Origin of the sequence: Nocardia callitridis (assembly GCF_039543305.1) — a bacterium.
Classification (GTDB): domain Bacteria; phylum Actinomycetota; class Actinomycetes; order Mycobacteriales; family Mycobacteriaceae; genus Nocardia; species Nocardia callitridis.
Map to the genome: position 1 here is coordinate 286,925 of NZ_BAABJM010000007.1, position 57,671 is coordinate 344,595.

The following is a 57,671-nucleotide window of genomic DNA, read 5'->3' on the forward strand; positions in this document are numbered from 1 at the left end:
CGACTGTCGATCACCCCCGCGATCTTTTAGCTCGGGCAGCGAGGAACACCCGGCTCTCCGTTACGTGCGGCCGCTGTCGTGTGGGGCGCAGCCTTCGTGCTCGCGCCAGGACCGATGCGCAGAGGAGTCCGGCGGCAGCGACACCGTCGGTGCGGACGCGTCGCCGGTTCGTTCCCGGTTCGAGGTCGCTACCACGCGCCAGGTCGTCCGTACCGGGGCGGTTCGAACCGATGCGCGCGGTACGCGCCTGTGCTCTCAGGTCGGGAATTCACCAACAGCTCGGGCCGATGTGCACGAATGTCGGTCAAGTGAAAGGGATTTGATGTCGAGTACACCTACGTCGCAGCCGCCGCCTAAGAGTTCGGGGGAGCGGGCGCAGCGCGCGATCCCGCTCGCACCCGCACAGCAGGCGGCGTTGCTGCCTGAGCGATTGCGCCGGATCGCCGCGCCCGACCTGTTCGTCGCGCTGGAGCTCGCCGGTGGGTTCGACGCCGAGTTGCTCGAACGTGCGGCCGTCGCGTTGGTCGGCCGGCACGAGGTCCTGCGGACGGTGTATCCAGACGATCGTCGCGTGCCCTACCAGAAGGTGCTCGTCGCGCCGGAGTCGGTGGTGGAGACCATTCGGCTGCCCGCGGCGGCCGATCTGGCGGTGGCCCTGCGTGCGGACGCCGCGCACCGGTTCGATCTGGTGCGCGAGATTCCGGTGCGGATTCGGCGGTATGTGCTGGCCGAGCGTGACGTACTGAGTGTCACGGTGCACCCGGTGGCGGCCGATGATCGAACCCTGGAGTTGGTGGTTGCCGAGTTGCTCGGGGATGCGTCCGCGTCGAGCGCGCCGTATCGGGATTTCGCCATGGCGCAGGTGAAGACGCTCACGGTCGAGGACGATGATTTGGCGTATTGGACCGAGCGTCTCGCGGGTCTTCCCGATCGTGCGACACCGGTCTCCGATAGCGGCGCCGACGCCACGGCGCGCACGGAAACCGACCCGATCCCGGCCTTGCGCAGGCGTTTTCGGGTTTCCGCCGAGGGCTTGTCCGCGTTGGTCGCCGACGCGGAGCACACGGACGTGTTCGCCGCGCTGACGGCGCGGGCCGCACACGAGGTCGGTCTCGGTGTCGAAGTCGCCGTCGGTGTCGCCGACCGGGCGCACGCGGGTAGTGAGGCCCTCGGCAATTACGCGAATTATCTGGTGTTGCGCCTGAATCCGACGGCGGGTCGCACTCCTCGGCAGTTGATCGGTGCGGCCACCGAGGCACGCGCGCAGGCACAACGGCACGCCGGCACCAGGATCGAACGCCTCACCCATCAGCTGTGGGGTGCTGCGGCGGTGATCAACGGCGCGCTGTTTCAGGTCTTGGTGCGGGTGCGTGCGACCGTCGAGTTCGGTGGACAGCGCGGCGGATCGGAGGCCTCGGTGCGCGAACTGGTGCGCAGGGGGGCGCGACCGCATGGTGTCGATGTTGTCGTCGACGTGGTGACCGATGCCGACGGCGCGACGGTGGTGGTGGAATTTCCGGAGCGGCCGTGGGGTGGCGGCGATATCGACGCGTTCACCGCGTTGCTCGCGCGGCTGGTCGGCACATGGTCGGCGGGAGTGGACGACCCGACGGCGGAGCCTTCGGCGACGGTCACGCTGTTCTCCCGCGCCGAGTTGTTCTCCGGGGAAGCGGGCCTCGGTGGCCCGCCGGACACCGAGGAGGAGCGGGTGATCGCGGACGCGATTCGCGCGGTGCTCGAACTCGACGCCGACGATGAGGTGGGTCGCGCGGACACGTTCTTCTCGCTCGGTGGTGACAGCATCGCGGCATTGCGAATGGTGACGTCGCTTGCCGAGCAGGGGTACGCGCTCGACGTGCAGCAGGTGTTCGAGTTCCCCGCGATTCAGGATCTCGCCGCCCAGCTGTCCAGCGCGGATTCGAGCGGGCCTGCCGAGTCGGTGCCCGAGGTCGCACCGATGGCGGCTTCCGGCTTGGATCCGGCGACGTTGGCGGCGCTGGGAAAGAACTTCAGCGCACGCTGAACGGGTACTGCGCTGTAGCTCACAGGTCGGACATGAATCCAATGGATGAAGGAATTGTATTGCTGCACAACAGAATAAAGAGGGGAACTTGAATGTGAGACCGGAGAAGCGACTCCGGTCGGTTCCTTGCCTGAGCGCAAGGGTGTCCTACTCGCGTCGCTCGAGTTATGATCACCTTAGTTAGGTAAGCCTTGCCTGATTGAACAGGGCTGCCTGTGGGAGTTCGAGGAGTCTGATGCCCAGCAAAGCTGACATTCGCGACATCGTGGCGGCGGAGACGGGTGTTCGACCCGAAACGATCGGCGACACCGACGATCTCGTGAGCCTCGGCATGCATTCGATGAAGCTCATGCATCTGGCCGCGCGCTGGCGTAAACAGGGCTACGACGTGCGCAGCTCCAGCTTCGCGCTGGAACCGACGATCGCGGCATGGGCGCGCCTGCTGGCGGAGGCGGGTGCCGAGGACCGAGCGACTCCCGCCGCCGAAGCACCCGAAAACGCCGGGCCGGACGAGGAATTCGCGCTCGCCACCATGCAGCACGCCTACTGGGTGGGGCGGCGTCAGGACCAGGCGCTCGGTGGTGTCGCCGCGCATCTCTACGTCGAATTCGATGGGGAAGGTGCCCGTGCCGACCGGTTGGAGCGCGCGGTTCGCGGTGTGGTGCGGCGGCATGAGCAGTTGCGCGTGCGGTTCACCGATAGCGGGACTCAGCGCGTGCTGCCCGAACCCCTGCTGCCGGTCTTCCACTGTGTCGATCTCACTGATCGGGAATCAGACACGGTGGCCACGGAACTCGAACGTCTACGCGAGGACAAGAGCCATCAGCGGATGGTGGTCGCGGACGGTCAGGTCCTCGACATCACGCTCACGCTGCTTCCCGGCGGCAAGCACCGGCTGCACGTCGACGTCGATATGCTCGCCGCCGACGCGCTGAGCTACCGCCGCATCCTCGACGATCTGGCCGCGCTCTACGAAGCCGACACCGGCATCGTAGAGCCGGTCGGCTACACCTTCCGCGAATATCTCGCCGCCAAACGGCACGCCGCGGCAGACAATTCCGCGGCGAAAGCCTGGTGGGACCGCCGAATCGACACCATGGCGGATATCCCGTCCTTGCCGGTCGTGCCCGAGGCCGAACGCGCCGATCCCGCCGCGAGTATCCGGCTGCACCACTGGTTCGACGCGGCGGCGAAGGCACGGCTCGGGACGCTGGCGCACGGTCATGGTGTCACGCCGGTTGTCGCGCTGGCCACGGTATTCACCGAGGTCATCGCGCGATGGTCAGCGAATCAGCGTTTCCTGCTCAATGTTCCGCTGTTCGACAGGGAACCGCTCGACGAGCACGTCGACCAGGTGGTCGGCGACTTCACCAACTCGGTACTTGTCGAGGTGGACGCCACCGGGACCGAATCGACCGTGCGGCGCGCAAAACGGTTGCAGCATGAATTGCACACGTGCGCGGCGCATTCCACCTATGAGGGCCTCGATGTCCTGCGTGATCTCGGTCGCAGCCGTGGCGCGCCGGTCACCCCGTCGGTGGTCTTCACCTCGGGCCTCGACCTGGGGGAGTTGTTCTCGGAGCGGATTACCAGAATCTTCGGGAGGCCGGTGTGGATCATCTCGCAGGGCCCGCAGGTCGACCTGGACGCGCAGGCCGCCGAGATCGACGGTGGGCTTCTGGTGAACTGGGATGTGCGCAGGGATTCGATGCCGGTGGGCGTTGTCGAGGCCATGTTCGCGGCATTCCGTTCGACACTGCTCGCCCTGCTGGCGCCGGACGCTGATTGGCATGCGCCGCTGCGGATTCCGCTACCGCAGCGGCAGCGTGCGGTGCGGGCGGCGGCAAACGACACCGCTACCGAGTCGGCGGCGCGAACGCTGCACGAGGCGTTCTTCGCCGAAGCCGACCGGGCGCCGGATCGGGCAGCGCTGCTGTGGCGGGACGGCGGCAGCATGAGCTACGGCGAGCTGGCGCGACAGGCGCTCGGTGTGGCGCGCGGGCTCGCCGAGCGGGGGGTGCGTTCCGGTGACAGTGTCGCGGTCGTCGTCGCGAAGGGGCATCACCAGATCCCGGCTGTGCTGGGAGTGCTTGCCGTGGGCGCGACGTACGTGCCGATCGGAACGGGACAGCCGCAGGCGCGACAGGAACGAATTCTGTTGCGCTCGGGCGCCCGCGTCGCCCTCGTCGACGCTTCGGTGGAGCTACCCGAGGGCGTGACCGCGGTGGAGCTCGCGACGGCTGCGCAGGGCACACCGGCGGACACGATCGTGGCACCGCACCCCGACGCGGTGGCATACGTACTGTTCACCTCGGGATCCACCGGCGAACCCAAAGGCGTTGAGGTGAGCCACCGTGCGGCGGCGAACACGATCGATGCGCTCAGCGCGCACTTCGGCATCGACGGCACCGACCGGCACATCGGCCTGTCCGCACTGGAATTCGACCTTTCGGTGTTCGACATCTTCGGCCCGCTCTCGCTCGGCGGCGCGCTGGTCTGCGTCGACGCCGACGTCGAGCGTGACGCGGTGGCGTGGGCGGCACTGATCGAGGAAACCGGTGTCGGCGTGATCAACTGCGCGCCCGGTTTGCTCGGCATGCTGCTCGACACGGCGACCGGTACTCAGTTGCGTTCGGTGCGTCTGGTGATCACCGGCGGAGATCGGGTGAAAACGACACTCGCGCATCGCTTTCACGAGCGCGTGCCGGGTCTGCGCTTCGCTGGGCTCGGTGGCACGACGGAGACCGCGATTCACTCCACGGTATGTGAGGTCACCGAGGACTTCCCCGCGAACCTGGCGACGGTGCCCTACGGGATGCCGCTGTCGAACGTGCGTTTGCGTGTGGTGAACGAGCGTGGTGAGGATTGTCCGGACTGGGTGGTCGGCGAATTGTGGATCGGTGGAACGAGTGTCGCCGAGGGGTATCGCGGCGATCCGGCCCGCACGGCGGAGCGTTTCGTCGTCGTCGACGGAATACGCTGGTACCGCACCGGTGATCTCGCTCGGTATCTCCCCGACGGTGCGGTGGACTTCCTCGGTCGTGCCGACGATCAGGTGAAGATTCGTGGCTTCCGTGTCGAACTCGGTGAGGTCGAAGCGGCACTGTGCACGGTGGCGCAGGTGCGTGAGGCCGTCGCGGTGGTGACCGACGCGGGCCGGTTGGTCGCCGCGGTGGTGGCGCCCGCGGCGATAGACCTGGATCCGGTACGGAAACTGTTGCCGGGACACATGATTCCCGAGTCCGTTGACGTGCTCGACCGTGCCCCGCTGACGAGCAACGGCAAGCTCGATCGTGCGGCGATCCGGCGCCGGTTGAGTGTCGAGGCGATGCCCGCGCGTGTGATCGTCCCGGCCGCCACCGAGCTGGAGGCCGCCGTGGAGTACATCGTCGCGCAGGTTCTCGAGGTCGAGGCCGTTGGTGTGGCGGCCGATTTCTTCGAGGCGGGTGGCGATTCGATCCTCGCTACCACCTTGACCGCGAAGATCCGTGGCCTGCTGGCCGTCGAGCACTTCGGCGTCACCGAGGTGTTCGACGCGCGCACCGTGCGCGGCATCTGCGCGGGGCTGCTCGCCCGCGAGAGCACGCCGCAGCGACTGGAGCGCGCGGCACGAATCCTGGTGGAACTGGCCGAGATCAGCGTTCCCGTTGCCGCGAGCGCCACCGCCTCGAGCCTCGCGTAGTCGTATTCGCCGCGGGGACAACGGACTTCCGCAGTACAGAGATGAGTTTTGCTGATGCGTTCGCTCGAAGACCTACAAGAAGCGATGCGGGTTCGACTCGCCCAGGAGGGACTGGCGACCGCGGCGGTGCCGCCGCGTCGCGACAAGGCACAGGCGCCACTGTCGTTCGGACAGCGGTATGTGTGGGCGCATCAACAGATTTCGCCGGAAAGCACCGCATACAACCTGTGTCTCGCGCTCACCTTCGAGGGGCAGGTGGAGGTGGCCGCGCTGCGCGTCGCCTTCGAGTCGCTGGTGCGGCGACACGAGGTACTGCGCACCACCTATCACACGCGTGACGACGGTGAACCGTACCAGCGGATTCACGATCATCTTCCGCCACGGCTGACTGAAGCCGACCTGACGGGAGCGCAGGCGGATCGACTCGCCGAACTGGCCGCCGCCGCGGCGCGGGAGCCGTTCGACCTCGCGGCCGAGTCCTCGTTGCGCGTGTGCCTGGCTCGGGTCGACGCGGCGAAAATCGTTGCGGTCGTGGTGATTCAACACATCGCCTGGGACGGCATGACCTTGTCCGCGCTCTCGCGCGATGTGGCGGACTACTACCGGCAGGCACTGGTCGGTCGGGTCGAGGTCGAACCGCTACGCCGTCAGGTGGCGGACTTCGCCGAATGGGAGCAGGACCGTTTCCATGCCGGGGACCATACCGACGAGATGCGGTTCTGGGAGAGCCGATTCGACGGGGAAGTGCCCGAGTTGCGGCTGCCCTACGATCGCCGCCCGGTGACGGTGACCGAGCGCGGCGCGCGCGCCGACCGTCCGCTCAGTGCGGCGGCCGACGCCAGCCTGCGGCGGCTGACCGCCCAGCTGAGCACCACCCCGTTCTCGGTATTCCTCGCCGCCTACTATCTCGCGCTGCGGCAGCTGACCGGCCAGGACGACATCGTGATCGGCACCACCGTCGCCAATCGCGAAGAACCGGGGATGGAGCTGTTGGTCGGCAATCTCGGCAATATGCTGCCGCTGCACCTGACCGGCCACGCCGCCTCGACCTTCGCGGAACTGGTCGCGCGAGTATCGAGTACCACCACGGAAGCGTTTCGACGTAGGCACTTTCCGCAGGAACATATTGTCCGCGCGGTGAACGCGGTGACGGGCAATATCGGGTCGCGGTTGTTCGAGACCATGGTCCTTTTCCTGCATCGGCAGATCGACGGCCCCCAGTTGCCCGGCGCGCGAACCAGTTGGGAACTGATCGACAATGGCGCCGCCTTGCTGCCGCTGGTGGTCGAGACCTTTCTGCACGCCGATCGCACCGACGTCCAGATTACCTATCGCACAGACCTTTTCGATGAGCCAACGATCGATCGTCTGCACGAGTACATCGACGGTGTATTGGCGACGGCGACCCAGAATATCGCGCTGCCCGAGCTGCTGCGCCTGTCCAGCGCCGACCGCGCTCGACTGCTCGACTGGTCGCACGGACCGTCCATGGACATCACGCCGGAGACCGCCGACGGCATGATCCGTGCCGCGAGCCGCGACTACCCGCAGCGCACCGCGGTCGTCTTCGGCGACAAGGAACTGACCTACGCCGAATTCGACGCGCGCGTGAACCGACTGGCGCGGCTGCTGGTGTCGCGCGGGGTGCGCAACGGCGATCACGTCGCCGTTTACGCCGAACGCAGCGAATGGCTGCCGGTGACCTTCGCCGCGGTATTACGGGTCGGGGCGGTGTATGTGCCGCTGGACCCGAGTTATCCGGCCGAGCGCCTCGCGTACATGCTCGGCGACGCACAGCCGACCTTGCTGGTGCGCGCGGTGTTTCGTGCCGAACGCGCCGCCTTGCCGGTCGACACCGACGTCACGACAGTAGATCTCACTGAACCCGAAGTGCTTCGCGAGCTGAATTCTCGGGATGCCGCCGTACTGGGTGGCGAGGAGATCACGCGCCCGGTCCACCCGCTCGACGGTGCCTATCTGCTGTACACCTCCGGAACCACCGGCAGGCCGAAGGGGGTGGTGATCCACCACCGCGGCATCGCCAACCACGTGCAATGGATTCGCGACCACCTGCGTTTCGGTACGGAGCGGATTCTCCAGAAGGCGCCCATCGGTTTCGATGTCTCGGTCTACGAACTGGTGAACGCGCTGTGCACCGGCTCCACCACCGTGCTCCCCCCGGTGGATTGGTGGCAGGCCGACGTCGAGGCGCTGGCTGGCATTATCGAACAGCATCGCATCACCCAGATCTCGCTGGTGCCCAGCGTGGTTCGCGCGTTCATCGATGCCGGTCCGGATCCGGCGCGGCTGCGGTCGATGCGGTATGTGTACCTCGGCGGTGAGGCGGTGCCGCCCGCGCTGGTCGAGGAGGCGAGCCGCTATTTCGGCGGCACCGTGCTCGGCCTGTACGGGCCGACCGAGGCGTCGATGGACCTCATGCACGAGGACTTCGCCACCACCGAGCCGCGCGATCCGGCCATCGGTGACTGCGTCGAACCCGCCCTGATCGGCGTGCCGGAATCGAATTCGTCGGTGTACGTGCTCGATGACGGGTTGCGACAGGTCGCACCAGGGGTCGTCGGCGAGCTGTACCTGGGTGGTGTGCAGCTCGCGCAGGGCTACCACCGAAGACCGGATCTCACCGCCGCCGCCTTCGTGGCCTGCCCGTTCGCCGGTGTTCCCGGCGCGAGGATGTATCGCACCGGAGATGTCGCGCGCTGGAATGGGCACGGCCGCCTGGAATATCTCGGCAGGGTCGACGATCAGGTGAAGGTGCGTGGACACCGTATCGAACTCGGCGAGATCGGCACCGCGTTGTCGAGCGCACCCGGTGTCGCGTCGGCGGCGGCCATCGCGCGCACCCCCGAGCACGCGCGAGCCCAGCACACCGGTGATGCGGTTCTGGTGGGCTACTACGTCATCGAGGCGGAGTCGCCGTTGGCCGCTGAACCCGACAGCGCGCATACCGACCGCCTGCTGGCCTATCTGTCGACCAGATTGCCCGAGTACATGGTGCCGGTGGCCCTGGTTCGGATGGCGGCGCTGCCGTTGACCGCCAATGGCAAGCTCGACCGCAGGGCACTGCCCGCACCGGAACTCGGCCGAGAAGCCGGACGCGGCAGAGCATTACGCGACGACGCCGAACAGGCGGTGGCTGCCGCGATCCGGCATGTGCTCGGGTTGGCCGACACCGTCGATCTCGCCGCCGACGACGACTTCCTCGCACTCGGCGGCGACTCCATCACCGCGATCCGCATCGCCGCCGCGCTCAAGGAACGCGGGCTCCAGATCACGACCAGCGCGTTGTTCACCGCACGCACGGTCGGTCGTATCGCGGCGGCCACCACCTCCGTTGCCGAGGAGACGATCTCGACACTGCTCGGCGACGACGGTGCGACCGGCTGGGTCGCGCTCAACCCGATCGCGCGGATGCTGGTGCAGGCGCCGGGTGACCATCGAGGGTTCACGCAGGCGACCGCGGTAGTCACCCCGGCCGACTGCACCGCGGGAGAACTCCGGGAAGCGTTGGCGATGTTGTTGATTCGCCATCCCATGCTGCGTGCCAGACTCGCCGTCGATCCGAGCGGGCAGCCGGCGTTCGCCGTTCCGGGAACCGATGAGGGGTTCACGGCACCCGCGCTCGACGAGGTGGTGTGCGAGCGAGACGGTTGGCAACACGAACTCCACGAGCAGCTGCGCAAGGTTTCGGGTGCCCTCGATCCCGCCGAAGGTCCCGTGGTCGGCGCGGTGTGGTTGCACGCCGCCGATGGTGGCCACGGTCGGCTGCTGCTCGTGGTGCACCACCTGGTGGTGGACGGCGTTTCCTGGCGGATCATCAACGATGATCTGCGGCGCTGGTGGCGCTCGGGCGCCGACGGCGCGGCGAACACGCCGAATTCGGGTACCTCCGTGCGCTCGTGGAATCACGGCCTCGCCATGCTCGCCACCGAGCAGGCCACGCTCGGCACGCTGGCGCATTGGACGCGGATCGCCTCGGCGCCCGACCCGTTGCTCGGCAGCCGTACGCTCGACCCCGCCGTGGACACCGCCGACACGGTGCGGGAGGTGACCGCCGAACTCTCCGACGACGAGACCCGCTTCCTGATGACCCAGGCAACCCGAGCATTCGGCTGCGGGTTCCTCGATCTTCAGGCCGCCGCGTTGGCCGTCGCGGTGCATCGGCTGCGCCGACGGCATGATCGTGACGCGCCGACGGTGTCGATCACCATGGAGCGGCACGGCCGCGTCGAAACCCTGTTCGCGGGTGCGCGTTTGGACAATACCGTCGGCTGGTTCACCACCACGCATCCGCTCGTTCTCGCGGCCGTCCGCCCCGCGGACGAACCAGCCGAGGTCGGTCGGCAAGGGCGCGGCGACGACCTCGATATCGAATTCGCGGTCAAAGCCGTGAAGGAACAGTTGTCGGCTGTCGCGGATTCCGGTATCGGATGGGGTCTGCTGCGTTGGCTGAATCCACAGACGCAGCAGATACTCGCCGCGTACGCGCCGCCGCAGATCAGCTTCAACTACATGGGCCGCTTCGCGGTCGCCGAGTCCGACGCCGATGATTGGGACGCCGCCCCGGAGTTCGGTTATCTCGGTGGACATCAGGGCGATGGGATGCCAGCGCCCGCGCTGCTGGATATCAACACGGTGACCCTCACCGACGGTGACACCGCACGGCTGCGTTCCTCGTTCCGGTTCCCGAGCGGCGCGATCACCGAGGACGAGGTGGCTACGCTGGCCCAGCTCTGGACCTCGGCGCTGCGCGAGGTCGCGGAAGCGGTGCGCGAGAACCGAAGCCGTCGCCTGACGCCCAGCGATGTGCTCGCCGACGGGCTCACCCAACTCGACCTCGACCGCTGGCACCGGCAATACGGCGCCTACGAGGACGTGTATCCGCTGGCGCCGATGCAATCGGGTCTGTACCTCACCGCCTTGAGCGCGGGCAGCAAGGACGTCTACAACGTGCAGACGCTGATCGGGGTCGCGGGGACGGTGGATGTGGCGCGCTTGGCACGCGCCTTCGACGTCGTGCTGAATCGATATCCGAATCTCCGTGTGACGGTGTCGGTTTCGCTGGCCGGTGCACCGTACGCGATTGTCGCCGAGCAGATGGATGTCCCCGTGGTAGAGCTCGACATCTCCGATGCCGAAGATCAGCGCGGGCGGCTCGACGAGTTCTACCGTGCCGACCAGGCCGCGCCGTTCGATCTGGCGCAGGGACCACTCACCAGGGTCACCGTGCTTCGGCTACCGGACACGACCCGCATGATCGTGCTCACCATGCACCACCTGCTGCTGGACGGCTGGTCGGGCCAATTGCTCGCACGAGAAGTGTTCGCCGAGTACGCCGTTTCCGGTGCCAAGCCGATCGGCAATCCGGAGACCTTCGCGAAGTTCCTCGCGATCACCCGCGAACAAGAACAGGCCACCGAAACCGCGTGGCGGGCCACACTCACCGACCTGCGTCCGTGCTTGGTCGCACCCTCGCGCGGCACCGAGATCGGAGCACCCGCGCTCCGCGAATTCGCCATCGACGACGACCTCGTGCACCGGCTCACCGCGGTGGCGGCCGAATTGGGCACCACCTTCAGCGTGGTGTGCCAGCTGGCGTGGGCCAACACGCTACGGTGCCTCACCGGCGAGGACACCGCGATCTTCGGTGAGGCGGTCTCGGGACGACCAGCGGAACTGGATGAGGTCGACAGTGCCATCGGCTGTTTCGCCAATATCGTTCCCGCTGTCGTCGAGCTACGTGCCGAATCGAGCTGGCGAGCCCATCTGGCCGAAATGCACGCCAGACGTATCGAACTCATGGAATTTCATCAGTACCCGCTCAGTTCGGCGGTGCGGGCCAGCGGCACGCGCAAGCTGTTCGACAGCATGTTCGTGTTCGAGTCGTATCCACCCGGTCGCAAGGATCTCGAGCACCTACTCGCCACCGCCGGTTTGGAACTGACGTCGTTCGAGGGCGGCGGCGCCACCGACAACGCGCTGCTACTGATGATCTTCCCCGCGAATTCGTTGTTGCCGAGCGACAGTGTGCAGGCGGTGATCTTCTACGGCGAGGACGTGCTGGAACACGACGACGCACGGATCGTCGAGACCGCCTTCGACAACACCCTGCGTGCGATCGCCGAACAGCCGCAGAGCCCGCTCGGCGCCGCGGCGGTGCTCGACGACGAGGATCAGGGCCTGCTCGTCATGCGAAGGATGTGGCAGTGACACAGTCGCCACAGCCGCGGCAGGAAGCCGCGACGCTGCCGGAGATCGAGGACGTGCTGGCGCTGAGTCCGCTACAAGAGGGCCTGTTCTCGCTGGCCACGCTGGCGGGGGAGGGCACCGACGTGTACACGATCCCGTTCGTGTGCGACATCGACGGTCCCTTGCGGCCGGACCTGCTGCGCCGCAGTCTCGAGGCCCTGTTGCGCCGCCACCCGAACCTGCGCGCGGTGTTCTGGGATCAGGACGTGCCGCGACCAGTCCAGATCGTCCCGCGTGCGGTGGACCTGCCGTGGCTCGAAGTCGACTGCCAGCCAGCGGAATTGGCCGAGGTCACCGCCGAGGAGGTGGGGCGCCCGTTCGATCTGCGGCGTGGTCCCGCGCTGCGCGCCATGCTGGTGCGGCTGCCTGCGGATGCCGAGGGCACCGCCCGGTGGCGGTTGATCGTGACGATTCACCACATTCTGTTGGACGGCTGGTCGCTCGGGGTGTTCTTCTCGGAGTTGCGTGCGCTCTATCAGGCTGGCGGACAGCCGGATTCGCTGCCACCGGTGCGTCCCTATCGCGACTACATCGGCTGGCTCGGCGCACGGGATGTCGCGCAGGTGCGTCAGCGATGGACCGAGTATCTGCGCGACCTCGATGGTCCGCTCATGGTCGGCGAGGCGAGCAACGACGATCGCACCCGGGTCGCCGAGATCAGCCGCTTCCTCCTGGCGGCCGAGGACACCGAGCGCCTGCGTCGCTGGGCGCGCGAACACGGGCTCACCTTGAACACCGTCGCGCAGTTCGCGTGGACGCTGCTGTTGTCGCGCCTCACCGACCGTGACGACGTGGTCTACGGCACCGTGGTCACCGGACGGCCGGATCAGATCACGGGCGTCGACCGCATGATCGGGTTGTTCCTCAACACCGTCGCGGTGGCCTTCCGCTTCGATCCCGAGGCCGACGTAGTCACCGAATGCCTGCGGCTGCAACGGGAATCGTCGAGCATGCGGGAGATCGGCTACCTGAGCCTTTCGGCGGTGCAACGTGCGGCGGGTCATGCCACCTTGTTCGACACCATGTTCGTGTTCCAGAACGCACCGATGGACGAGGCACTCGCGAACACGACGACCGGCGACGGCGTGCGCTTTCGCCCGGTGATGTCGCAGAACCTCACGCACTATCCGCTCACCGTCGTTTCGCACCTGCACGGTGACGAATTGTCGGTGGTGATCGAGGCCGTTCCCGACGCCGTGCCGTACTTGCCGGAGGACCTCGGTGCCGCGCTGGTGTCGCTGCTGCGCAAGCTTCCCCGGCACGCGCGGACCCGGATCGCGGAATTCGACGTGCTGCCCGAAGCCGGGCACGCCGAGTTGCTGCGCTGCTCGAGCACCCCGGCGTTGGACGACACCGAAACGGCGGCGACGGTATTCGAGTTGTTCGCCGAACAGGCGGCGCGCACTCCCGGTGCGACGGCCCTGGTCACCGAAACCGATCGCCTCAGCTATCGACAACTGCGCGAGCGCGCCGTTCGGCTGGCCAACGCCCTGGTCGCGGCGGACGTCGGCCAGGAAGATGTTGTCGCGCTGTGCCTGCCGCGCGGTATAGATTCGATCGTCGCCATCCTGGCCATCCTCGCCGCCGGTGCGGCATATGTGCCGGTCGATGTCACTTTGCCGCGGGCGCGGATCGACTCCATCCTGCGGCAGTCGGCGCCGAAGCTGGTGCTCGCCGCCGGGGGACACCGCGCACTCGCGGGCGAGCTTCCCGTGCTGGAAATCGATGATCCCGAAGTGGCCGAGGGCATCGCGCGACAACCGGCCGATGCTCCTGTTCCCCTGCGACGGTCGGCGAGCAGCGCCTACGTGATCTTTACGTCGGGCTCGACCGGCGAACCCAAGGGTGTCATCGGCACGCACGAGGCTTTGATCAGCTACTACCTCGACCACCGCGCACGCGTCTATCGACCGGCCGCCGCGCGGCTGGGCCGCGGCCTACGCATCGCGCACGCGTGGTCGTTCAGCTTCGACGCCTCCTGGCAACCGCTGATCGGCCTACTCGACGGGCACATCATCGTGCTGTTCGACGACGAAGCGATGCGTGATGCGCACCGACTGGTCGAGGCGGTGCATCGTCACGGTGTCGACATGATCGACACCACGCCGTCGATGTTCCGGCAGTTGGCATCGGCGGGTCTGCTCGACGGATCGTTGAGCGTGCTCGCGCTCGGCGGCGAGGCGATCGACGCGCAACTCTGGAACCAGCTGCGCCAACTGCCGCTTGCCGTACACAACTGTTACGGGCCCACCGAGACGACCGTGGAGGCGGTCGTCGCGAACATCACCGGCGACGGATCGGTGGCGGGCTCCGCGACCATCGGCGCGCCGACGGCGGGAATGTCGGCATACGCCTTGGACTCTCGGCTGCGGCTGGTTCCCGTGGGTGTGGTCGGTGAGCTGTACCTCGCGGGACCGCAGGTGGCGCGGGGATATGTCGGGCGCTATGGCGGTAGCGCCAGCCGTTTCGTCGCCGATCCGTTCGTCAGCGGTCGTCGGATGTACCGGACCGGTGATCTGGTGCGCCGCTTGCCGAGCGGAGGACTCGGTTATCTCGGTCGCGCCGACGATCAGGTGAAGGTGCGTGGCTATCGCATCGAGATCGGCGAGGTGGAGACCGCGCTGCGTGGCCTGCCTGGCGTGCGCGCCGCGGCGGCGACGGTGCTGCGGCGCGGTGCGGGGGCGAGCCTGGTCGGTTTCGTCGTCGCGGGGGGCGAGGCGCTCGATCTCGTCGCGTCGCGTGGGGATCTCGCGCAACGGTTGCCCGCGTACATGATTCCGGCGCGGATCGGCGAGCTGCCCGCGCTCCCGGTGAACGCGAACGGCAAGGTGGACGCGCGTGAGCTGGCTCGCCTCGCCGAGCGGTTGTTCCTCGACGATGAGCAATCGGGTACGCCGAGTACCGAGACCGAGCGGAGGTTGAGCGGATTGCTCGCCGAGGTCTTCGACGGCCGGGCTCCCGGCGTGCACCAGGACTTCTTCGCGATCGGCATGGACAGCATCGTCGCGATCTCGCTGGTGAACCGCGCGCGCCGCGACGGACTGGCCTTGACCCCCCGAATGATCCTGTCCGCGCCGACGATTCGTGATCTGGCCGCAGCCGTCGACAGCCGCCCGCAAGCGCCGAGCGTGCGCACCGACGACGACTACGGTCCGGTGCCACCGCTGCCGATCGTGTCGTGGATGTACGCCCAACCGCGGTACCGTCGGCTGGCGCAACACGTGCTGCTGGTACTGCCCGACGGGATCAGCGATCAGGATCTGGTCGCGGTCCTGCAGGCCGTGCTCGACGCGCACGACGTGTTGCGCGCGCGACTCGTCGACACCGAGGACGGGCAGCGCCTGGTTACCCGCGCGCCCGGCGCCGTCCGCGCGCAGGATGTGTTGACCGGTGCGGAAACCGGCGCGACTTTCCAGGACAGGCTCGCCGCGACGACTCGCTCGGCCACCGAATCACTCGACCCACGCGCCGAGGACTTGGTGCGCGCCGCACGGCTGCGCGGTGCGCCGAACGGTGACGCGCTGCTGCTTGTCATCCATCATCTCGCCGTCGACGTGGTGTCCTGGGGAATCCTCATGGCCGACCTCGCCGAGGCGTGGGCGCACGTATCCGTCGGTGCCGCACCGAAGGTCGTCGGCGAGTACACCTCGTATCGGCGGTGGAGCCAGCTGTTGTGGGAACGTGCCGCGTCGGCGGACGTATTGTCCCAACAACAGTATTGGATCGACCAGGTACGCACCCCTGATCCCGAGGTGGGCAGTCGCAAGCCTGGGCCGAGCGACACGTGGGCCGCACTGCGGTCGACCGAGGCGCCGCTGTCGCCGGAAACCAGTAGGCGGGTGCTCGAGGCGTCCGGCCCGCGCCACGGTGTCCGCGAATTCCTGCTTACCGCGTTGACCATGACGATGAGCGGGTGGCGACGCGAACGCGGACAGGACGATTCCGGCGGTGCGCTGGTCGCGTTGGAGAGCCACGGCAGGGCCGACGCGGTAGTCGGCGCCGATACCTCGGCGACCGTCGGCTGGTTCTCCAGCGTCTTTCCTGTCCGGCTCGGCGCTGGCGCTTCGCTCGACGCCGAGCGGGCCGGCGCCGATCCCGACGCGGCCCGGCGGCTGTGGGAAACCGTTGGGCGGCAACTTGATTCGGTACCCGAGGCGGGGCTGGACTTCGGCCTGTTGCAAGACATCGCGCGGGTCGAGGGTTTGTCGGGGGCGAATGAGCCGCAGGTCGAGTTCAACTATCTCGGTCGCACCGATTTCGGGGCGACCGGCGGCGGCGCATGGTCGATGATCACCGACCCCGCGGTGACCGGTGCCGTGCCGATCGCCCACGAACCCGATCTGCCGCTGCGGTACGCGCTGAGCCTGATCTGCGCGGTCGAAACCACCGAACACGGGCCGATGGTGCGCACGACGTGGCGCTGGAGCGAAAACCTTTTCACCGCAACGGAGATCGACCGTTTGGTGCGGCTGTGGGTGCGCGGTGTCGAGGCGCTCGCCGCGGCGCTACACGCCCCTGACCGAGCGTCGAACTCATGATAGCCTTACCTAACTTTCTAACCAGGTGTGTACGGCCCGGAACACTCGGGCGGGCGCACATCGAGAGTGGAGCAGCACGATGCACAAGCCAGGGTGGATACGGAAGTTCCACAAGTCGGATTCGCCGCAGCGCACACCACTTCTGATATTTCCGCACGCTGGCGCGGGTGCATCGGCCTACCGCAAGCTCTCCAAAGTCCTCAGCGCGCACTTCGACGTCATCGTCTTCCAATACCCCGGTCGCCAAGACCGCGCGAGCGAACCGCCGCTGACCTCGCTGCCGGACATCGCGGCGGGCGCCTTCGCCGAATTCAGCTCATCGGTGTACCACCGAGGCGATCCGATCATCACCTTCGGCCACAGCATGGGTGCGCTGGTGTCGTTCGAATTCGTCCGGCTCGCCGAAGCCGCCGGAATTCCGGTGCGGCAGGCCACGATTTCGGCGGCAGTCGCGCCGAGCCGCGCGGCATTCCGGCAGCGCCCACCCACCGAGGACGAGGCCCTGCTCGACCATCTGGCCACGTTGGAAGGCACGGGCTCCGACGTGCTCGCCAGCCGTGAACTCATGCGGATGGCATTACCGGTCGTCAAGGCCGACCACCTGGCTTCCGACGCGTACACCTGCCCGGAGAACGTGCGCATCGCCACCAGGGTGCACGCCATCGGCGGCGACCAGGACCCCATTGTCGAACTCGCGGACCTGCACGGCTGGCGCAAACACAGCGACGACGTGGAGGTCACCGTCTTCGAGGGTGGCCACTTCTACCTCAACGACCACCTCGACACCATGGCCGACCTGCTCGCCGAACACGCACGAGGAGGGCTTACCGCATGACCGACACCGATCCGATCGTCATCGCGGGAATGTCCGTGGAAGCGCCAGGCGGCGTCGAGACCCCCGACGAGCTGTGGACCGCGCTCATCGCGGGTAAGGAAATGATCGAGCCCTTCCCGCGTGATCGCGGGTGGCCGATCGGCGAACTGTTGGCGCTCTCGCAGCACCAAGCGGGGTGGAGCAAGGTCTGCGACGCGGGCGGATTCCTGCACGGCGCCACCGAATTCGACCCGGCCTTCTTCGGAATCGGTCAGCGCGAAGCCCTGGCCACCGATCCACAGCAACGCGTCGCGCTGCGCACGGCATGGCGAGCGCTGGAGAACGCGGGGGTCAATCCCGGCACGGTGGCAGGGGAAGACGTCGGCTGTTTCATCGGAGCCTCGCCGATGGAGTACGGACCGCGTGCCGATGAAGTGAACGACTTCAACGGGGTCAGGACCGTCGGCTACGGGACGCTGAGCGTCGCGGGCAGGGTCTCCCACAGCCTCGGTCTCACCGGTCCGTCGATGACCATCGACTCGGCCTGCGCCTCCTCGCTGACCGCACTGCAAACGGCGGCGAACTCGGTGCGCGCGGGCGAATGCGACTGGGCCATCGCCGGAGCCGTCTGCGTGATGTCTTCCGCTATGGGGTTCTTCGAATTCTCCAAAGCCAATGCGCTGACCACCGACGGCCATTGCCGCTCGTACTCCGAGGACGCCACCGGGACGCTGTGGGGTGAGGGCGCGGGCATGGTGCTGGTGGAACGCGAATCGCGGGCGAAGACGTTGGGACACAGGGTGTTCGGACGAATACTCGCGGTGCGCAACAACCACAACGGCAAGGGCAGGCCCATTCTCGCGCCGCGCACGGACGCGCAGGAGCGGCTGATCCGCAGGACCATCGAAGCTTCGGGGATCGACCCCGCGCTCGTCGCGATGGTCGAGGGACACGGCACCGCGACCCGTGCCGGTGATCCCGTCGAGATCGTCGCACTGCAAAACACCTACGGCGCAGCGGGTTCCGACCCCCTGCTCGGGTCGTTGAAATCGAATTTCGGCCACGCGCAGGCCGCCGCGGGCATCCTCGGGCTGGCGAAGCTGCTGCTGGCCGGACAGCACGGGCAGATCCCGCCGACCCTGTTCGCCGACCGGCCGACCACGCGGGTGGATTGGGAAAGCTCCAGCCTTCGCCTGGCCGAGGCGCCGCGATCGTGGGAGCCGACCGACGGCTTGCGCTACGGCGCCGTGTCCTCCTTCGGCGCCGCCGGTTCCAACGCGCACGCGATCATCGCGATGCCCGTTCGTGAGGAGAACGACGATTTCTGAGTATCGCCTGCCGGACGGATCGATCCCGGTCCTGTTGTCGGCCGAGAATCCCGCGCTGCTGCGCGAAGAAGCCGCGGCTGTGCTCGCCTATGTCGAACGGCACGAGCGGGTTTCGGCGGAGCGTGTCGCGCAGACCCTGCTCCGCACCCGTGTTCCACGCAGGTATCGCGCGCTGGCGATGGCCGCCGATCGTGACAGCGTGATCACCGCGCTACGCGCGATCGCGCAAGACCGCGAACATCCCTCGGTGGTGCGCTCCGACGCGCCCGCCGACGAGGGAAGGCGCGCCTTCGTCTTTCCTGGGCAAGGCGGTCAACGGCCGGGGATGGGACGACTCTTCTACGAGGACGCGCCCGCATATCGTGCCGCTCTCGACCAGTGCGACACCGTCTTTCGTGCATTGTTCGACGAGTCGCCGCTGGCCTACCTGCTCGATGACACGGCCGAGGCCGACGACAGCGCCACCGTCGTACAGCCCGCGCTGTTCACCCATATGATCGGTCTCGCCGCGCTGTGGCGATCGGTAGGTGTCGAGCCCGACGCGGTGATCGGCCACAGCCAAGGCGAGATCGCCGCCGCGTATGTGGCGGGCAAGATGACCCTCGCCGACGCGGCGGTGGTCGTCGGCACCAGGGCGCGCGCGGTGGATCGCATCGCCTCGGATCGGTACGCCATGGCGGTGCTCGACGCCGACCGCGCGGAATGCGAGGCCTTGCTCGCGCGCCGTCCGGGCTGGGCACAGGTATCGGTGCTGAATTCACCGCAGATGGTGGGTATTTCGGGGGACCGCGAGGTCGTGACCGAGATTGTCGACACCATGGTGGCCGAGGGACGATTCGGGCGGGTGATCCGAGTGCGCTATCCGGCGCACACGAGTGTGGTCAACGAGTTCCGTGCCGACATCGCCGACGCGGTGCGCGCCCGACTGACCAACACCCGGTTCGTAGAATCCGGGATCGACTGCATCGGTGCGACCTTCGGTGCGCTCGTGCCGATCGACCAGCCGGTGGACGAGTACTGGTTTCTGAACCTGCGTAATCCGGTGCGCTTCGACCTGGCCGTTGCCGAGGCCGTGACCCGCGACGTGACGACCTTCGTGGAGCTCGCCGAGCACCCGACGCTGCAACTGCCGATCGGTGAAACCCTCACCGCGCTGGCCGGTGACCGGGCGACGACCGTGCTCGGAACCTCGCGGCGGACCGCGACCGACCTGAGCGTGTTCACCCGCAATCTGGCAACGCTCGCGGTGCGCACGTTGCATTACCCATGGGAACGTCTGCGCGTCGAATCCGAGCTGGCGCCGCGACCGCCGCTGCTCGATTTCCCGAACGTGCTGATGAACCAGACGACGATGTGGTTGGCGCACCAGCGCACCGCCGCGACGTCGGCGACAGATCGGCAGGCAACCGCCGCACCGGTGAGCGCCGCGCACGCGCCTGCCGTGCACGCGCGTGCCGTGCCGGATTCACTCGTGCTGGATTCGCCGGTGCCGGACTCGGCCGTGCGTGCGGCAACACCACAGGTGCTGGTCGAGACCTGGGATCGTTTGGTGCGTCGCACCCTTACCCCGCCACGCGTGCTTGGCCTGATCGACCACACCGGCGCCTGCGCCGACTTGGCCGCCGCTTTGTGCGCGGAGGCCGAGAATCACGGGGCGAGCGCGCGAGTCATCGACGCCGAGGAAGACATCAGCGAACTCGACACCCTGGTGGTGTTGCTGCCTGAGCTGCCCGAACTCGACGGTGCCGCGGTGGCCACCGAGGTCGGCGAGTTCTTCGGAATCCGTCGGTGGTGGACCGAACCCGGCGCGGGCATTGTGGACTACTGGTTGGTGACGGTTGGCGGGGAGGCCGTGGTGGCCGAGGATCGGCCGCCGCATCCGGTACCCGCCGCCGCCAGCGCGGGGTTGCGCAGCGTCGGTACCGAGTACCCCGGGGTCGCCCTCCGGCATCTGGATATCACGGCTGCGCAGGAGAATTCGCCCGCCAAGATACTGACCGCGCTGCACACGGCCGTAGAACCGGAACTCGCACTGCGCGCGGGCGCCCTCTACGCGAAGCGCCTCGTCGAGGCCGAACAGGTCGGTACGCCCCGCCAGGATTACCAGCACGTCGTGATCATCGGTGGCACCGGAAGTGTCGGCCTCGAATTCACCGAGCACTTCGCGCGTCGCGGTGTCCCCAGGATCACGCTGGTGAGCAGGTCCGGCGGGTCGGCGGTGGCCGTCGAGCGGCTGCGGGAAGTACGTGCGGTCACCGCATCGGGCATCCACGTGCACGCCTGCGACGTCGGCGATGTCGAGTCGGCCCGCCGGCTGGCCGACGAATTACGGGCAACGCCAGCTGATCTGGTGATTCACGCGGCGGCCGACCATGCCGGAATCGTGAACCTGGAACTCGCCGAGACCACCTCCGCGCACACCGATCAGGTGCTACGCGGGAAGGTTGTCGGTCTCGCCAACATCCTGGATGTACTGGCGCGCACCGATGACTGCCGGATCATCCTGTGCTCCTCGCTCGCGGCGACACTCGGCGGCCGTGGCACCCTCGTCTACGCCGCCGCCAATCGCGTACTCGATGCGTACGCACACCACCTGCGTGCCGAAGGATACGACTGCGTGTCGGTGCAGTGGGGGCAGTGGGCCGTGCATGAGGGTGACGGCGCCGCCGACACCTCGGTTTTGGCCGAGGTCGGCTACCTGCCCATGCGTTCGGCCGACGCCATCGCGCTCGGACTGAGCGCGCTGCCCGGCAACGCGGTGATCGCGGCGTTCGACTGGGAGCGTGGACGTTCCGTACTCGGGGCTTACGGATACGGCCCGGTGCTGTCGAAGCTGGAGTCGCCGGTGGGCGACGGTGCCACGCCTGCCACGCGGACGAGTGTCTCGGATGCCACTGCGGCGCACCTACCGTCTCGGATCGCCGCCGTGCTCGCCGATGTCATCGGCGTCGGCGAACTCGACACGATCGACAACACCCGCTCGCTGGTGTCCCTGGGCCTGGACTCCCTGCAGGCGTTGGAGTTACGTCGAAGGATCACGAGCGAATTCGGCTACGAACTTCCGGTCGCGGAACTCATCGGCGGTGCCTCGCTCAACGATGTCGTCGGGCTCGTCGGCAAACATGGTGTGGTGCGGCCGGATTCGACCGAAACAGGGACACCCGGCGCCGTCACCACGCCGATAATCGCCGCGTCGCGCACCCACCGTGCGCAACCTGAGCGCGGAACAAAAAGTGTGCCGACCGCGCCGACAGCGCGAGGCGTGCAAGCCCCCCTCGGGTCGCCCGCCGGATCTGCGAGCGTCGACCCCGCGGGTGCGACCCCGGACGTCCGCACGGATGCCGGAACATCCCGACCCGCGGCGAACTCGATCGCGACAAAGACTCGTTCGACGGGCACAGCCGCGCCGACAGCGCAGGGTGTGGCGAATGAGCGGCATGTCCCTCTCGGGCCGCCCGCCGGATCTGCGAGCGTCGACCCTGCGGGCGTGTCCTCTGTCCGGCGAGCAACCGCGCCTACCTCGGCATCGCATCCCGTCATGGACGACGCAACAAGTCGACCCGTAGCGACCGTGACGGACTCGGTCGTGGCAGGGGCTGGTTCGACGGAAATGTCTGCTCCGGGCCAGTACTGTTCCGAAACGTCGTCCTCGGTGGACGAAACAGTGCGAGCGTCGACTGATCATGGTGTAGCGCAGCAAGTTACGGCGCGTTCGGTCATAGCGGCTGCTCCCGAATCGAGCGTCGCCGACCCCATCGGCCGCGCACGCCTCGGTGCGGCTCAGATCGTTCCGGATGACCTCGACGCGGACCGGATACGTTCTGCGCGAAGAGATGTCGACCTGTTCGGCCTGCGCGCCATGCTGGCCGCCATCGCTCCCGCCTTGGACAGCGCTACCGCGTCGACCGCCGAAGAGATCGGCGACCGACTGGAATTCGTGCCGAGACACCGGTGGCTGCTGCGGCAATGGCTGCTCGCGCTCACCGAGAACGGGGTGCTCGAGCAGGACGGCGCGCAGCGTTACCGCCGCGTGCGCGAGGTGGCGTCGCCGAGTCGATCCGGTCTGGACGAGGTGTGCCTAGACCTCGGCTACCCCGCCGAACTCGCGCCCTTCTTCGTCGCCGCCGACGACAACCTGACCTCGATGGGGCAGGACCGAATTCGAGTGCAGGAGTTGCTGTTCGCCGACGGTGGGACGGATATCGCGGCGGCCTCCTACCGGGAAAACCTGATCAGTCGCTACCTCAATCGCGCGGCACGGGAGGTGATCGCCGAGCTGGCCGCCAGGTTGCGCGTGCGGCGATCGCCGGTGCGCATTCTGGAGTTGGGTGCCGGGGTCGGCGGCACCACCGCGGATGTGGTGGCCGGGCTCGGTGGGCTCCCGGTCGAGTACCACTTCAGCGATGTCTCGAACTTCTTCCTCGACGCGGCGCGCACCCAGTTCGCCGACTACCCGTGGATGCGGTTCGACATCGTCGACATGAACACGGATCTGGCGCGCCAGCCGCGCTACGACCTCGTCATCGCCGCCAATGTGCTGCACAACGCCCACGACGTCGGACACACCCTGCGCCAACTGCACGACCTGCTCACACCGAACGGCGCACTGGTATTCATCGAAACCTGCCACGCACACGCGCAATTGCTGACCTCGGTGCATTTCTTGATGTCGCCGCGTGCGGGGCAGCCACACGCGGGGCTCACCGATGTGCGCGCGGGCACCGACCGCATCTTCCTGACCGAGAACGAATGGGTCGGTGAGCTTTCCGCCGCTGGCCTGCGGCCGCTGGCGACCCTGCCCGACCCCGATCATCCGCTCGCGCTGCTCGATCAGCGACTCTTCACGGCGGTCCGTGATCCTGATGCGTGAGCTGGGCGTTTGCTGGCATCGGTAGCCGTAGCGCGAACGCCTGAATCAGGTTAGCCTTACGTAACTTTCGGGGAGTAGTAGTGACCAACCAGACGGAGAGCACAGTGTCGGAAACGTCAGCGGGGCCGGAAACATCAGCGCGAGTGTCGGTGCCGGTGGCCGGCACCGCCGCGAGTGATCACGCCATCGTCGTCGATGCGGTGGAGAAATCCTTCGGCTCGGTGCACGCGCTGCGCGGCATCTCCTTCAGCGCACCGACCGGCAGCGTGCTCGGCGTGCTCGGACCCAACGGGGCGGGCAAGACCACCAGCGTCTCGATCCTGTCCACCCTGACCAAGCCGGACGCCGGACGTGCGTCCGTGGTCGGCTACGACGTGGTGAGCGAAGCGGCGCAGGTGCGGTCGTCGATCATGCTCACCGGCCAATACGCCGCACTCGACGAAATGCTCACCGGCCGCGAGAATCTCGTGCTGTTCGGACGCCTGATGGGTCTGCGTCGCAAGGCGGCCGCCGCGCGCGCCGAGGAACTGTTGGACCAGTTCGCATTGACCGAGGCGGCCGGTCGCAGGGTCGGCCAGTACTCCGGCGGTATGCGGCGGCGCATCGACATCGCGTGCGGTCTGGTCCGTCCGCCGCGGGTGGTGTTCCTCGACGAACCCACCACCGGCCTCGACCCGGTGAGCAGGCAGAGCCTGTGGGCGCTGGTGCGTTCGCTCAAGCAACAGGGCGTGACAATTCTGCTCACCACGCAGTATCTCGAAGAAGCGGATGCGCTGAGCGACAACATCATCGTGATCGACAAGGGCACGGTGATCGCGGAGGGCACCGCCGACCAGCTCAAGGCCGAGGCGGGGTCGAGCTACTGCGAGGTCGTTCCGGTCGACGCGGGTGATGTGCCCGCCGTGGTGACCGCGCTGGCCGGGCTCGGAGAGGTCGCGATCGCGCAGTCCCAGGACCGGGTGTCGCTGCCCGCTCCCGGCGGCGCGGCGACGCTTTCGGAGGCGCTGAACCGGATCAACGATGCCGGAATCGAATTGATCGATATCGCGCTGCGGCGTCCCTCGCTCGATGAGGTCTTCATCGAGCTGACCAAGCGTCCTAGCACGGAGATTCCGGCGTGACCACCGCGGAGCTGACGAAAGAGCCTGGTGTCCTGCGGGTTCCGCCGAGATTGCAGTGGAGTGCGCTGAGTGAACGCAATATTCGGGCGATGCTGCGCGAAGGCGACCTGATCCTGGTCTTCTCGGCACCGCTGGTGTTCTACCTGTGCTTCTACATTCCGTTGCGCAAGTCCATGGAGGCCGCAGGCATCGACTACGCGCAGTACCTGCTGCCGTTGCTCGCGGTGTACGGAATGTTCTTCACCTCGATGTTCGCCGGTGACCGTGCCGCGCGCGAGGTAGCGGGCGGCATGGCGACCCGGTTGCGGTCGATGCCGGTGCGGCCGTGGATTCCGGTGGCCGCGCGGATGTCGTCGAATCTGCTGCGCGCGGTGACCGCGTTGGCGGGTGCGTTGGTGATCGGAACGATCTTCGGCTTCCGTTTCCACGGCGTCGGTGCCGCACTCGTGTTCGTCGCGGTGGTGCTCGCTTTCGGTGCGGCGCTGGTGATCTGCACCGATGCGCTCGGCACCGTGACACGCAATACCCAGATCAGCTCGACGGTGCTGTTCGGGCCGCAGCTGCTGTTGATCATGACCTCCACGGGTTTGGTGGCCGCCGAGGGTTTTCCCGGTTGGATTCAGCCGTTCGTCCGCAACCAACCGGTGTCCCAATTGACCGATGCGTTGCGTGGCCTCGCCGACGGCCGATTCACCTCCGAACTCGGGGTGGCGGCGATCTGGATCGTGGCACTGCTCATCGTGGGAACCGCGCTGGCGGTGCGTGCGGAAGGACATCGACCATGAGTGCGGAAAGTGTTGGCCAGGTGAATGTTTCGGAATCCCGACCGCAGTACACCGGGACGCTGCTCGGCCACAGCCTGGTGGAGGCGGGGCGGCTGCTGCGCAGATGGTCGCGCCAACCCGAGGTGCTCACCAGTACGTTCGCGCTGCCGATCCTGTTGCTGTTGATGTTCGACCTCGTGCTCGCCAAATCGTTGAACATCAGCGGCGACAGCGACCCGCTCGACGGATTCGTGCCGATGATCGCGATGGCTGGCTCGATGTACGGCGCGATGGGCACGGGGGAGTCGTTGTTCGCCGAACGGCAGGGCGGTTTGCTGCGCCGATTCTGGGTGCTGCCGATCCACCGGTCGGCCGGACTGGTGGGTCGACTGCTCGCCGAGTGCGGGCGCACCCTCGTCGCCACCGTGCTGGTGCTGGTGATCGGACTCGTGCTCGGCATGCGATTCGAGCAGGGATTCGCCGGGGCACTCGGTGCCGTTGTGGTGCCGGTGATCCTCATCGTCGGTTTCACACCGCTGGTCATCACGGTCGGGGTGAGTGCGATCGGTGACAAGGTCGTGCAACTGTTCTCGATCGTCGTGTTGGTCGGCATGTTCTTCAACTCGGGATTCGTCCCGGTGCGCAACTACCCCGGCTGGTTGCAGCCGATCGTGCGCGGGCAGCCGATGAGCTGCGCGATCGAGGCCATGCGCGGATTCCTCGGCGGTGGGCCGATCGCTACGCCGCTGTTGCAGACCCTCGCGTGGGCGGTCGGGCTGGTCGTGGTGTTCGGCGCGCTCGCCGTCCGTGGCTACCGCAAGGCGGCGGAGAGCTGAACTACTGACGGGCTGCCCCGGTCATGGACGTGCGCGTTAACGACCCGAGCGTCGGCGACGACAGCCAAGTGACAGAACACGTTTCAGTGGCGAGTTGTGCTCGGTGCCGATCCGTGACGCATCGCCGACATCGGAGGAAAACCATGTTCGACCGCGCCAAGTTCGCCGCCCTCGCCGCCGTGACCCCGCTCGTCGCGGGTGCGTTGCTCGCCGCCGCCGGGCCTGCGCAGGCTATCGACGACCCGTTCGTCGACTGGACGCCGGTGGACCCCGCCGAGTACCAGGTGCCCGAACCCGAAAACGCGGGAAGCGTGTTCTTTCAGACGCCCTACGGTCAGTTCTGCGCGATTCGTTTCAACAACGGCCCCGTGGGTTGCGACGCGGTGGCCGCGGACGCGCCGGAGGGCACCAATCAGGTCCGCGCCACCATCACCGATCCCGCCCAGTTCGTGACCACGTCCCGGCCGAATTTCACGCACCCCGAGGCGAAATTGCTGCCGGAGGGACACAAGATCACGTTGGAGAACACCATCTGTGGCGTCGGCTTCCAAGGCACCGTCGACTGCCAGGTCGGTGAGCACGGATTCGTGCTGTCCGCGCAGTACAGCGTGCTGCACTGACCGAGTCGGCGCTCGCCGACCGACGCTGACGACGCCGACCCCCTCCGCTGCGGTGAAGGGTCGGCGTCGTTGTCAATCCGGGATATCTCACAGCACCGCACAGTCGCTCCCGTTTGATCGTTAGATCACCTAATTATATAGTTCGCGCAGGTAGAAACTGCGAGGGGTTGTTGTGACGAATTCCGAGGAACTCGATTCAGGTGACGTGCGGACCATCCGACGCAGGATGAGTTTCGACCGGGACCATCCGCACTACAAGTGGATCGTCCTGACCAACACCACGCTCGGTGTGCTGCTGAGCGCGATCAACTCGTCCATCGTGTTGATCTCGCTCCCGGCGATCTTCCGCGGCGTCGGACTCAACCCGTTGGAAGCGGGCAATGTCAGCTACCTGCTGTGGATCCTGATGGGATACCTGCTCGCCACCGCGGTGCTGGTCGTCATGTTCGGCCGCCTCGGTGACATCCTCGGCCGGGTCCGGGTCTACAACATGGGCTTCACGGTGTTCGCCGTCTCCGCGGTCGCGCTGTCGTTCGACCCGTGGGACGGCGGGCACGGCGCGATGTGGATCATCGTCTGGCGGGTGATCCAGGGCGTCGGCGGCGCGATGCTCATGGCCAACTCCTCGGCCATCCTCACCGACGCCTTCCCCGCCAAACAACGCGGCACCGCGCTGGGTATCAACATGGTCGCCGCGGTCGCCGGATCATTCCTCGGCCTGCTCATCGGCGGCGTACTCGCCGAATGGGACTGGCGCGCGGTGTTCTGGGTCAGCGTCCCGATCGCCGTCATCGGCGCGGTGTGGTCCTACCGTTCGCTGCACGAGGTCGGTATCCGCTCCGAAGGCACACTCGACTGGGCGGGCACGATCACCTTCGGCATCGGCCTGACCGCACTGCTCACCGGTATCACCTACGGCATTCAGCCCTACGGCGAAGCCGCCACCGGCTGGACCAACCCGTGGGTGCTCGGCGCCGTCCTCGGCGGGCTCGCGGTGCTCGGCGTGTTCTGTGTGATCGAGTCGAAGGTCGCCGACCCGATGTTCCACCTCGGCCTGTTCCGCGTCCGTGCCTTCGGATTCGGCAACTTCGCCAACCTGATGGCCTCCGTGGGGCGCGGTGGCATGCAATTCATGCTCATCATCTGGTTGCAGGGCATCTGGCTGCCGTTGCACGGGTTCACCTTCGAATCGACACCGCTGTGGTCGGCGATCTACATGCTTCCGCTCACCGTCGGATTCCTCGGTGCGGGACCACTCTCGGGCTGGCTGTCGGATCGCTACGGCCCACGCGCGTTCACCACCGGCGGCGCCCTGCTCGCGGCCGTGACCTTCGTTCTGTTGCTGCTGATCCCGGTCGACTTCAACTACTGGCTGTTCGCGCTGATCATCCTGCTCAATGGCGTCGGAAGCGGCCTGTTCGTCTCGCCGAACACCGCGGCCATCATGTCCAGCGTGCCCGCCGCGCAGCGCGGTGCGGCCTCCGGGATGCGCGGCACGTTGTTCAACGGTGGCAACGCGCTGTCGATGGGAATCTTCTTCTCGCTCATGGTCGTCGGCCTCGCCTCGACCATCCCGTCGGCGCTCGACTCCGGCCTGCGAGCGCAAGGTGTCTCGCCGAGCGCCGCCGCCCAGGTGGCCGATATGCCGCCGGTATCGAGCATGTTCGCGGCCTTCCTCGGCTTCAACCCGGTGCAGGAATTGCTCGGTCCCACAGGGGAACTCGCCAGACCAGGCGTCAACGCCGACACCCTCACCGGCCAAGAATTCTTCCCACATCTGCTTACCGGACCGTTCCACTCCGGCCTCGTCGTGGTGTTCCTCGCCGCGGCGGTGATGCTGGTGCTGGCCGCGATCGCCTCGTTCTTCGCGGGTAACGAGCGGGGTCAGGACGAGAAGGAAGAACTCCTCGCGGCCACGCAGCAGGAGAAGGACCCGGTTCCGGCACGCTGACCCGTCGGTCGAACAACCACGCCCGCCTGCTCCGGCCCAGGTCGGAGCAGGCGGGCGCGGTTGATCGTGCCGGATGTCGTTGTCCGCGGGATCGACCTACCGAGTCGGCGATCCCGCATATCTCCTCAGAACGAGACGCGTTGGTCGGCGGGCATGAAGAGTTGGTCGGTCTCTTGCACGCCGAAGGTGGTGTAGAACTCCTCCAGGTTGCGGACGACCTGATTGCAGCGGAATTCGGCGGGGGAGTGCGGATCTGAACTCAGGTAACGGACGGTGAGTTCGTCGGTCTGCTTCTGTCGCCAACTGCGGGCCCACGACAAGAACATTGTCTTGTAGTCCGGATTGTCCACACCATCGCGCTTCTGGGACTGGCGGAACGCCGCCAACGTGATCTGCAAACCGCGCAGGTCGGCCAGGTTCTCACCGACGGTGAGCTCGCCGTTCACATGCTGTTTGGGATCGAGGCCCTCCGGCACGAGTGCGTTGTATTGGTCGATCAGCTGCTTGGTCTTCGCGTCGAACGCCGCCCGGTCCTCCGGCGTCCACCAGTCCATGCGATTGCCGTCACCATCGTATTTCGAACCCTGATCGTCGAATCCGTGTCCGATCTCGTGGCCGAAGGTCGCGCCGACCGCGCCGAAGTTCACCGCGGGGGTCGCGTCCTTGTCGAAGAACGGCGCCTGGAGGTATCCGGCGGGGAACACGATCTGATTGGTGGTCGCCGAATAGTAGGCGTTCACCGTCTGCGGGGACATGCTCCATTCGCTGCGATCGACCTCTTCACCCAACCGTGCGAAAGCGCGCTTGCTCTCGAATTGATTGATGGCGAGCAAGGATTCGACCAATTTGCCCTTGGTGATCTCCAGCTTCGAATAGTCCACCCACTTGTCCGGGTAGCCGATCATCGGCTTGATCTTCTCCAGTTTGCCGATCGATGCCGACCTGGTCGGCGGCGACATCCAGCTGGAATTGGCGAAATTCTCCCGGTAGGCGTCGATCACATCATCGAGCATTTCCTTGGCGCGCTGCTTGGCCTCGGGCGGAAAGTGCTTGTCCACGTACAGTTTTCCGAGCTGCTCGCCCAACTTCTCGTCGACGATGCTCACGCCGTACTTCCAACGTTCCGGGCGCTCCTGCTGACCATTGAGCACCTTGCCGCTGAATTCGAAGTTCGCGTCGTTGATCGCCTTCGGCAGGTACGGCGCGAGCTCGCGCAGCACCGCGATCTTCAAATACTCACGCCACGTGGCGATATCGACCTCGGCCCACAGTTTGCCCGCCTCGGTGACGAAGGAAGGTTGAGCCACCACCATCTTGGCGAACAGTTTGCGCGGCCGATCGGTATTGCCCGCCAGCCATTCGTCCCAGTCGAATTCCGGTGCGAGCGCGACCGTTTCGTCCCAGGTCTTCAGATTGTAGGTGGCATCGCTGTCGCGGTTACGGACATTGTCCCAGTGCGCGGGGGCGATCCGCTTCTCCAGATCGAAGACGCGTTGGCCGACACCGGCGGGGTCGGGCAGCCCCGCGCCCTCGGCGAGTTGCCGCAGGAAGATTCGATACTTGTCGAGCACCTCGGCGTATTCGGGCTTGCGGTAGTACTGCTCCCCGAGCCCGAGTCCCGACTGGCTGACACCGGGCAGGTAGGCGTGCGAATCCTTTTGATCCACACTGATACTCATCCCGATCAGACCGGCGATCGGCAGCCGCGCCATCACCTTCGCCAATTCCGGCTTGGTCGCCGCGCCGTCGATGTCGGCGAACAAACCGGACAGTGGGCTCATCCCGAGCCGTTCGATCTCGTCCCAGTCCACCCGCGCGTCGTACAGATCGCGGATCTGCTGCGCGTAGCTGCCTGCCTCCGGGTCCTCGATGCCGTCGATGATCTCGCGCAACTGCTGCTGGGTGCGCTCGAACGCCTCGCTGGTCGAGCCGAACGACACCTTGTCCGGCGGCAGCTGGTACTCCCGCAGCCACGTGCCGTTGACATGTCGATACAGATCGTCCTGCGGCCGAACCGCCTCGTCCACCCCGCTGAGGTCGACGCCGACCAGCGTCTTGCTCGCCTGCGTGGTTTCTTCGGTCGAGCAGGAAACCAGCGCGGCAGCGGCAGGGACCGCCCCCAATGCGACCAGGAAGGCGCGGCGGCCCACAATGGTCGGACGACCAGTTGATGTCACGAGAATCCTCTCCCCGACGCGGCATGGCCGCGCGTGCGTGTTCGACAGCCATTGATCGAGACGAGGCTACCGGCGCGACGCGCGTACGGCCCGGATTCCTCCCGCGTGCGGCGAGGTTGTCGGTACCCCGGATTTGGGGTGACCTGGGAATTCCCATACACTGATCCGGTTGCCTGCGGGAGTTGTGCCCGCAATCCGGCAGTGAACCCCCAGTGGTCGGCTCCGCACGGAGACGAAAACCGCTGGAAGGCGCGCGTACGGAGGGCAGCTGGCCATGCCCGTCGGGTCGGAAATCCGGCGTGCGTATACGTCCAGGTCAAGGAGGACGCTGAAGTGATTCAGCAGGAGTCGCGGCTGCGCGTCGCCGACAACACGGGAGCGAAGGAAATCCTTTGCATCCGCGTTCTCGGTGGTTCGTCGCGCCGCTATGCCGGTGTCGGCGATGTCATCGTCGCCACCGTGAAGGAAGCCATCCCCGGCGGCAACGTCAAGCGGGGTGATGTGGTGAAGGCCGTGATCGTGCGCACCACCAAGGAGCGCCGTCGTCCGGACGGTTCCTACATCAAGTTCGACGAGAACGCTGCCGTGCTGATCAAGCCGGACAACGATCCTCGCGGCACGCGCATCTTCGGCCCGGTCGGGCGCGAACTGCGCGACAAGAAGTTCATGCGGATCGTCTCGCTGGCTCCGGAGGTGCTCTAACTCATGAAGGTGCACAAGGGCGACACCGTGCTCGTCATCTCGGGCAAGGACAAGGGCGCGAAGGGCAAGGTCATTCAGGCCTACCCGCAGCAGAGCCGGGTCCTGGTCGAGGGCGTCAACCGGATCAAGAAGCACGTCGCGAACTCCGCCAACGAGCGGGGCGCCTCCTCGGGCGGCATCGTGACCCAGGAAGCTCCCATCCACGTCTCCAACGTGATGGTCGTCGACTCCGACGGCAAGCCGACCCGCGTCGGCTACCGCACCGACGAGGAGACCAACAAGCGGGTCCGAATCTCCCGTAGCAACGGGAAGGACATCTGACTATGACCACGACGGAAAAAGTGCAGCCTCGGCTCAAGCAGCGCTACCGCGCCGAGATCAAGGACGCGCTCAACAGCGAGTTCAACTACGCCAACGTCATGCAGATCCCCGGCGTGGTGAAGGTTGTCGTGAACATGGGTGTCGGCGACGCCGCCCGTGACGCGAAGCTGATCAACGGTGCCGTGAACGACCTGGCCCTGATCACCGGTCAGAAGCCGGAGATCCGCAAGGCCACCAAGTCGATCGCGCAGTTCAAGCTCCGTGAAGGCATGCCGATCGGCGCCAAGGTCACCCTGCGCGGCGACCGCATGTGGGAGTTCCTCGATCGCCTGGTCTCCATCGCGCTTCCCCGTATCCGCGACTTCCGCGGCCTTTCGCCGAAGCAGTTCGACGGCAACGGCAACTACACGTTCGGTCTGAGCGAGCAGTCGATGTTCCACGAAATCGACATCGACTCCATCGACCGTCCGCGTGGTATGGATATCACCGTGGTGACCACCGCGACCAACAACGAAGAAGGCCGTGCCCTGCTCAAGCACCTCGGCTTCCCGTTCAAGGAGAACTGAGCACATGGCAAAGAAAGCACTGGTCAACAAGGCCAACGCCAAGCCGAAGTTCGCGGTCCGCGGCTACACCCGCTGCCAGCGCTGTGGCCGCCCGCACGCCGTCTACCGCAAGTTCGGCCTGTGCCGTGTCTGCCTGCGCGAGATGGCCCACCGCGGCGAGCTCCCCGGCGTGCACAAGAGCTCCTGGTGAGCTCGTCCTGACGTAGTTGGTTGCTGCGTCAGGACCCCCATAGCAACGAACAGAGACCCGAGCCGAGGCTCGGGTCTCTGTTCTGCGTAGACGACGCCTCAGCCAGCGTGACGTTCGAGGTACTCAGAGACAGCGCGGCGGATGACCTCACTCTGGGGTGCATCCTCGCGCACGGCCTGATCGGCCAAGCGCTGGCTTAGCGTGTCCGGTAGACGTACGGAATAACCTGGCGTTTTACCTTTTCGGATTCCGGCTGGACGGCCTTTGCGGAGGACGGTCATGCCAACTTCCACCGGACCGACGACCTCTGTGCCGCGGACCGGATTGGCTGCGTAATCATCTGACATACGCTCGTAGTCGGCGACAGTCAGCCGTGTTCGAGGCGCCTCTTTTTTCCTGCTCATAGCCCTTTTCTCCTTTCCGGTCGTTGTCGGACGATATTGTCGAGGTCCAGCTCGTTCACCACAAGCTCCAAACCCATCTCGAGTCTTAGGTTCTGAATCGTTGCTGGCCGCAGCATCATGGCATGGAACGCGATCCATTTGTCAGGGTCGGCAAGGTCGGCGATGACTTCGATCAGCGGCTCGTCCTCGTCGTAGCTTCCGATGAAAAGGTACGGGTCAGAGCCTTCTTGGCGTGGTGCTATCCGTATGCGGAATACCGGGTACGACAGAACCGCACGGATCTCGTCGTCTGTGACGCCGTGTCGTCTGGTGCACTCCAGGATGGCAATCTGCACGGATAAAGTGTATTACAGTTCTGAGGGTCTGTCGTTGTCTTCGATCGGTCCAACTGCGCGCGACGGTAGTGCGCGCGAGAAAGCTCCTGGTGAGCTCGCCCTGGCACAGACGTTTCGCGTCAGGACCCCCATAGCAACGAACAGAGACCCGAGCCGAGGCTCGGGTCTCTGTTCTGCTTTGACGATGTGTCCGGCTCAGTTGCCATGCCGTTGACCGGATCGGTCGGGTAGTTGTGCCCGCCTGAATTGAATCGGGTGGCCCTGTACTGGCGGTTTGCCACCCCATGCGTGGTTGCCTGCGTGGGCCTGGCGAACAGTCTTTCGTCGCTGCCGGGACGCCGCACGCAGCGGTGCTGACCGGGTAGTAGCGGAACGCCGGGCTGTGCGGCGACGCGATGCGGGACGCTTTGCCGATGGTCGTTTCTTCGACGAGTGCTTCGTGGTCGAGTGCTTCGTCGTGGAGCGTCGGCGCAGCAGCCACCAGGCGCCCACCGCGGAGAGCGCGACGGCGGCGATCGGAGCGGGATTGCTACGGATGGCCGTCAGGATCCGCTTGCCGCCCTCCTCGGTGCGGTCGCGAGCCATGGCTGTCGCCGCGGCGGTCTTTTCGCCGGTCTCGGCCGCCTTGTCGCGCACCGTCTCCGCCGTGTCGTGCAGGGTTTCCTGTGCTCGCGCTTTGACGTCGGCCTTCTCCGCGAGCGCGGCGATGGTCTGTCCGAGTTCATCCCTGGTCAGATCACGATCCGCACGCAGTAGTTCTTCCTCGGTCGCTCTGCCGGGTGCGTTGACATCTACCCGGCGGCGGCCATTGTTGTCCGTCATGGATTCCTCCCGCCCTTGACGCTCGCTATATCGGTTTTGACTCCTTCGACCGCTTCGCGCGGGACCGGAGGTAACGACTTCCGAATCTTGCTGCCACCGAACAGTGCCAACAGTCCGCCGACGAGCAACAGCGCGGCGGCGACGATCAGCGCCGCAGCCCAGTTCGGCAACACCACCGCCAGCCCAAGTACGGCGGCGACGACGAGTACCGCCAGGCCGAAGAACGCGAACAGGCCGCCGACGCCGGTCAGTCCAGCGCCGAGCCCGATCGCCTTCGCTTTTCGTTGCAGGTCCAAGCGTGCGAGCTGGATTTCGTCCCTGATCAGTCGGCTCGTCTGGTTGGTCGTATCGCTGACCAGCTCGGATACGGACCGATTGTCGGTCCGATGTCCGGATTGTGTAGCTCCATATTGTGTAGCTGTCATGGCCCTACCTCCCATCGGTCGGTCGCATACCCGCCAATATCGTGGACAAACAGCTGCCCAGCGTTCTTGCCTTCCGTTTGTGACCTGCGCCGGTTATGCCGCACCGCTGTGCGGCGTGAGCGTGGCGCGCCGCATCGCTGACCACGCGTATGTTCGTGGCGCTGATGCAGCACGACGCACAAGCGCGTCGGATGGTGACCGACGTGCTGCCCGAAGTGTTCCCCTGGGTGAAATTCCTGTCGCGCGAAGAGGTTCAGGAATTCGTGCTCGATTTGGTGGGGACGCTCCGTGCGGCTGACTCGCTCGGTAATCCAGAATCCAGCGCCGGTGGTCCAGGTGGTGGAAAGTTGGCGGCACACCGCCGAGGTGCTCGCCGACCCAGATCTGGCTGCGATACTCGCTTCGGACACGGGTGAAGATCACGGCCCCGCATCTGCGCCGGACTTTCCATGAGTCCGAAACGCGGCGACCGAGTGGCGCCACCCGCCGAGGCCGACGGGTGGGAGCCAAAGACGGACTTGCGCGGTATTACGTGCGTTCGAAGTGGAATGGGCAGTGGGTGCCGCCGTAGCCGATGGTGGTGGTGCGGGAGAACCGGAAGCCGTGGGTGTCGGGGTCGATGGCGTCGATCCAGTTCGTGTCGAATTCGCACATGATGGGGGCCAGTTCGGGAACTGAATGTGCCACCAGCACATCGTGATAGAAGCAGCTGGTTACGTTGAGGTGGTAGCGACTGTTGTCGTCGATCGGGCGGTCGAAGGTGAAGCCGGAGCCAAAGTCGTTCTGTTCGCGGTCTTTTGATGCGGCGACCATGGTCGCGAACGGGTCCTCGGCTTCGTCGAGCGTTCGGAGGATGTGTTCGCGCACGAAGTCGTTCAATGGTTCTACGAAGGCAGCGCGCAGTGCCGCGATGGCGGCGGCTCGGCCCAGTTTCGGCAGGATCGCGCGGTAGCCGACGACCACGGCGAGCGTGACTCGCAGGTTGGATCGCGCGGGCTCGTCCACGATGCGGTCGGCGTTCACCTTTTCCAGCTGCTCCAGTCGCGTGCGCATCGCGACGGTGAAGTCGTGTGGGAGGCCGTGGAGGTTCGCGGCGAGGTGTTCGAAGATCCCGTCGACGACGGCGTCCATCCCGTTGTCGGGTCGGATCGCGGAACCATCTGCGGCGGAATCGAATTGGCCGGTGGTCATCTGCTGTCCTTTCGAGACGCGGTCCGGTCTCGAGATACAGCTGTGCCCGTGCGTTGTGGGCGGCGCGTGCTCGAAACCGAACGAGCACATCAGCACGCTCCACCGACCTACCTGGCGCTGACGATTGAATTGTTACCTACGCTCGTGGGATGCCATCACCGTCTGCGATCTGGCAACCGTGTTCGGGTGTGGTCGAGGCCCGCCCCGGGTGCGTAGCGGAGTCGACCAGAACGCTCACCCTGCTTTCCGGGGCATGGTTTTCGAGGGCTGCCGGTTGGAGCATGCGCGCCAATAAAATCTCTCGTGGCTCTCCGGCCACAGTCGCTCGAAAGGGAACAACAATGCGTACGAAGCTTCGGCTCAGCCTGCTTGCTGGTGCAGTTCTGTTGGCGCCGTTGGCCACTGCGATCCCGGCCTCTGCGGCCGGTCTGCCGCTGCAGGCCGCCGAACAGAACGAACAGGTGGCAAGCCCGGGCTGCCCGGGCGGTGCACCGCACCTGAGCTGCCTGCTGGAATCGCTGTCCGCCGGCGGATCCAACGGGTAATGCCCCCGACATCAACGGTGCCCCCGGACGAACCGAAAGGGTTCGTCCGGGGGCACCGTGCTCTTCGCCGACTCCGCGCTACCGACGAGGAATCGCGAACGTGCCGGAACTACCGGAAGCGTCCTGGCGAGCCGGTCCGAGTGCGGCTGCCTCGTGAACCCGTCGCGCCGATACTCCCAGCAGTGAACAGCGCCACCGCTGCGCCGACAACCATTCGAGGTAGATTCCTTCGCGTAAGAAGCCTTGTGCGACAACACTATACGAGGGCCCGTCGCGGATCTTCGCGTTGCGTGCGGCCCTGTCGGGTATCCGGATAGCGCTGCGTTCCGCGTTCGCCGCCGGGGCCGCGGGATGTGAGGATGCGGATGGATGCGGATCTGGACAGGATCCTGCGCGGCAGCAACCACGCCGAGACGGCCGCTGGCCACGTACACGATGCGCGCGGTCGGTTGGGGTCGATCGAGTTGGCGGCGGACATGTTCGGGCTCACCGCGGGTGCCACGAGTGCCCACGGCATCATGTCGCGAGCTCATGAACGGTATGCCCGTGAGCTGGATGGTCATCATCGCAGTGTGACGTGGATCCGAGAGAACACCTCGGGCACCGCGGTCGGCCTCGACCTCGGGGACGTAGACGGCGCGGCTTCGGTCCGTCGTACGCAACCGCCGATGTGACCACACCGAAGTTGCTCGTTCTGTTGATCGGGGAGCTCACCGAGGGCGCGGGCGGGGACCCGTGGGAGTTGCAGGAACAACTGTTGGCAGGCAAGCCATTTCAGATCAGTGAGCTGGCCGAGGCCTTCCACGACAGTGGCTCGCATGTCGGGCGGGCCGATCACGCATTCGATACGGCGCGCAAACATTTCCAGAACGCATACACCTCCGGCGATCACACCGACGTGATCGACGACTCGAAAATCGTGAAGGACGCGAAAGCGGTACTGAACAATTCCTCGTCGGCATTGCGCCAGGTCGGTGTCGATCTGCAGGAGATCGCCGCCGCACTCGCCGATGCGCAGAACAAGGTCCAGGATCCGATCGATCTGCTCAACAATTCGCTGCTGGGATTGGAGTCGGAGTACCGGAAGTTCCCGTGGTCGCCGCGGAATATCAGCCAGTCGGCACCGAATATTCCTTTGGAGAAAATGAAGGAGGCGGCGACCGCCGTGGTCGGTGCGACCCACCGGCTGATCGCGGACATCATCGCCGACTACGAAGCGGTTCTCGATGCCAGGATGAACTCGCTCGATGCCACCGGCTATATACCGCCGATCGGGCTCGACGACGGCATCGCGGACTCCGATCCCCGTGCGGTGCACCGGTGGTGGCAGTCGCTCACCCCGCTCGAACGGGAGATGCTGATCGCTGAATATCCCGAGGTGATCGGCAATCTCAACGGTGTGCCGGTCGCCGATCGCAGTAGCGCCAACATAATGGTCATGAACGCCGACATCAGTAGGTTCGAGAAGCTCGCGAAAGCGAAGGGCGTTTCGATAGATGAGATACTGGAAGACCCTGGGAAATACGGTTTGACCGAGGACGACCTGTCCCGGTATCACAATGCGAGCAATATCCGTGCGGGGTTGAAAGCCTACGGCGGGCGCACCGAAGAGGGCGCGTATGGGCCGAATGTGCCCACCTATCTGTACGTGTACGAGCCACTCGCGTTCGGTGGAAAGGGCAGGGCCGCAATCGCGATCGGTAATCCGGACACCGCGCCGAATACCGCGGTCCTCGTGCCAGGAGCCAGCCAAAGCGTGCGTGCCAGCGACGACTCCGACGGCGGCTGGTTCGCGACCCAGAGCGAGCAGGCGATGAACCTGTACACCGAGTCGAACAACGCCGATCCGGACAACCCGACCGCGGTGGTCGCGTGGATGGGTTACGACTCGCCGGTCGACGGCTTGGCCGCCGTGGCGAAGGGCGACCCGCAGACCGCGCGCGAGGGCGGGGAGTACCTGGCGCGCGACGTCGACGGCCTGTGGTCCACGCACCAAGGCCCGTCACATGTGACGACCGTTGGCTATTCGGCCGGTGCCATCGTCGCCTCCGATGCCGCTGCGACAAGTCATCTGCACACCAACGACGTGGTGCTGCTGGGCCCTGTCAGCACCGACCAGGCCCACAACGCGGCCGACTATCACCTCGACAACGGCGAGGTCTACGTTGGCAACGCCTCCAACGATCTGAACGCGCGGGGCGGCCATACCTACCTGAACCTGCTCGGATACGCGCGCGGCGAAGGCGGGCAGGTGGACCCGACCGACGAGGATTTCGGTGCGACTCGTATCAAAGCCGAGACGCCGCCGAGCTATTCCTCACCGCTTTACTACAGCGTCGACGCTCACCTGCACTACTTCACCAAGGGCAGCGAATCGCTGTACGCGACAAGCGAGGTCACCTCTGGAAACGCCGATAGGCTCGTCGAAGCCGACATGGTGGAGCACCCTTTCGACGAGCCGTCCGATGATGCCGAGGACAACCACTTTCACTGACCGGAGTCGATGTTCAGCGATGTGCGGTACGTACCAGGGGTGTAGCCGAAGGCTCGGCGGAAGACGTCGATGAAAGTACTCGTGGACGACCAGCCGCAGCGGTGCGCGACGGCGGTGACGGGGAGGTCGTCGGCGAGCAGGCGCAGGGCGTGGTAGAGGCGTAACTGGGTGCGCCACTGCGGGAATGACATGCCGAGGTCGGTGTGGAAGAGACGGCTGAGGGTGCGTTCGCCCGCGCCGGTGGCGGCGCCGAGCTGGGCGAGGGTGCGGGGGTCGGCGCAGTTGTGGTGGAGCAGTTCGCAGACGGCTTTCAGGCGTGGCTCGGTGGGGGTGGGGAGTTGGATGGGTTGTTGGGGGGAGATGCGCAGTTGGTCGAGCAGGACCGCGCGCAGGCGCTGACGTTCGGGGGTTTCGGCGGTGGGTTCGGTGGTCATCGTCAGGATCAGTTCGCGCAGTAGGGGATTGACGGTGATAACCGCGGGGGTGTCGAGGCCGAGCGGATTTGTGCGGGAAGGAAGGCCGAGTAGGCGCAGCTCCAGGCGGCCGTACGCGCGGTGGGCGTGTACCGAACCTGCGGGCACCCAGATCGCTCGACTGCCGGGGGTGAACCAGGTGCCCGCCTCGGTGGTGACGGCCACGACGCCGGAGTCCGCGTAGATGATCTGGTGATCGTCGTGGCGGTGCGCGGTGATGCGCTCGCCGGGAGCCAAGACGCGCGAACGGGTCGGCGCCTCGGGCATGTGGCGGATAATCGACATAGATTGTCAGAATATCGGAAGCGGGCCAGTTTCCGCGTCGTGATGATGAGGAAGTGGCACCCGATCAGAAGACTCGCCTCGGCCCGATCACACTGCTGTCACTCGGACACGCGTGCGTTGACGTGTATCAGGGCACGGTCGCGGCATTGGTGCCGTTCTTCGTCGCCGAACGTGCTTACACTCTCGCCGCGGCGTCCGGCATCGTTCTTGCGGCATCGTTGCTTTCATCGGTGGTGCAGCCGTTGTTCGGGATACTCGCCGACCGGTGGGTGATGCCATGGCTGCTGCCGATCAGCACGGTGATCGGCGGTGTCGGTCTCGGATCGGCGGGGGTGAGCGACTCGTATGTGTTCACCGTGACGGTGGTCGCGGTGTCCGGAATCGGTGTTGCCGCTTACCATCCCGCCGCTGCTCGGGTGGCACGCGCGGCGGCCGGGGGTAGTCATACCGCGATGGGATGGTTCTCCCTCGGCGGCAATGTCGGCTTCGCCACCGCACCGCTACTCGTCGCGGCGGTGATCGCTACCGGAGGATTGCGCGCGTCGCCGTGGTTGGTGGTGCCCGCATTAGTCGGTGCGGTGCTGTGTGTGGTCGCGTTGCGTCGGATCGACACGACACCGGTCACGAAAGCGGCCGATCATGCTGTCGCGCGGGATGATTGGCGCTCCTTCAGTAAACTTTCCGGTGCGATCGTCTGCCGCTCGATCGTATTCGTCGGCCTCAGCGCGTTCATCTCGCTCTACGCGCGCGAACGGCTCGGCGGTGGCGACGCGGCGGGGACGCTGGCGTTGTTCGTGCTCTATGTAGGCGGCGCGTTCGGCACGGTGGCCGGTGGTGCGTTGGCCGGGCGATTCGGTCGATTGCGCGTCGTCCGCGCGGCCTACCTCCTCACGATCCCCGCCGTCGCCGGAATCGTCTTCGTGCCGGGCCCGCTGCTCTACGTGTTCGTCGCCTGCGCCTCGGCGGGCCTCTATGTGCCGTTCTCCCTACACATCACCCTCGGCCAGGATTATCTACCCCGCCGTATCGGCACTTCCAGCGGCATCACCCTCGGTCTTACGGTCAGCATCGGCGGCGTAGCCAGCCCCTTCCTCGGGACACTCGCCGACGCCACCTCCCTACAGACCGCCCTCATCCCGCTGATCGCGATCCCCGCGCTCGGCTGGTTTCTGCTGCGAACCTTGGTGGAGCCCGGTGTTGCTCCGAGCGCGGAGGAATCCTCCGCGCTCGAGCGTCCACTCGCCGATCCTGATCGCATCGACACCTCTGGTCGGTGATCAGCCCTCATGAACCCAACCGACGGCCGCATCCAAGTCGGGTAAGCGTGTCCTACTTCTGGCTGGCAGCGATACGAATGCGCTGGCGCTCACGGGTGTTCGATTCGACCGGCTCGGCCCCAGTACGGTTCATCGTGGTGGGCATCGGAATGATCTGCCCTCGTTCGTACGCAGCACGGTCTATTGCGATATTGGGATCGGCGAGATACTCACGGAGGTCTCGGGTGTGCGTTCGCGGCGGGGCGAGGCGTTCGCAGGGCCCGAGGATTCCTGTGAGTCGGCGAACGCGCTATCAGCAGGACGAGTCCTGGCAATCTTCGTGGTAATGCCATTCGTCGGGGGTGTCGGAATTGGGGACGGCGGCGCCGATCGCCGCGCCGAGGGCCCCGCCGCCGAAGGCGCCGATCGCGATCCCGGCGACCAGGGTGATCGGCAGGAACAGCAGACCGGTGGCGATGCCGATCACGGCGCCGACCAGCCCGCCCGCGATACCGCCGACTACCGCACCACCCGCAAACCCGGACTGCATGCTGCGTTCCCGCGGTGTGCTCTGGTACCAGGTTCCGGTGTCGTGCGCGATCGCCTTCGCGACGAGTTTCGTGCCGTCGGCATCGGTACTCGGTGCCAGCGTGAGTGTTCGGTCGCCGAACGAGACTTGACGCGGCATGCTCGCCAGCAGTGTGCCGTCGGCCGCGGTGACGTCGATCGTGTGCTCGGTGAGGGCGAAGGTGCCCCCGTCGATCGCGGCGGTAAGGGTGTCTGCGTCATGGTTCACGACGTAGGCGGCGCCGTGATCGACGCCGCGCACAGCGGTCGCGGCATCGATCGACACCGCCGCGGGGGATGCCGTGGTGGTGGCGGCGGTGACACCGAGTGCGGCGATGGCGAGCAGCGCGGGTGCGGCGAGTTTCTGGATACGCATGGCGAGTGGGACCTCTGCTTCTGATGGCTGCATGAATATGCCTGTGGCATAGGCATTTCTGGTGCTCGGACGTACACGACAACCGGCAGTTGATCGTGCGGCGGGTCGCAAAACTGGTCAAGCGACCTGTCCCCAGTGCTGGCCAATTTTTCTGCCGCGCGAATTATTCGGCGGTGGGGCCGAGCCGAAGGTGATGGCGGCGCGAATCTCTGGTGATCCGCCCTCGACTCGGGTGCGACCGAGGTGTTCGAAGGGCGGTGCCAATGGCCATGCGGATGGAGGGTTCCGAATAGTGAGAGCACGTCGATTGATACGAATGGCTGCGGCGCGCGGGGTGTTCGCGGGTGTGCTCGCGGCGGTGAGTCTGGTGGGTGTCGGCAACGCGGCGCATGCCGATCCCGCGACGGCGGGGGTTGTCTCGGTGCGGGACGTTGGCGACCGACAGCAGGTGGTGGAGGTGTTCTCGCCCGCCATGAACCGGCCGATACCGGTGCAGGTCATCCGGGCGGCAGGGGGTTCGCGGCCGACGCTGTACCTGCTCAACGGGTCGGGCGGTGGCCCGAACGAGAGTGGATGGGACGTGCAGACCGACGCGGTGGACTTCCTGCGCGGCAAGGACGTCAATGTCGTGACACCGTACGGCGGCAGCAACTCCTATTACACCGACTGGGTGCGTGAAGACGCCGTACTCGGTTTCAACAAGTGGCAGACATTCCTGAACGAGGAGCTGCCGCCGGTGATCGAAAGTTTCTTGGGCGCCAACGGGAATCGCACGCTGGCTGGCGTGTCGATGAGCGGTACCTCTGTGCTGAACCTGGCGATCGCCAAGCCCGGCTTCTGGAACGGCGTCGCCTCCTACAGTGGCTGCGCGCAGACCTCGGACCCGATCGGGCACGAGTACGTCCGGCTCACCGTCGAGAACTGGGGTGGCGGGCAGAGTGTGGAGAACATGTGGGGTCCTGCGGACAGTCCGTTGTGGCGGGCCAACGACCCGCTGGTCAATGCGGATCGACTGCGCGGAACCGCGATCTACCTGAGTTCCGGCAGCGGTATCCCCGCCGCGCCGCACGACACTCCGTTGGATCGGCGCGTGCAGGAGGGTCGGATCCCGCTGCCTGTGCAACTCGCGTTCGGCGGGCCGATCGAGGCGGCTATCCACCACTGCACTGTGAACCTGACGAATCGACTGAATGAGCTGAACATCCCGGTCACGTTCGACGACCGTCCGGTCGGCACACACTCCTGGGGTTACTGGGAGGACGACCTGCGTAGCTCATGGCCGTTCCTCGCCCAGACAATCGGTGCGTGATCTGCGCTGATGGCTGCAAGTGCATGCCTACCTCGGTAATCCGCCGAGGGAGGGGGTGATTCCTCGACGGGGTCCTCACGAGGGGCCCCGTCGAAGATGAACCGCAGTCCGGAATTCGAGGCCGCACACCGTCAACTCCGCACACCGGGTCGGTCACGGTCCCCGAATAGGCCCGCACAGTTCGCGGCGGCGAGTTGGTCGATCGGTGCGTGCGCTGCGTTGATTCCGCAAGGGATGGGCGGCGTTCCGCGGTAGCTCACTGGTGTGGCGTCGACCAGAGCTCGTCGAACTCGGTCGGTGAGTTCAGAATTCGAGTTCCGACCACGGGATATGGATCGGGAAGGGGAACTCGATGTCGATGGCGTCGGAGTCCTTCGGTGACCATTTGCCGACCAGGAGATAGTTGGCGAGGTGTAGGGGGTGGACACCTGGGGGGAGTTCGCCGGGGAGGGATTGCAATGCGAAAGCTTCGACCGTGGCGATCGCGCTGACTTCGCGTTCCAGCTTGACTTCCCAGTACCAGGGGATGCCTGCCTTGGCGTAGCGGGCTTTCTTCGCTTCCATATCGTTCTGCGAGTTCGAAGGGGAAAGGACTTCACCAGCCATGATGACATCGTTGGCTCTGACATCTTGGTATGGCTCCGGCAAGCATCTGTGGATCAGGAAGTCAGGGGTCACGAAGTCGGATTTTCCAGATGCGCCGAAGAAAATATTGGTTTCGGTGTGTACTCGCCAACATTGCTCTGGGTCCACGCCCATGGACTCTCGAGCGCACCGCCGGAGGCCACTCCAGAGGAGATTCGTGAACTCCTGATGCTCCGCGGGCCCTCGCCGTAGCCACACGACGTGCCCGTCCCACAGTTCGATCTGCCCTGCGACTTCTTCAGGCAACTGCGCGAGTTCCTCCCAGGTCATGCGCTCGGGGAGGTCCGGTCGTGGGACACGTGCGCTCGTCATGTGCCAATGGTAACGCCGATTGCCGGGATTCCGGCTGGTCAGACGCACATCTTGTGGATAACCGAGAAGCTTGTGGACAACTCCTCGACCCGATGATGACGGTGGTAGTAATAGCTGTCAGAAGCAACAGCCGAAGCGCCGCGGGTGTGGGCCGGGTAACAAGGAAACGAGGGCGAGTCCAATGCCCTCCGACCCCGATTTTGTCCTGGTGACCGCCCTGCCTACACTAGACCGGTTGCCGGGGCACATCTGTGCCCATATGCGCAGGCCCGAGGGCCAGCGCAGGCGATACGAACTCATCCGGTCGGCAACTGTCGGCCGGGCCAGCCGAATTGCTGTAGGCCCACGGTCGATGTCCTGAACAGGGGCGTCGGTGTTGTATGGGAACCGTAGCGAGAAAGGTGTCGAGGTCGAACTATGACCATGACCGACCCGATCGCAGACTTCTTGACACGTCTGCGCAACGCCAACTCGGCGTACCACGATCAGGTGAAGGCTCCGCACTCGAAGCTCAAGGCGAACATCGCCGAGATCCTCAAGCGCGAGGGCTACATCGCCGATTACCGCACCGAGGCGGCGGCCGTTGGCCAGACCCTCGTCGTTGATCTCAAGTACGGCCAGAGCCGTGAGCGCAGCCTGCAGGGCCTGCGCCGCGTGTCCAAGCCGGGTCTGCGTGTGTACGCGAAGTCCACCAACCTGCCCAAGGTCCTCGGCGGCCTCGGCGTGGCGATCATTTCCACGTCGACCGGACTGCTCACGGATCGTCAGGCGGCGACTCAAGGCGTGGGCGGCGAAGTCCTCGCCTACGTCTGGTAAGGGAGGTTCGGACAAATGTCGCGTATTGGCAAGAGGCCCATCGCAATTCCCACTGGCGTCGACGTCACGATCGACGGCCAGGATATCGCGGTGAAGGGTCCGAAAGGTCAGCTCGCGCTGACGATTTCGGAGCCGATCACCATCGCTCGTGGCGAAGACGGCCAGCTGGAGGTCGTTCGCCCCGATGACGAGCGTCGCAACCGCTCGCTGCACGGTCTCACCCGCACACTGGTTTCGAACATGATCACCGGTGTGACCACGGGCTACGAGAAGAAGATGGAAATCTTCGGCGTCGGCTACCGTGTCGCGCTCAAGGGGCAGGACCTGGAGTTCGCTCTCGGTTACAGCCACCCGGTGCCGATCCAGGCGCCCGAGGGCATCACCTTCGCGGTCGAGTCGCCCACCAAGTTCTCCGTGTCCGGAATCGACAAGCAGCGGGTCGGTCAGATCTCCGCTGTGATCCACGGACTGCGTAAGCCCGACCCGTACAAGGGCAAGGGCATCCGCTACGCCGGCGAGGTCGTTCGCCGCAAGGTCGGAAAGACGGGTAAGTGATCATGGCGCAAACCGAAAACCAGAAGGCCAAGCGCATTCCGCGTGGCAAGGACGTGTCTACGACACGTCGTCTGTCCAAGACGCGTCGTCACTTCCGTCTGCGCAAGAAGGTCGTCGGAACCACCGAGCGTCCGCGCCTGGTGGTCAACCGCTCCTCGCGGCACCTGCACGCTCAGCTGATCGACGATTCGGCGGGCAAGACCGTTGCCTCCGCGTCCTCGATCGAGGCCGACGTGCGTGGCCTCGACGGCGACAAGTCGGCCAAAGGCAAGCGGGTCGGCGAACTGCTGGCCGAGCGTGCCAAGGCAGCAGGCGTCGACGCCGTGGTGTTCGACCGCGGTGGTCACGACTACCACGGCCGGATCGCCGCTCTGGCGGACGCCGCTCGCGAAGGTGGGTTGAAATTCTGATGACTGTCAATAAGAACGGAAGGAACGTCTGATGCCGGGACGTCAACGGCGTGACGGCGGCAACGGACCCGCCGGACCGAACAGCAACAGCAACGCTCCCGAGGGCGGCCGCCGCGGTGGCAACGACCGTCGTGGCGGCGACCGTCGCGACAACGCCGCGGAGAAGAACCAGCTCGAGCGGGTCGTCGCGATCAACCGTGTCTCCAAGGTCGTGAAGGGTGGTCGTCGCTTCAGCTTCACCGCCCTCGTGATCGTCGGCGACGGCAACGGACTGGTCGGCGTCGGCTACGGCAAGGCCAAGGAAGTTCCCGCGGCCATTCAGAAGGGTGTCGAGGAAGCGCGCAAGGGCTTCTTCCGTGTCCCGATGATCGGCTCGACCATCACCCACCCGGTTCAGGGTGAGGCGGCGGCCGGTGTGGTCATGCTGCGTCCGGCCTCGCCCGGTACCGGTGTGATCGCGGGCGGCGCTGCACGCGCGGTGCTGGAATGCGCTGGTATTCATGACATCCTGGCGAAGTCGCTCGGTAGCGATAACGCCATCAACGTCGTGCACGCGACGGTCGCCGCGCTGAAGATGCTGCAGCGGCCCGAAGAGGTCGCGGCTCGCCGTGGCCTGCCGCTCGAGGACGTCGCTCCCGCGGGCATGCTGCGTGCGCGCGCTCAGGCGGCGGGAGGTGCCAGGTAAATGGCAGATCTCAAGGTGACCCAGATCAAGAGCACGATCGGCGCCAAGAAGAATCAGCGCGACAGCTTGCGCACGCTCGGCCTGCGTAAGATCCGGCAGACGGTGGTCCGTGAGGACACCCCGAACAACCGCGGTCTGATCAATGTCGTGCGCCACCTCGTGACAGTTGAGGAGGTCTGACATGACCATCAAGTTGCACCACTTGCGTCCTGCTCCCGGCGCCAAGACCGAGAAGACCCGTGTCGGTCGCGGTGAAGGCTCCAAGGGCAAGACGGCGGGCCGCGGTACCAAGGGCACCAAGGCACGCAAGAATGTCCCCGCCGCCTTCGAGGGTGGGCAGATGCCGCTGCACATGCGGCTGCCCAAGCTCAAGGGCTTCACCAACCCGTTCAAGACCGAGTACCAGGTCGTGAACGTCGGCGCTATCGCCAAGCTGTTCCCGGAGGGTGGCGAGATCGGTAAGAGCGAGCTCGTCGCCGCGGGTGCCGTGCGCAAGAACCAGTTGGTGAAGGTTCTCGGCGACGGTGAGATCGGCGTCGCCGTTCAGGTGACCGTCGACAAGGTGACCGGCTCCGCCAAGGAGAAGATCACCTCGGCCGGTGGCACCGTCACCGAGCTGGCCTGACGTACTCTGCCCACAGTGACACCGGACGAGTGGAAAGCCCGTCCGGTGTCACTGTTAGAGTTCAATAGTTGTCTGCCAAGCCTCGTCATGGTTTTCAGCCGTCCCCGTAATTGATCGGTGGCACTGAGATATCCATGTCTTGACCATGTCGTTCGCCAGGAGGATCTGTGCTTTCCGCCTTCGTATCGGCCTTCCGGACTCCGGACTTACGGCGGAAGATCCTCTTCACGCTGGGGTTGATCGCGCTGTACCGGTTGGGTGCCGCGCTGCCGTCCCCCGGCGTCGATTACAAGGCCGTCCAGGAATGCATCGATATCGTCTCCGGTGGTGATTCCGGCGGTATCTACCAGCTGATCAACCTGTTCTCCGGTGGCGCTTTGCTGCAGCTGTCGGTGTTCGCGATCGGCATCATGCCGTACATCACGGCCAGCATCATCGTCCAGCTGTTGACGGTGGTCATCCCTCGATTCGAGGAACTGCGCAAGGAAGGCCAAGCCGGCCAGACCAAGATGACGCAGTACACCCGTTATCTTTCGGTCGCTTTGGCGATTCTGCAGGCGACCGGTCTCGTCGCACTCGCGGCACGCGGTCAGCTGTTGCAGGGCTGCGACAAGGACATCCTCGCCAACACAAGCATTTTCGGCATGATCGTCATCGTCCTGGTGATGACCGCCGGTGCCGCGTTGGTGATGTGGTTCGGTGAGCAGATCACCGAACGCGGTGTCGGTAACGGTATGTCGCTGTTGATCTTCGCCGGTATCGCCGCCCGCATCGTCACCGAGGGCAAGAACATCCTCGATACCCGAGGCAACCTGGTGTTCGCGCTGGTGTGTGTCGCCGCGTTGGCGATCATCTCCGCGGTGATCTTCGTCGAGCAGGGCCAGCGCCGCATTCCTGTGCAGTACGCCAAGCGCGTCGTCGGCAGAAAGATGTACGGCGGCTCCTCGACGTATCTGCCGTTGAAGGTGAACCAGGCGGGCGTCATCCCGGTCATCTTCGCGTCCTCGCTGCTGTATCTGCCGAACCTGATCTCGCAGCTGACCAACTCGCAGAACAATCCCGATCCGAGTTGGTGGCAGGAGATCATCTCCAAGTACCTGGTGAATCCGGGGAACCCGGTTTACATCGCGATCTACTTCGGTCTGATCGTGTTCTTCACCTACTTCTATGTCGCGATCACCTTCAATCCGGAGGAACGCGCAGATGAGATGAAGAAGTTCGGCGGCTTCATTCCCGGCTACCGCCCGGGTAAGCCGACCGCCGACTATCTCCAATTCGTCTTGAGCCGCATCACCCTGCCCGGCTCGATCTATCTCGGTCTGGTCGCGGTCCTGCCGAACGTGTTCCTCGATATCGGCTCGTCCGGTGGCGCACAGAACCTCCCGTTCGGTGGCACCGCGGTGTTGATCATGGTGAGCGTTGGTTTGGACACCGTGAAGCAGATCGAGAGCCAGCTGATGAATCGAAATTACGAAGGGTTCCTCAAGTGAGAGTTGTACTGCTCGGTCCGCCGGGTGCTGGTAAAGGCACCCAGGCCGATCTGTTGTCGGAGAAACTGGGCGTTCCGCACATCTCTACCGGGGACCTGTTCCGCACGAATATCAGCCAGCAGACCCCCCTGGGGCGCGAGGCGCAGAAGTACATCGACGCGGGTGATCTCGTGCCGAGTGATGTGACCAATCGGATGGTCGAGGCTCGGGTGGACGAGCCCGACGCGGCGAATGGTTTCGTTCTCGACGGCTACCCGCGCACGGTCGATCAGGCCGACGCGTTGGAGCGGATTCTGAAGGACCGCGAGAGCAAGCTGGACGCGGTGTTGTGTTTCGTGGTTCCCGAAGAGGTCGTGGTCGGCCGGATGCTCTCGCGTGGCCGCGCCGACGACAACGACGGCGTGATCCGTAACCGGCTCCGGGTGTACCGCGACGAGACCGAGCCGCTGCTCGAGCACTACGACGGGCTCGTGGTTTCGGTGGACGGCATCGGCGAGGTCGAAGAAGTCAACACACGTGCGATGCGGGCGTTGGGTCGCTGAGGCCGAATGGTCTTCAATCGGAAGAAGAAGGTAGTTCCGTTCCGTTCCGCGGGCGAACTGGACGCCATGGCGGCGGCGGGCGCCGTCGTCGGGCGTGCGCTGGTCGCGGTGCGTGCGGCGGCCGCGGTCGGGGTTTCGACGCTCGAGTTGGATGACGTCGCCGAGCAGGTGATCCGCGACGCGGGTGCGGTGCCTTCGTTCAAGGGCTATCACGGTTTTCCCGCCTCGATCTGCGCATCGGTGAACGAGCGTGTGGTGCACGGGATTCCGACACCCACGGAGATTCTCGCCGACGGTGATCTGATCTCGATCGACTGCGGCGCGATTCTCGATGGCTGGCACGGGGATTCGGCGTGGACCTTCAGCGTCGGGTCGTCGATCGACGCCGATCGTCTGCTCAGTGAGGCGACGAAGTTGTCGATGGAGGCCGGTATCGCCGCGATGCTGCCGGACAATCGACTGACGGATATCTCGCACGCCATCGAGACCGGCACCCATGCGGCGGCGGCCGAGCACGGACGCGCCTACGGGATTGTCGATGGTTACGGTGGCCACGGCATCGGGCGTGAGATGCACATGGACCCGTTCCTCGCCAACGAAGGCGAGCCGGGTCGGGGCCCACACCTGGTGGTGGGGTCGGTGCTCGCGATCGAGCCGATGTTGACGCTGGGTACCTCGCAGACCAAGGTGCTGGAGGACGATTGGACCGTGGTGACGCTCGACGGTTCGCGTGCCGCACATTGGGAGCACACGGTGGCTGTCACCGAGGACGGCCCGCGCATCCTCACCCTGCGCCCTGAGTAAGTAACCAAGGCCGCAGCGCGGTGTGGCCGACGTTTGTTGCCCACACTGTGCTGGCCGAGCGCACGACGCTCTCGTGCGACCGGTGCGCAACGCACGCACCGATGGTCTCGAAACCCTGTGCCGGACAACACGATGGTCGAACGATTACGCGACCGTCGAGCTCGGGTTCGTCGGCAGCCCCCTACGCTGTCGACGAATCCGAGGTGGCATCCGCGCCACCTTGCGGCGCGGTATGGGCAAGCGGCGCAACCTTGTTCGCCGCTTCGATGCGCGGTCACGACACCGTTGACGTGCTGCATCGACGACCCGGTGCGGCATGCGCGACGAGGACCCGATCGCACCGACGCCAGTGGGCATTGCCCCCCTGGACGATCTCGTCGCCGACCGTGCTGACCGATTATCGGCCTACCCGTGTCGTCGGACGTTCCTCAGCCGGACGGCTGAATCGGTGACGTCGTTCCTTGCGCCCGCTGCGCCGGACCGTGACATTGTGTGCTGGCCGCCGGTAGGTGAACTCTGTGGTGCCGGAAACCCTGTGTTGCTGAACTCTGCGCACAGCGTATGTCGGGGCGGCGCGGGCACGCGTGAGTAGCTGACTACTCGAATCCGGTTGTCCCACCGCGGGGTTTGCTGCGTGAGCGCGCGCTACTCGACCTGGATCTCGGCCGTTGACGTGCGAATTCGTGCCCGCTGGTATCGATCAGCGCAGGCGGGCGCGAATTGCCAAGGTGCGCAGGGGGAGCTCGAATTCCCCCTGTGCGGTCTCCGGCCTGCCGCGCAGATAGTCGGTGACCCGATCGAGCAGTTCGGCACGTCGCTGCGGCGTGGCGATCAAGGTGTGCGAATACGTTCCGATGGTGGCGGTGAGGGATTCGACAGTACGACGTTGGGTGTGGGTGAAGGTCGCGGTCTCGAAATCTTGGAACAGCGGATGTTTCGGTAGATCGAGGCTGGCGGAAGGACTTTGGTCGGTGTGCTCGGGGCGGGAGACCTGACGCAACCCCGCGACCCACTCGACCGTGTTGTCGTCGGCGTTCCACAGCGCCGCGAAGACGCCGTCTTCGCGGAGTACGCGGGCGAACTCGGGGAATGCGGCGGCCTGATCGAACCAGTGGAAGGCCTGTCCCGCGATGATCGCGTCGACCGATCGGGCGGGCAGGGGGATCGCTTCGGCGGAGCCTGCGTAGGTCGTGACACCGGGTGCGACACGGGTGAGTTCGGCGCGCATCGCGGCATCTGGTTCGACCGCGATGACCTCGGCGCCGACGTCGAGCAGGCCGGTGGTGAGTTTGCCGGTGCCTGCGCCGAGATCGAGGACGACGGGTGGCTGTTTGTCTGCGATCGCCGACACCGCCCACCGAATCGCTTCGGCCGGATAGTCGGGGCGGTGTTCGGCGTATGCGGCGGCGCTGTCGCCGAAACTGCTCGCCCGCGCGGCGCGCGAGGGTATCCCGGCATCATCCTGGTCGGTCGCGTTCCCCATGCGGCCACTGTAATGGCGAGGCGGCGAGCGCTACGCCGCGCCGGGCAGCCTGCGCAGGCCAGCGCACACTTCGGCGGCGAGGTCGTCGTAGCCGACGGCTAATTCGGCGAGTCGTTGCCAGGCCTCGACGAGGTCCAATTGTGAGGTGCCTGCCAGGGCCGCGTACGCGTCGGCGGTGAAGCGGGCGATGCGGTCGATGACGGCGCCGACGGTCTCGGTGTGAATGTGTGCCGCACCGTGGGCCGGTGGTAATTGGGTGGCGATCCAGCGGTCGATGTCGCGGATCAATTCGGCGCGGCCCTGGTCGATCTCGAACATCACGTCGGGGTCCTGGCCGAGTCTGCGTTCGTGCAGCGCGGTCAGTTCCTTGGCGCAGCGCAGCAGCGGATTAGCCGTCGCGTGCTCGCCCCGGCATGCTTGCAGCACTTGGTGTTTCGCGGGAAGTGCGCTGGTGGTCATGGCACTGCCGGTTGATTCATGGAGCCTCGACTAGCTTGATGATTTCGGTATTGCCGCGTGTGCGTTCTGGCTGTATCGCATGGCGTTGTGGTCAAGTGCAGCACGCTCGGTGCGGGATGTGGACATTCTATTCAATTTGTTCCCGTGAGTTTGCCCATCCTGGGAAGCGGTCCGATATGGGCGTGCGAAATCAACTCGACCAGCAGACTGTCTCGGACAGTGCGGGGTGGGTTGGTGTTTGCCAGCCGGTGCTATGGCGTGGTTCGGAAGAACAGCACCCGGTCGCCGTGCTCGGAGAGCGCACCCGCCGAATTGACCTGACGTAGCCCGCAGGAGGGTAAGTAGGTCAGGTTGGCGAAAGCCTGCGTGTTACCGAACGCCGAGCGCAGCTTGGACTCGCTCGGGTGCTCCGGGTTGTGCTCGGAGAGCAACCGGAAATCCAACGGTGCCAGCGGCTTTTTCAAGGGGGCCTGACCTGCCGGTCGCCCGAACGCGGCGTACTGTGTCGCCGATCCTCGCTCGTACCAACATAATTCGTAGGCAACGTCCTCGGTGACGGTTACCTCCGCCACCGGCCAGTCCTGGGAAAGGCGCTGCGCGAGCGGATTCCGGCCGACCGGTGTGATCTCCCAATGCAGGCTCATCACGCTCACCCAGCCGCCGTAGGGCTGCTCGATGAGGACGACATCGTCGCCGAGTTTGCTCGCCTTGTTCACCGCGGGCTGGCTGACCTTCCAGCCCGGTTCGGCCGACTCCTGGTAGCTGGCGCGATCGGTGGGGTAGGCGTCGTCGGTGGCGTAGGCGGCGATGATCGCCGCGCGCAGTTGCGCCACCGCGTCGGGGGCGGGGCAGTACACGCTGAGGGCGCCGAAGGTGGCGCCGATCTTGACCGGCATCGACGGCGGGTCAGGGTCGACACCGGGATGCAGTGGTCGCAACCCGACCAGTGCGAGCTTCCAGTTGATCTCCTCGACGGTCGAGAGATCACCCGAGGACTTGAACATGATCTGCTGCTGGGTCAGTCGCCCCGCCGCTTCCAGTGTGCGGCAGTTCAATTCGGTGAGCGCGCGAAACGATTTCGGCGTGAGATCGAGGTCTTGAATCCCGCACGCGCGCAGCCGGATCGACATGCTGGTCGAGGTGAAAGCGGCGAACCGCTCTCGATACATGGAGATCGCCTGCTTTCTGGAGCGACCGACCATGAGGGTGCGCAGTAGCGTGCTGAGGCTGGCGAGGTACTTGCCCGCCAGTTCCGGATTGGCCGCCGCGAGCGTGCTGCGAATGCGCGCGGCCTCCTCGGTCGCCGCGACGGCGGCGTCCTGGTCGAGGCGTCCGAGCCAGACGCCGCACTTGGACAGGCCGTCGGCGCAGGGGCCCGCGACTTCGGGGTGCGCGCGTGCCACCTGGCGGTAGACGTCGCAGGCGTGCTTGATGGTGGTGGTCGCGAGTTCGCGACGTCCGCTGTGGCGGGCGGCGAGTTCGAGCGAACGCAGCGCCTCGTTCAGTTCGCCCGCCAACTTCGCGTTGAGTAGCTGACCTCGGGAAAGCAGCCGCAGCCTGATCGAGACGGCTTCCTCGGCCGGGGCCAGAGCGTCCCTGGTGCGGTCGCGTTTGGCGCCGTTGGTTTTGGTGGCGAGGAATCCCTTGGCGAGATCGTTGAGCGAGTTGGCCAGTTGTAGTTCGGATTCGATCGTTCGGTCGCGGGCCGTGAAGCGATCCGTCGCGATCTGACGCTCCAACGCGTCCAGATCCATCGAAATCCTCGTTTCCAGCATGATCCTCCGCTTACCGCGCTATTTACCCGAGAAGGAGTCTGTCATGGTTGGCGGCGCGGCGCAGCGGTAACCCTGGCCACGATGCCGGCCGGAGAAGTCGGCGCGAGCTGTGCGGATGCGCGATCGGTCACCCGTCGCGGGCGCGGGGGTCGGTTGTATTCGGGGAAAACGTTGGTGCGGTGCGTAATCCGTGTGTTGTGCTGCGTAAACATTGTCATGTCAAGGGTTCTGTGTGTTCCGTTCTGCTCGAACTCGACAACCCCGCCGTCCGGCCCTGTTCAGCAGCGGTGTGTGAATGTCGAATTCCGTTGGCGGACACTCCTTGTTCACCGTCGTGCGCTGGACTAGATGCAGTCTTCAACTTGTCGGGAGCGCTGAACGTGGGAAACAACATCGACTGGTCCGGTCTGAAAGACCAGGCGAATGACAAAAATGTCAAGGTCGACGCCGGGGTGGCCGAGGCGTGCGCCAAGGCATGCAGCGACCTGATCGCCAAGCTCAAGGGCTACAAGTCGATCATCGAAGGCAACAAGCTCACCGGTATCGAGAAGCTGAGCCCGATCTACTCCGGCACGCAGCTCACCACCAAGTTCAACAACAAGGGCACACAGCTCGACGACTCGATGGACAGCCATATCAAGGCGCTGACCAACATGGTCGAGTTGTTCAAGGACGCGGGTAAGCGGTACCTGGACGCCGAGGACGCGTCGGAGAGCGAGTTCACCAAGCTCAGTGACATCGCCAAGGATCCCAAGGCGGCCGACCTCAAATACACGAAGCCGGAGTACGACGAACCCGGCGACGACAAGCCCACAGCGCCCGGTGCACTCACCAAAGAGGGGGTGACGTGGGACGCGGCGGACGTGATGATCGAGAACCCGGAAGCGATGGGCTGGGACGACCTGATCTCCCTGCACGACGACACCAAGCCGCAGGCCGCTGCTGACGCGAGCGCGGCGTGGGACTTCATCGCCAAGGATCTGGAACCGGCCGCGACTTCGTTGAAGACCGAGGTCGCCAAGCTGACCGAAGACACGTGGGAAGGCGAGGGTGGTCCCAAAGCGGTGGACGCGGTGCACCGGTACGCGGACACGCTGAAGCCGCTGAGCAACAACATCGAGATCGTCGCGCAGAACCTCGACTACTCCGCGCGCTGGCTGTACAGCAATCAGCAAGCGATGCCCACCGAGGACACGTATCAAACCGAGTCCGCGCTCAACGATTACCGCGACGAGTTCAAGAAGCACTACGTCGAGGGAATGACCAACACGGACAAGGCATTTCCGCCCTTGGCCGGTGCCACGATCGCGAAGGACCCGCCAGCCGGCCCCGGTCCCGGTCAGCCGGGCCCTGGTGAACCCGGCCCAGGTGAGCCCGGTCCCGGAGCGCCTGGCCCTGGCGCTCCCGGTCCTGGCGCTCCCGGTCCTGGCGCTCCCGGTCCCGGTGCTCCCGGTCCCGGTGCCCCAGGTCCCGGCGCTCCCGGTGCGCCTGGTCCTGGTGCTCCAGGTGCTCCTGGTCCTGGTGAGCCCGGTCCCGGCGAGGGTGCTCCCGGTCCCGGTGTGCCCGGTCCCGGTGTGCCCGGTCCCGGTGAACCTGGTCCTGGTCAGCCTGGTCCTGGCCAGCCTGGTCCCGGTCAGCCTGGTCCTGGTCAGCCCGGTCCCGGTCAGCCTGGTGCTCCCGGTCCCGGTGAGCCCGGCCCCGGGTACAACCCTGGCCCTGGAGAACCCGGCCCAGGACAGCTCACCCCGCCACCGAACTTCAGCCTCGGCCCCGGTACTCCAGGCTCTGGCGATCCTGTGCCGCCGCCGGTCTTCGGACCCGGTCCCGGCACTCCGGGTCAGCCAGGTCCCGGGCAGCCGGGTCAGCCCGGTCCGGGTTCTCCGGGTCAGCCTGGTCCCGGGCAGCCGGGTCAGCCGGGCTTCGACTGGAGTTCGCTGTTCAACCCGGGTGAGCAAGGCGGTTCATTCGTCGATCCGGGTCAAGGCCCTGGCCCCGGTACGCCTGGTCCTGGTACTCCCGGCCCCGGTACGCCTGGTCCTGGTACTCCCGGTCCCGGAGCGCCTGGACCTGGCACCCCGGGACCTGGCACCCCTGGTCCTGGCACCCCCGGACCTGGCACCCCAGGCCCCGGTACTCCCGGACCCGGAAGCCCAGGCCCCGGAGTGCCACTGCCGCAGTTCAATCTTCCGGAGATCCCGCAAGCCAATCTTCCGGAGATTCCTGGGCTCGACGACATCTTCGGCGATCACGGGCCGGACGGATCCGATCCGAACGACACGGACGGAGAGGTTCCCGGCGAGCCGGGTCAGCCGGGTCAGCCGGGTCAGCCGCAGCCCACCGGCGACCCACTGACCGACCTGCTCAATCAGGTGACGAGTGGAATACCGGGCCTGGGCAACATCGGCGCACAGATCGGCGACCAGATCGGCAATCTGTTCGGCGGTGGAGGCGACGGGCCGGACGTCAACAACATCCTCGAGTCCCTGGGGATCGAAACGCCGGGAGCGCATCTGGTCGGCGCGGGTGACGGACCGGGTGAGCACGGTGGTGGTCACGACGGCGACCACGGTGGCGAGCACGGCGACAACGGTGACGACGGTGACGATCACGACAGTGATGGTGACGACGGCGACGGTGACGACCACGACGGTGACGACGACCAGGATGACAACGGCCCTGGCGGCGGCGATGACGAGGACGACGACGGCAGCGACGGGAACGGTGACGGGGACGACCGTCCCGGCGACCCGATCCAGCGGCTGTTCGGCGACGATGCACCAGGCCTGCCTCGGATTCCGACCCTCGGCGACCTTCCCAGCGAAGGAACACCTTGGGGCCCAGGGATTCCCGGCTTCACTACGCAGGGCGAGTCGTCGTCGGATCCGGTGTCGAGGCTGTTCGACGGACAGCAGGAGCCGGATCAGGAAGACGGTGACCGGACCGACTGAGACCGGAGTCGAAGCACGGCCGACGACTGATTCGAGCAGAACCGAAATGAACGTGAACGAGGTGGCGGGCGCATGACGCAGGAGTGGAATTTCACCGACCTGGAATTCAAGGTGCTCTGGGAACGCCATACCGACACGCGCCTGCCACAACCGTTCATGTTCACCAGTCGCACCCAATTCCTGGACCAGTACGAGTGGGAGAAGTACCGGACATGGGAGCAACTGCGCGATTCCTTGGACAGCTCGTTTATCGAGGTGCTGGAAACCTGTTTCCGCCCTGAGGTTTACGTAGTCGTCTACGGGTGGGTTGACCAGGACATGGACAATCCGGAGACTCGGATCAGGGTGCGCGCGGTCCGCGCGGGCACCCGCGGCTATGTGATCACCCAGTTGCCCGGTGAAACCCTCTGGCACAGCGGTGGTTACAAGATCGTCGAGTGCGGCCCGCACGGGTTGGCCGAGGCGGTCGTCGCGGCGTTGCCTGAGGTATCAGCGGGTCGGCGCGGCAACTTCGCGATCACCGCCGATCAGCAGGATGATCTGGAGCGATTCCAGGCGAATGTTTCACTGGTGTCGGAAGATTCGCACGAATCCGCGTCCGAGCAACACAACCGCTTCTTTCGGATGCCCGCCACGACAACCGGCGCGATCACGGTCAATCAGGGCCGCTCGATGTTCGGTCCGCGCGGTATCGGTGCGCAGATCATGCTGTGGCGGGATCTGGTCGACGACGGGCGCTACCTGATCGAGCTCAATCAGGCGCCGGTGGCGATCGGTACCGGCCGAAAGCGGCTCACGACGACCCTTGATACGGCGATCAGCGACATGGTCGAGCGGACCGATACGCATTGGGAAAGCGTGGAGGCAAGG

Annotated in this window: 43 protein-coding genes (1 of these 43 cut by a window edge); 31 read left to right on the forward strand and 12 right to left on the reverse strand. The window is 65.8% G+C overall.

From position 1 onward, the window contains the following. Nucleotides 1-322: 322 nt before the first annotated feature. The 12 genes from ABEA50_RS27535 (at nt 323) to ABEA50_RS27590 (ending at nt 28,814) form a co-directional block, all read left to right on the forward strand. Nucleotides 323-2,023 (forward strand): condensation domain-containing protein, encoded by a 1,701-nt coding sequence (locus tag ABEA50_RS27535; protein WP_345499118.1) that lies wholly within the window; start codon nt 323-325, stop codon nt 2,021-2,023. A 235-nt stretch (nt 2,024-2,258) separates the two neighbouring features. Further along, complete coding sequence (locus tag ABEA50_RS27540) at nt 2,259-5,705, forward strand: amino acid adenylation domain-containing protein (RefSeq protein WP_345499119.1); 3,447 nt, start codon at nt 2,259-2,261, stop codon at nt 5,703-5,705. 54 nt (nt 5,706-5,759) lie between these two features. Then, nucleotides 5,760-11,933 (forward strand): amino acid adenylation domain-containing protein, encoded by a 6,174-nt coding sequence (locus ABEA50_RS27545; protein ID WP_345499120.1) that lies wholly within the window; start codon nt 5,760-5,762, stop codon nt 11,931-11,933. Then, nucleotides 11,930-16,510: an amino acid adenylation domain-containing protein gene (locus ABEA50_RS27550; protein WP_345499122.1), complete on the forward strand. Its 4,581-nt coding sequence runs from the start codon at nt 11,930-11,932 to the stop codon at nt 16,508-16,510. The genes ABEA50_RS27545 and ABEA50_RS27550 overlap by 4 nt, the downstream gene beginning before the upstream one ends. Before the next feature lie 79 nt (nt 16,511-16,589). Further along, nucleotides 16,590-17,345, forward strand: a complete 756-nt coding sequence (locus ABEA50_RS27555) for a thioesterase II family protein (protein ID WP_345499123.1) — start codon at nt 16,590-16,592, stop codon at nt 17,343-17,345. Next, nucleotides 17,342-18,652, forward strand: coding sequence for a beta-ketoacyl [acyl carrier protein] synthase domain-containing protein (locus ABEA50_RS27560; RefSeq protein WP_345499124.1), 1,311 nt, complete (start codon nt 17,342-17,344; stop codon nt 18,650-18,652). The genes ABEA50_RS27555 and ABEA50_RS27560 overlap by 4 nt, the downstream gene beginning before the upstream one ends. A gap of 55 nt (nt 18,653-18,707) precedes the next feature. Next, entirely contained in the window at nt 18,708-23,522 is a 4,815-nt protein-coding gene (gene nbtC / locus ABEA50_RS27565) for a nocobactin polyketide synthase NbtC (protein ID WP_345499203.1), read from the forward strand. Between the two features lie 155 nt (nt 23,523-23,677). After that, nucleotides 23,678-24,643: an ATP-binding cassette domain-containing protein gene (locus ABEA50_RS27570; RefSeq protein ID WP_345499204.1), complete on the forward strand. Its 966-nt coding sequence runs from the start codon at nt 23,678-23,680 to the stop codon at nt 24,641-24,643. After that, on the forward strand, nt 24,640-25,428 hold the full coding sequence (locus ABEA50_RS27575) for an ABC transporter permease (RefSeq protein WP_345499125.1): 789 nt from the start codon (nt 24,640-24,642) through the stop codon (nt 25,426-25,428). The genes ABEA50_RS27570 and ABEA50_RS27575 overlap by 4 nt, the downstream gene beginning before the upstream one ends. After that, on the forward strand, nt 25,425-26,243 hold the full coding sequence (locus ABEA50_RS27580) for an ABC transporter permease (protein ID WP_345499126.1): 819 nt from the start codon (nt 25,425-25,427) through the stop codon (nt 26,241-26,243). Before ABEA50_RS27575 ends, ABEA50_RS27580 begins: the two co-directional genes overlap by 4 nt. A gap of 143 nt (nt 26,244-26,386) precedes the next feature. Next, nucleotides 26,387-26,863, forward strand: coding sequence for a hypothetical protein (locus tag ABEA50_RS27585; RefSeq protein WP_345499127.1), 477 nt, complete (start codon nt 26,387-26,389; stop codon nt 26,861-26,863). Between the two features lie 226 nt (nt 26,864-27,089). Then, nucleotides 27,090-28,814, forward strand: a complete 1,725-nt coding sequence (locus tag ABEA50_RS27590; RefSeq protein ID WP_345499205.1) for an MFS transporter — start codon at nt 27,090-27,092, stop codon at nt 28,812-28,814. Nucleotides 28,815-28,939: 125 nt separating this feature from the next. Here the strand turns inward: ABEA50_RS27590 and ABEA50_RS27595 are convergent, their stop codons facing one another. Continuing rightward, on the reverse strand, nt 28,940-30,991 hold the full coding sequence (locus tag ABEA50_RS27595; protein WP_345499128.1) for a M13 family metallopeptidase: 2,052 nt from the start codon (nt 30,989-30,991) through the stop codon (nt 28,940-28,942). A 333-nt stretch (nt 30,992-31,324) separates the two neighbouring features. Between ABEA50_RS27595 and rplN the strand changes: the two genes are divergently transcribed. The 4 genes from rplN to ABEA50_RS27615 are packed head-to-tail and all read left to right on the forward strand — an operon-like array spanning nt 31,325 to nt 32,770. Further along, nucleotides 31,325-31,693, forward strand: coding sequence for a 50S ribosomal protein L14 (gene rplN / locus ABEA50_RS27600; RefSeq protein WP_345499206.1), 369 nt, complete (start codon nt 31,325-31,327; stop codon nt 31,691-31,693). 3 nt (nt 31,694-31,696) lie between these two features. Beyond that, nucleotides 31,697-32,014: a 50S ribosomal protein L24 gene (gene rplX / locus ABEA50_RS27605; RefSeq protein ID WP_345499129.1), complete on the forward strand. Its 318-nt coding sequence runs from the start codon at nt 31,697-31,699 to the stop codon at nt 32,012-32,014. Between the two features lie 2 nt (nt 32,015-32,016). Further along, entirely contained in the window at nt 32,017-32,580 is a 564-nt protein-coding gene (gene rplE / locus ABEA50_RS27610) for a 50S ribosomal protein L5 (RefSeq protein ID WP_345499130.1), read from the forward strand. Nucleotides 32,581-32,584: 4 nt separating this feature from the next. Further along, nucleotides 32,585-32,770, forward strand: a complete 186-nt coding sequence (locus ABEA50_RS27615) for a type Z 30S ribosomal protein S14 (protein ID WP_153338789.1) — start codon at nt 32,585-32,587, stop codon at nt 32,768-32,770. Nucleotides 32,771-32,868: 98 nt separating this feature from the next. On the opposite strand, the gene ABEA50_RS27620 is transcribed toward ABEA50_RS27615, so the two are convergent. From ABEA50_RS27620 to ABEA50_RS27640, 5 genes are all read right to left on the reverse strand, one after another. Continuing rightward, nucleotides 32,869-33,174 carry a ribbon-helix-helix protein, CopG family gene (locus ABEA50_RS27620; RefSeq protein ID WP_345499134.1) on the reverse strand — a complete coding sequence of 102 codons (306 nt, stop codon included), beginning with the start codon at nt 33,172-33,174 and terminating at the stop codon, nt 32,869-32,871. Further along, nucleotides 33,171-33,509, reverse strand: coding sequence for a hypothetical protein (locus ABEA50_RS27625; RefSeq protein ID WP_345499136.1), 339 nt, complete (start codon nt 33,507-33,509; stop codon nt 33,171-33,173). Before ABEA50_RS27625 ends, ABEA50_RS27620 begins: the two co-directional genes overlap by 4 nt. A 195-nt stretch (nt 33,510-33,704) precedes the next feature. Further along, nucleotides 33,705-34,331 (reverse strand): DUF3618 domain-containing protein, encoded by a 627-nt coding sequence (locus ABEA50_RS27630; RefSeq protein ID WP_345499137.1) that lies wholly within the window; start codon nt 34,329-34,331, stop codon nt 33,705-33,707. Next, the gene (locus tag ABEA50_RS27635) at nt 34,328-34,756 is read right to left on the reverse strand and encodes a phage holin family protein (RefSeq protein WP_345499138.1); all 429 of its coding nucleotides are present in this window, start codon (nt 34,754-34,756) and stop codon (nt 34,328-34,330) included. The genes ABEA50_RS27630 and ABEA50_RS27635 overlap by 4 nt, the downstream gene beginning before the upstream one ends. A gap of 528 nt (nt 34,757-35,284) precedes the next feature. Next, a complete protein-coding gene (locus tag ABEA50_RS27640) occupies nt 35,285-35,947 on the reverse strand; it encodes an L-2-amino-thiazoline-4-carboxylic acid hydrolase (protein ID WP_345499140.1) in 663 nt (220 codons plus the stop codon). A gap of 910 nt (nt 35,948-36,857) precedes the next feature. Here ABEA50_RS27640 and ABEA50_RS27645 point away from each other — a divergent pair. Next, on the forward strand, nt 36,858-37,166 hold the full coding sequence (locus ABEA50_RS27645; protein ID WP_345499142.1) for a DUF2563 family protein: 309 nt from the start codon (nt 36,858-36,860) through the stop codon (nt 37,164-37,166). Beyond that, on the forward strand, nt 37,163-38,986 hold the full coding sequence (locus ABEA50_RS27650; protein ID WP_345499143.1) for a putative alpha/beta hydrolase: 1,824 nt from the start codon (nt 37,163-37,165) through the stop codon (nt 38,984-38,986). Before ABEA50_RS27645 ends, ABEA50_RS27650 begins: the two co-directional genes overlap by 4 nt. On the opposite strand, the gene ABEA50_RS27655 is transcribed toward ABEA50_RS27650, so the two are convergent. After that, nucleotides 38,980-39,744 carry a helix-turn-helix transcriptional regulator gene (locus ABEA50_RS27655; protein WP_345499145.1) on the reverse strand — a complete coding sequence of 255 codons (765 nt, stop codon included), beginning with the start codon at nt 39,742-39,744 and terminating at the stop codon, nt 38,980-38,982. The two genes, ABEA50_RS27650 and ABEA50_RS27655, sit on opposite strands and share 7 nt — an antisense overlap. 53 nt (nt 39,745-39,797) lie before the next feature. Here ABEA50_RS27655 and ABEA50_RS27660 point away from each other — a divergent pair, with 53 nt between their 5' ends. Continuing rightward, entirely contained in the window at nt 39,798-41,021 is a 1,224-nt protein-coding gene (locus ABEA50_RS27660) for an MFS transporter (RefSeq protein WP_345499147.1), read from the forward strand. A gap of 292 nt (nt 41,022-41,313) precedes the next feature. On the opposite strand, the gene ABEA50_RS27665 is transcribed toward ABEA50_RS27660, so the two are convergent. Further along, a complete protein-coding gene (locus tag ABEA50_RS27665) occupies nt 41,314-41,943 on the reverse strand; it encodes a hypothetical protein (protein ID WP_345499148.1) in 630 nt (209 codons plus the stop codon). A 316-nt stretch (nt 41,944-42,259) separates the two neighbouring features. On the opposite strand from ABEA50_RS27665, the gene ABEA50_RS27670 reads away from it, so the two are divergent. Next, nucleotides 42,260-43,252 (forward strand): alpha/beta hydrolase, encoded by a 993-nt coding sequence (locus ABEA50_RS27670; RefSeq protein WP_345499150.1) that lies wholly within the window; start codon nt 42,260-42,262, stop codon nt 43,250-43,252. 303 nt (nt 43,253-43,555) lie between these two features. Here the strand turns inward: ABEA50_RS27670 and ABEA50_RS27675 are convergent, their stop codons facing one another. Further along, a complete protein-coding gene (locus ABEA50_RS27675) occupies nt 43,556-44,209 on the reverse strand; it encodes a Uma2 family endonuclease (protein ID WP_345499152.1) in 654 nt (217 codons plus the stop codon). Nucleotides 44,210-44,626: 417 nt separating this feature from the next. Between ABEA50_RS27675 and rpsH the strand changes: the two genes are divergently transcribed. The 9 genes from rpsH to map all read left to right on the forward strand — a co-directional run bounded on the left by rpsH (nt 44,627) and on the right by map (nt 50,136). Continuing rightward, on the forward strand, nt 44,627-45,025 hold the full coding sequence (rpsH, locus tag ABEA50_RS27680; protein WP_345499154.1) for a 30S ribosomal protein S8: 399 nt from the start codon (nt 44,627-44,629) through the stop codon (nt 45,023-45,025). 15 nt (nt 45,026-45,040) lie between these two features. Then, a complete protein-coding gene (gene rplF, locus ABEA50_RS27685) occupies nt 45,041-45,580 on the forward strand; it encodes a 50S ribosomal protein L6 (protein ID WP_345499156.1) in 540 nt (179 codons plus the stop codon). Between the two features lie 2 nt (nt 45,581-45,582). Next, entirely contained in the window at nt 45,583-45,990 is a 408-nt protein-coding gene (gene rplR, locus ABEA50_RS27690; protein ID WP_345499158.1) for a 50S ribosomal protein L18, read from the forward strand. Nucleotides 45,991-46,021: 31 nt separating this feature from the next. After that, on the forward strand, nt 46,022-46,675 hold the full coding sequence (gene rpsE / locus ABEA50_RS27695) for a 30S ribosomal protein S5 (RefSeq protein ID WP_345499160.1): 654 nt from the start codon (nt 46,022-46,024) through the stop codon (nt 46,673-46,675). Further along, a complete protein-coding gene (gene rpmD, locus ABEA50_RS27700) occupies nt 46,676-46,855 on the forward strand; it encodes a 50S ribosomal protein L30 (protein ID WP_345499162.1) in 180 nt (59 codons plus the stop codon). A gap of 1 nt (nt 46,856) precedes the next feature. Next, complete coding sequence (gene rplO / locus ABEA50_RS27705; RefSeq protein WP_345499164.1) at nt 46,857-47,300, forward strand: 50S ribosomal protein L15; 444 nt, start codon at nt 46,857-46,859, stop codon at nt 47,298-47,300. 167 nt (nt 47,301-47,467) lie between these two features. Further along, the gene (secY, locus tag ABEA50_RS27710) at nt 47,468-48,790 is read left to right on the forward strand and encodes a preprotein translocase subunit SecY (RefSeq protein WP_345499166.1); all 1,323 of its coding nucleotides are present in this window, start codon (nt 47,468-47,470) and stop codon (nt 48,788-48,790) included. Beyond that, entirely contained in the window at nt 48,787-49,332 is a 546-nt protein-coding gene (locus ABEA50_RS27715; protein WP_345499168.1) for an adenylate kinase, read from the forward strand. The genes secY and ABEA50_RS27715 overlap by 4 nt, the downstream gene beginning before the upstream one ends. A gap of 6 nt (nt 49,333-49,338) precedes the next feature. Then, complete coding sequence (gene map, locus ABEA50_RS27720; RefSeq protein ID WP_345499170.1) at nt 49,339-50,136, forward strand: type I methionyl aminopeptidase; 798 nt, start codon at nt 49,339-49,341, stop codon at nt 50,134-50,136. A 700-nt stretch (nt 50,137-50,836) separates the two neighbouring features. Here the strand turns inward: map and ABEA50_RS27725 are convergent. The 3 genes from ABEA50_RS27725 to ABEA50_RS27735 form a co-directional block, all read right to left on the reverse strand. Further along, nucleotides 50,837-51,619: a class I SAM-dependent methyltransferase gene (locus ABEA50_RS27725; RefSeq protein WP_345499172.1), complete on the reverse strand. Its 783-nt coding sequence runs from the start codon at nt 51,617-51,619 to the stop codon at nt 50,837-50,839. 30 nt (nt 51,620-51,649) lie between these two features. After that, nucleotides 51,650-52,078 (reverse strand): DUF4254 domain-containing protein, encoded by a 429-nt coding sequence (locus ABEA50_RS27730; protein ID WP_345499174.1) that lies wholly within the window; start codon nt 52,076-52,078, stop codon nt 51,650-51,652. A 251-nt stretch (nt 52,079-52,329) separates the two neighbouring features. Next, nucleotides 52,330-53,853 (reverse strand): hypothetical protein, encoded by a 1,524-nt coding sequence (locus ABEA50_RS27735; protein WP_345499176.1) that lies wholly within the window; start codon nt 53,851-53,853, stop codon nt 52,330-52,332. Nucleotides 53,854-54,233: 380 nt separating this feature from the next. Between ABEA50_RS27735 and ABEA50_RS27740 the strand changes: the two genes are divergently transcribed. Both ABEA50_RS27740 and ABEA50_RS27745 read left to right on the forward strand, forming a co-directional pair. After that, nucleotides 54,234-56,801, forward strand: coding sequence for a PPE domain-containing protein (locus ABEA50_RS27740; RefSeq protein ID WP_345499178.1), 2,568 nt, complete (start codon nt 54,234-54,236; stop codon nt 56,799-56,801). Between the two features lie 72 nt (nt 56,802-56,873). Further along, nucleotides 56,874-57,671: the 5' portion of an ESX secretion-associated protein EspG gene (locus tag ABEA50_RS27745; protein ID WP_345499180.1), read on the forward strand. 18 nt of this gene lie beyond the right edge of the window; only the first 798 of its 816 coding nucleotides appear in the window; it begins with the start codon at nt 56,874-56,876; its stop codon lies off the right edge, out of view.

Bases quoted from the DNA above. Each gene is read 5' to 3' on its own strand.
- ABEA50_RS27535 (WP_345499118.1), top strand. From the start codon at position 323: ATGTCGAGTACACCTACGTCGCAGCCGCCGCCTAAGAGTTCGGGGGAG.
- ABEA50_RS27540 (WP_345499119.1), top strand. From the start codon at position 2,259: ATGCCCAGCAAAGCTGACATTCGCGACATCGTGGCGGCGGAGACGGGT.
- ABEA50_RS27545 (WP_345499120.1), top strand. From the start codon at position 5,760: ATGCGTTCGCTCGAAGACCTACAAGAAGCGATGCGGGTTCGACTCGCC.
- ABEA50_RS27555 (WP_345499123.1), top strand. From the start codon at position 16,590: ATGCACAAGCCAGGGTGGATACGGAAGTTCCACAAGTCGGATTCGCCG.
- ABEA50_RS27560 (WP_345499124.1), top strand. From the start codon at position 17,342: ATGACCGACACCGATCCGATCGTCATCGCGGGAATGTCCGTGGAAGCG.
- ABEA50_RS27580 (WP_345499126.1), top strand. From the start codon at position 25,425: ATGAGTGCGGAAAGTGTTGGCCAGGTGAATGTTTCGGAATCCCGACCG.
- ABEA50_RS27585 (WP_345499127.1), top strand. From the start codon at position 26,387: ATGTTCGACCGCGCCAAGTTCGCCGCCCTCGCCGCCGTGACCCCGCTC.
- ABEA50_RS27590 (WP_345499205.1), top strand. From the start codon at position 27,090: ATGAGTTTCGACCGGGACCATCCGCACTACAAGTGGATCGTCCTGACC.
- rplX (WP_345499129.1), top strand. From the start codon at position 31,697: ATGAAGGTGCACAAGGGCGACACCGTGCTCGTCATCTCGGGCAAGGAC.
- rplE (WP_345499130.1), top strand. From the start codon at position 32,017: ATGACCACGACGGAAAAAGTGCAGCCTCGGCTCAAGCAGCGCTACCGC.
- ABEA50_RS27615 (WP_153338789.1), top strand. From the start codon at position 32,585: ATGGCAAAGAAAGCACTGGTCAACAAGGCCAACGCCAAGCCGAAGTTC.
- ABEA50_RS27620 (WP_345499134.1), bottom strand. From the start codon at position 33,174: ATGAGCAGGAAAAAAGAGGCGCCTCGAACACGGCTGACTGTCGCCGAC.
- ABEA50_RS27630 (WP_345499137.1), bottom strand. From the start codon at position 34,331: ATGACGGACAACAATGGCCGCCGCCGGGTAGATGTCAACGCACCCGGC.
- ABEA50_RS27635 (WP_345499138.1), bottom strand. From the start codon at position 34,756: ATGACAGCTACACAATATGGAGCTACACAATCCGGACATCGGACCGAC.
- ABEA50_RS27640 (WP_345499140.1), bottom strand. From the start codon at position 35,947: ATGACCACCGGCCAATTCGATTCCGCCGCAGATGGTTCCGCGATCCGA.
- ABEA50_RS27645 (WP_345499142.1), top strand. From the start codon at position 36,858: ATGGATGCGGATCTGGACAGGATCCTGCGCGGCAGCAACCACGCCGAG.
- ABEA50_RS27655 (WP_345499145.1), bottom strand. From the start codon at position 39,744: ATGTCGATTATCCGCCACATGCCCGAGGCGCCGACCCGTTCGCGCGTC.
- ABEA50_RS27665 (WP_345499148.1), bottom strand. From the start codon at position 41,943: ATGCGTATCCAGAAACTCGCCGCACCCGCGCTGCTCGCCATCGCCGCA.
- ABEA50_RS27670 (WP_345499150.1), top strand. From the start codon at position 42,260: ATGGCTGCGGCGCGCGGGGTGTTCGCGGGTGTGCTCGCGGCGGTGAGT.
- ABEA50_RS27675 (WP_345499152.1), bottom strand. From the start codon at position 44,209: ATGACGAGCGCACGTGTCCCACGACCGGACCTCCCCGAGCGCATGACC.
- rpsH (WP_345499154.1), top strand. From the start codon at position 44,627: ATGACCATGACCGACCCGATCGCAGACTTCTTGACACGTCTGCGCAAC.
- rplF (WP_345499156.1), top strand. From the start codon at position 45,041: ATGTCGCGTATTGGCAAGAGGCCCATCGCAATTCCCACTGGCGTCGAC.
- rplR (WP_345499158.1), top strand. From the start codon at position 45,583: ATGGCGCAAACCGAAAACCAGAAGGCCAAGCGCATTCCGCGTGGCAAG.
- rpsE (WP_345499160.1), top strand. From the start codon at position 46,022: ATGCCGGGACGTCAACGGCGTGACGGCGGCAACGGACCCGCCGGACCG.
- rpmD (WP_345499162.1), top strand. From the start codon at position 46,676: ATGGCAGATCTCAAGGTGACCCAGATCAAGAGCACGATCGGCGCCAAG.
- rplO (WP_345499164.1), top strand. From the start codon at position 46,857: ATGACCATCAAGTTGCACCACTTGCGTCCTGCTCCCGGCGCCAAGACC.
- map (WP_345499170.1), top strand. From the start codon at position 49,339: ATGGTCTTCAATCGGAAGAAGAAGGTAGTTCCGTTCCGTTCCGCGGGC.
- ABEA50_RS27725 (WP_345499172.1), bottom strand. From the start codon at position 51,619: ATGGGGAACGCGACCGACCAGGATGATGCCGGGATACCCTCGCGCGCC.
- ABEA50_RS27730 (WP_345499174.1), bottom strand. From the start codon at position 52,078: ATGACCACCAGCGCACTTCCCGCGAAACACCAAGTGCTGCAAGCATGC.
- ABEA50_RS27735 (WP_345499176.1), bottom strand. From the start codon at position 53,853: ATGCTGGAAACGAGGATTTCGATGGATCTGGACGCGTTGGAGCGTCAG.